Genomic DNA, 52,684 nt, shown 5'->3' with positions numbered 1-52,684 from the left:
GAGCAGGCTTTAAAAAAATCAGGTTGGCGCGGCCCGAGAGAAACTGGGGCGCAACGCCTGCAGCGCATTCTTGATCATCGACGCGCAGAGCGTGAAGAACACGGACCCGGCGGCCTTGAAGGGCTATGACGCGGGCAAGAAGGTCTCGGGCATCAAGCGCCACATTGCGGTGGACACCCAGGGGCTGCCGCATCCGATGGCGGTGACGACGGCAGAGGTGACCGATCGCAAGGGCGCGCTGCAGGCACTGGAGCGTTGCAAGTCCAGGCTGGCCCGGGTGCAAAGCCTGTTGGCCGACAGTGGCTACGTGGGCCAGCCCTTTGCGCAGGGGGCGCAAGACCTCCTTGGTGGGCATGTGACGGTACAAGTCGCCAAGCGCAGCGAACTGCACACCTTCAGGGTCATACCCAAGCGCTGGATCGTCGAGCGCAGCTTTGCTTGGCTGGACAAGAACAGGCGGCTATGGAAGAACTGCGAGCGGCTGCTCAACACCAGTCTGCAGTTCATTCATCTGGCCTTCTTGGGGCTCTTGCTCAGAAGACTACAGGGACTTCCCACGTAGTCAAGTGCGGTAGGTAGGCGTGGTTTTCTTTGAAGACGGTTTCCCAGCGATCGACGCGACCGAACTGCTTGAAACTAGGAACAGACTGCATCTCTACAGCCGGGCTTGTTGCACTTGGTGCGGCCCCAGATACGAACCGCTCAGCGGGGCTCCATTCATTGAGCGTGGCATCAATGGATCCACAGACTTCTGTTCGAGCTGACCCGCTGCCGGTCTGACCAGTTCAATGCATCTTCGATTTCACGTCTGGCAAGGAAAGAGATTTCGTGACGGATATTGTCGTCCTGGCCGGTTACGCTGTCGCCGGCATCGATCCAGTTGGGGGAACGCTGACATGGCGGGCGTCATAGCGCTTGCTGCCAGTCATGACGGCCCAGAGAATCCGAGCGTTCTTGTTGGCGAGTGCCACAGCGGCCTTCTGCCAGCCGCAGCGCTCGCGCAATCGCTGCGCCCACTGCGAGATGGGGTCGTCGTTGTACTTGCCGACCAACACAACCGACTTGGCACCCTGTATCAGCAGGTTTCGCAAGTAGTTGCTGCCGCGCTTGGTGATGCTGCCCAGGCTGGTCTTGCCGCCGCTGGAATTCTGCTTCGGCGTCAGTCCCAGCCAGGCGCCGAACTGGGCGCCATTCTTGAACTGCTTGAAGTCGCCGACCGTGGCCACTACCGCCGATGCGGTGATGATTCCGACCCCCTTGAGCTCGGCAGCCCGCTGGACCTGCTCGTCGTCCTTCTGGTGGGCAGCGATGCGCTCGTCGCACCACTGGATATGTATCTCGAGCTCTCGCCAATGTTCCTGAGCCCTTTGCAGCACCAGGCGGGCCATGCCGGCGATGTCGTTGCTGGCGTCTTCCAGTACTTCGTTGAGGTGCTGCCGCAGGATGGCGGGTTTCTGTGGCAGCACGACGCCGAATTCGGCCAGCAGACCTCGGATACGGTTGATGCAGGCGGTTCGCTCTTCCTTGAGGGCCTCTCGCAGGCGATGTACGCACAGCATGCCCTGCTGAGGCAGTGTCTTGGGCGGTACGAAGTTCATGTGCGGTCGCGAGGCCGCCTCGCAGACGGCTGCGGCATCGTTTGCGTCGTTCTTGCCGCTCTTGCCCTGGATCCGGTATGGCGCGACAAACTGCGCTGGAATCATGCGGGCATCGAAACCGCGTTCGCGCAATTGACGGCACCAGTGGTGGGCGCCGCTGCAAGCCTCCATAGCTACCAGGCAGCCTGCGGGCAGATCGGCACACCAGGCCAGGAACTTCTCGCGCTTGAGCGCCCGGTTTGTCACCACCTTGCCCGCGGCGTCGACCGCATGAACCTGGATGACGTTCTTGGCCAGATCGACGCCGACTCGTGTAATGTTGCGCATGGGACTTCCCCTTCCATAGTGGTTGAGATTGACTTCCAACACGCCAATCTTGGCACTCGATGCCGTAGCCCGGAAGTGGGAAGTCCCTTCGTATTCTTTGAACACGCTCTAAGAAGACTAAAGCAAGAAAAGACCCGCACTTGGCGGGTTCCTTTTGGCTCAATTGTCTTGAGCTGCCAGGGTCACGTTCTCTGCCCCACGGTTCGTCCAACCACGGCCAAGCTCAGTGAACTTTGTCAAGGAAGCCCAGAACTTCAGTTGGTATCCTGTGTCATCGTCGCAACCGACGCTGCTCACCATCTACAGTGACGCCCACAGAACAAGGCCGGCAGCCACGACTGCCATGCCAGCCGCGACCATGTTCATCATGGCGACACGCCGCGCCTCGCGGATCGGCGCGACGAGCTGCGCCGTCACTCCTTCTACCTCGTTCCGCACGGCCTCGGCGGCCGCCTTCGCTCCGTCCTGCATTCCCTGAGTCATGGCATCCTTGCTGGCCGCCAACGTCGCGTTGAGCGTCCTTTCCGCCTTCACCTTGGCGTCATCACCCCATCGGTGGGCGATGGTCTCCAACTCCGACTTGAAGGCGTCCAGCATTTCCTGCTGGGCCGATGCGCTGTCCTGCATCAACTTCATGTTGATGGTCTGGAGGATCAAGATCGGATCGTCCCGACCCACGGCGATGCCGTGTTTGGCCGCGATCTCCCGTATCAGCTCCTCGATCTTGTCGTCGGTCGCCATCAGAGCACCGCTGCGTTTTCGAGCTGGGCGAAGAGCTGGGTTTTCACGATCTTGAGCCGCTGACGCGTCATGATCGTGAGCGCCGAATTGGCCAGGGCCTCATCGAAGGTGCGCCGATCTTGGAGCATTTCGGCGAAGTCGCGGCCGTAGGTCTCCTCTTTCAGCGCCGGAATCTGGATGATGGCTGACACGCGTCCCTTGTTTGCCGTGTATGCCTTCAACTGCTCGAACCCCTTGCCCTCATGCTCGATTGGCCCCCAATACGGGTTCAGCCAGACCACGAACAGGCATCCAGCCGGAAACTGGCTGGCGAGTTGAGCGAAGCCGCTCACCGTGTCCACCAGGGCCTGCCCGCCGGTGACGACTGTATGCACCACGAGTTCGTGGCCCATCTCCTGGAGCAGCGCCGGCACCTGGTTGCTGATGAGGTAGTGAGACAGCGGCACGAACGAGCTGGCCCCGTTGTCGATGATGACGTCGCTATCGGCCGAAGCGATCATCTCGACCAAGGCGTCGAAATTCCGGGTGTTGATCTCGTCGCCGTCCATGATTTTGAGCCGGCGCACGTTCAGGGCTTTGTAGCCCTCGAACGTCGCGTTGACCGGATCGGTGTCTATGCAAAGCGGCTTCTGTCCCCTGCTGGCTTTGTACTGAGCGATGGTCGCCGCGATCATCGACTTGCCGACGCCGCCTTTGCCTTGCAAAACCATGTGAATCTTTGCCATTACAGTAAGTCCTCTTTCTTTGGAGTCGCGTCAAACGTGAAGCCACCGATCTTGGGCGGTTCACTCTTGGGGGTTTCCGAGGTTGGTGGCGCGGCCTTCGGGTCGGGCTTTGCGCCCTTGGCCTGGCTGTTCGGGGGAGTGGTGGGAGCCGGTGCAGCAGCGACCGGCACGGCCTTGATGTACCGCTTCACGTGCTGGGTGAAGGTTTCGTACCGACAGCGCAGCCGGTCGGTCTCCTTCATGTGCTCCCAGACCGTCTTCATCGCATAGCCCGCATCGAGCGCCGCTTGCACGTCACTCTTGACGGCCAGAAAAGCGACTACGTGCTTGTCCTGGCGCGGCTTCTTGGCTTCCCGTCCCTTCACCCATTCAGCCAGCTCGTCGGGGTAGGTCTTTGGCATCGTGTTCGTCCATCCCTCTCGTTGCAAATCCAACGCTACTGAGCAGCGCTGCAAAACCGCAAAAAGTCCGCTGTCAGAGTGCATTGGCACGCTTCGACAACGGGATTATGGGTCGTCGTCGAATATTTCGCTATATCCGTTACAAATTTTGCGCGCTGATGGCGTGATACTTGTGGATAAATCGAAATTGCAGGTATAGACTTTCCTTGGAGTAATTGACGCCGTAAGGCGGGCAGGATGTGCGAAGTTAGCTAACCGGACAAGCCGGTTATCTATCTTCGCTGTCCCTTATTCGTGCCTGCGGCACTCAACGGTCATCCTGCTCTGCGAGGCACCCGGCTACCGCCGGGAGGAAGTGAGGCAAACGACATGAGTTCCATTTTTCCGCTTCTGGACTTGCCCGAAGATGACGTGGCGCAATCAAGGCCCGCCGAAAAGCGGCGGCAGCACTTGCGGGTGCCGGTGTTCCCCGGTGAAAAAGAACTGATCGAGGCGAACGCCAGAAGGGCGGGGGTCAGCGTGGCGCGCTACCTGCGCGATGTGGGTCAGGGCTACCAGATCAAGGGCGTCATGGATTACGAGTACGTGCGCGAGCTGGTGCGCGTCAATGGCGACCTTGGTCGGCTGGGAGGCTTGCTCAAGCTATGGCTTACCGACGATGCTCGTACGGCGCGCTTCGGAGACGCCACGATCCTTGCACTGTTGGGCCGGATCGAAGCCACCCAGGACGAAATGAGCCGGCTCATGAAGTCCGTGGTGCAGCCGAGGGCCGAGCCTTGAGTGTTTTAGCAGCTAAAAAGCTGGAGACCGGCCGATGATCGCCAAGCACGTGACCATGCGCTCGCTGGGCAAGTCAGATTTCGCCGCCCTGGTGAACTATGTCACCGACGCGCAGAGCAAGGAACACCGGCTGGGCCAGGTGCACATCACGAACTGCGAGGCCGGTTCCGTGCGTGACGCCATCACGGAGGTGCTGGCGACACAGCACACAAACACCCGCGCGAAGAGTGACAAGACCTATCACCTGATAGTCAGCTTCCGGCCCGGCGAGCAGCCCAGCGCCGACACCTTGCGCGCGATCGAGGAACGCATCTGCGCGGGATTGGGCTACGGCGAGCATCAGCGCGTCAGTGCCGTTCACCACGACACCGAAAATCTGCACATCCACATCGCCGTCAACAAGATTCACCCGACGCGGCTCACGATGCACGAGCCGTACTACTCGCATCGGGCGCTGGCCGAGCTTTGCACGGCCTTGGAGCACGACTACGGACTGGAGCCAGACAACCACGAATCGCGCAGACGCGGTGCCGAGAGTAGGGCGGCAGACATGGAGCGGCATGCTGGCGTGGAAAGCCTGGTCGGGTGGATCAAGCGCGAGTGCCTGGACGAGATCAAGGGCGCGCAGTCCTGGCAGGAATTGCACCAGGTCATGCACGAAAACGGTCTGGAGCTGCGCGTCCGTGCCAATGGCCTCGTGTTCGAGGCTGGCGACGGAACGATGGTCAAGGCGAGCACAGTAGCCCGCGACCTTTCCAAGCCGAGCCTGGAGGCTCGGCTTGGCCCGTTCGAGGCTTCGCCCGAGCGGCAGGCGCAATCCAACGCGAAGCGGCAGTACCGAAAAGACCCTATCCGGCTCCGCGTCAATACCGTGGAGCTGTACGCCAAGTACAAGGCTGAGCAACAGAGCTTGACGACGGCGCGCGGTCAGGCCCTGGAGCGTGCTCGTCATCACAAGGATCGGCTGATCGAGGCGGCCAAGCGGTCGAACCGCCTGCGCCGCGCAACGATCAAGGTGGTCGGCGAGGGCCGAACGAACAAGAAGCTGCTGTACGCCCAGGCCAGCAAGGCGCTGCGGAGCGAAATCCAGGCAATCAACAAGCAGTTCCAGCAGGAGCGCACCCTGCTCTATGCCGAGCACAGCCGGCGCACGTGGGCTGACTGGCTCAAGAAGGAGGCGCAGCACGGCAGCGCCGATGCCTTGGCCGCCCTGCGTGCCCGCGAGGCGGCCCAGGGCCTCAAGGGCAACACCATCCGGGGCGAGGGCCAGGCGAAGCCCGGCCAGGCGCCGGCGGTGGACAACATCACGAAGAAGGGGACGATCATCTTCCGCGCTGGCATGAGCGCCGTGCGAGATGACGGCGACCGCCTGCAAGTCTCCCGCGAGGCCACGCGCGAAGGGCTGCAAGAAGCCCTGCGCCTGGCGATGCAACGCTATGGCAACCGCATTTCCGTCAACGGCACGGTGGAGTTCAAGGCAAAGATCATCCGCGCCGCCGTCGATTCCCAGCTACCCATCACCTTCGCTGATCCGGCGCTTGAGAGCCGGCGGCATGCGCTTTTGAACCAGGAGAACACCCATGAGCGAACCGAAAGACCCGAGCATCGAGGACGAACTGGACGCGGCGCTGGCGGCCCTGGACAGCGGACCGCTGCCGACCAACACGCTACCGAAGTCGCAGCCGTCGCCCGAACAGGCGACGGCCGGCCAGCAGCCGGCCGAGGCGACCGCGCCGACGCCGGCCATCATGCCGCCAACATCCACTGGAAGCCCGACCTTGGACGCATTGGAAAAAAACCGCCGCCCCAAAGCCAGCACCGTTTGCGAACATTGTCCGAACTCGGTGTGGTTCGCATCGCCGGCGGAAGTGAAGTGCTATTGCCGCGTGATGTTCCTCGTCACGTGGAGCAGCAAGGAACCCAACCAGATCACGCACTGCGACGGGGCATTTCTCGGCCAGGAACAGGAGTAGGAGCTACTTCTCCAAGCGTTACAGCCGCCGACAAATACATCATAGAACGTGAGTCGAAGCGTCTAAAAGGTTTCGATATACCGAAGCATATTCGATATACTGCCGGCGATGGTCCTCTCAAGTTTCAGGGCATCAGGAACGTCGATAACCAGGCGCTGGCTCTCTTGAAGCGAGGTGATGTGGTCATGGTGATGCCCATTGACCAGGCCACAGCCCGGCGCTTGACACGCATCGCTGTTGGCGATGCAGTCTCGATCAACACGAAGGGCTCCATAAAAACGTCGCAAGGGAGGAGTAGATGAAGTTCAAGATGAACAATGCTGTTGGGCCGCAAGTCAGAGCTGCGAAACCAAAGCAGAGCAAGCTGCTGCCGGTGCTAGGAGCCATCTCCCTGGTCGGCGGCCTCCAGGCCGCGACACAGTTCTTCGCCCATACGTTCGCCTATCACGCCACCCTTGGCCCGAACGTGGAGCACGTGTACGCCCCCTGGTCTATCCTGCACTGGACATACAAGTGGTACAGCCAGTACACGGACGAGATCATGAAGGCCGGCAGCATGGGCATCCTGGTTTCGACCGTGGGTCTGCTGGGTGTGGCCGTGGCGAAAGTCGTCACGGCCAACACCTCGAAGGCGAACGAGTACCTGCACGGCTCGGCTCGCTGGGCCGAGAAGAAGGACATTCAGGCGGCCGGCCTGCTTCCGCGCGAGCGCAGCGCCTTGGAGAGAGTCACCGGCAAGGCAGCGCCCACGGCCACCGGCGTGTACGTGGGCGGCTGGCAGGACAAGGACGGCAATTTCTTCTATCTGCGGCACAGCGGCCCTGAGCACGTGCTTACCTTCGCTCCCACGCGCTCGGGTAAGGGCGTCGGCTTGGTGGTGCCCACGCTGCTGTCGTGGGGCGCGAGCAGTGTCATCACCGACTTGAAGGGCGAGTTGTGGGCGCTGACCGCCGGTTGGCGGCAGAAGCACGCCAAGAACAAGGTGCTGCGCTTCGAGCCGGCCAGTACCTCGGGCGGCGTCTGTTGGAATCCGCTGGACGAAATCCGCCACGGCACCCAATACGAGGTGGGGGACGTGCAGAACCTCACCACGCTGATCGTCGATCCAGAGGGCAAGGGCCTTGACTCGCACTGGCAGAAAACCGCCTTCGCGCTCCTGGTCGGCGTGATCCTACATGCACTCTACAAGGCGAGAGCCGAGGGTAGAACGGCCACGCTGCCGTCCGTCGATGCGATGCTGGCCGATCCGAACCGGGACATTGGCGAGCTTTGGATGGAAATGGCAACCTACGAGCACGTAGACGGCCAGAACCATCACGCCATCGGTTCGGCGGCCCGCGACATGATGGATCGTCCCGAAGAAGAAGCCGGCTCGGTCTTGTCCACGGCTAAGTCCTACCTGGCCCTGTATCGCGACCCGGTAGTGGCGCACAACGTCAGCAGGTCGGACTTCCGCATCAAGCAGTTGATGCACGAGGACGACCCGGTAAGCCTCTACATCGTCACCCAGCCCAACGACAAGGCTCGCTTGCGGCCTCTGGTGCGCGTCATGGTGAACATGATCGTGCGACTGCTAGCTGACAAGTTGGACTTCGAGGGCGGTCGTCCGGTGGCGAACTACAAACACCGGCTCTTGATGATGCTGGACGAGTTTCCGAGCCTTGGGAAGCTGGAGATCATGCAAGAGTCGCTGGCGTTCGTGGCCGGCTACGGCATCAAGTGCTACCTCATCTGCCAGGACATTAACCAGCTCAAGAGCCGAGAGACAGGCTACGGCCACGACGAAAGCATCACATCGAACTGTCACGTGCAGAACGCCTATCCGCCCAACCGCGTCGAGACGGCCGAACATCTGTCCCGCCTCACCGGGCAGACCACCGTAGTGAAGGAACAGATCACGACCAGCGGCCGCCGTACGGCGGCGATGCTGGGTCAGGTGTCGCGCACCTATCAGGAGGTGCAGCGGCCCTTGCTGACGCCCGATGAATGCCTGCGCATGCCGGGGCCGAAGAAGAACGCTCAGGGCGAGATCGAAGAGGCCGGCGACATGGTCATCTACGTCGCCGGCTACCCGGCGATCTACGGCAAGCAACCCTTGTACTTCAAAGACCCGGTGTTCTCGGCACGCGCTGCAATCCCCGCGCCCAATGCAAGCGACCGCTTACGCGCCGTCGCACAGGCCGAGACGGAAGGGGAGGGCGTCACGATATGAGCCGCATCCTGAAACGCATCGCGGCAGGCTTCGCCATCGCTGGAGTGGCCACCCTGCTGCTTGCCGCCGGCGGCTATGCCGCCGGTGCCCGCGTGAATACCACCAAGAGCATTCCGGTCGGCCTGTACTGGAAAAGTAGCGCGCCGGTGGAGAAAGGGGCTTACGTCCTCTTCTGCCCGCCCCAGCTCGGCGTGTTCGATGATGCCAAGGAGAGGAGCTACATCGGGGCCGGCTTCTGCCTGGGCGGCTACGGTTACATGATGAAGCGCGTTTTAGCCGCTAAAGACGATGCCGTGGCTGTCGACGATGACGGCGTGCGCGTGAACGGTGAACTGCTGCCCCTCAGCGCACCGATCAAGGCCGACAAGGCCGGCCGGCCGCTGCCGCGCTATCAGTCCAACAGCTACACGCTCGGCAATGCCGAGGTTCTGCTCATGTCGAACGTGAGTGCCACGTCCTTCGATGGCCGTTACTTCGGCCCGATCAATCGTTCGCAAATCAAGAGCGTGATCCGCCCCGTCATCACCTGGTAGGGAGACACCATCATGCGCCTTTTCATCGCAGAAAAGCCGTCCGTCGCCAAGGCCATTGCCGGCGAGCTGGGCGCGACCGGCAGGGGCGAAGGCTTTATCGAGTGCGGCACCGACAAAGTGACTTGGTGCTTCGGCCACATGCTCGAACAGGCCGACCCCGACGAGTACACGCCCGATGACGTGCCACGCGGTCAGTCGGGCAAGAAGGTCTGGCGCGTCGATGAGCTGCCCATCATCCCCGAGAGCTGGATTCTCAAGCCCAAGGACGACGCGAAGAAGCAGCTCGCCGTGATCGGCAAGCTGCTCAAGGAGGCCAAGGAAATCGTCAACGCCGGCGATCCCGACCGCGAAGGCCAGTTGCTGGTTGACGAAGTGTTGGAGCACTTTCGCAACAGCAAGCCGGTGCGCCGCTTTTGGGTGAGCGCGCAGGACTCTGTTTCCGTCAAGCGCGGCCTGGCCGCGTTGAAGGAGAACACCACCTATGCCGGCTGGGCAGACGCCGCTCGCGGGCGGCAGCGCGCCGACTGGCTGATCGGCATGAACCTCAGCCGCGCGTACACGCTGCGCGCGCAGCGCGGCGGCTCCCGTGCCCTGCTGACCGTGGGCCGCGTTCAGACGCCGACGCTGGCCCTCGTGGTCGCCCGCGACCGCGAGATCGAGGCGTTCAAGGCCGTGCCATACCACACCATCCGGGCCCTGGTGGAGCACGCCGGCGGCAGCTTTACCGTCGCATGGATGGCCAGGGAGGATCAAGCCGGCCTGGACAGCGAGGGCCGGCTTGTCGATACCGCCGTCGCCGACGCCCTGGTGGCCGCCGTCAAGGGCAAGCCGGGCATCATCGACGCGTACAAGCAGGAAGCCAAGAGGCAGAACCAGCCGCTGGCCTTCGCGCTGTCCGACATTACGGCCGTGGCCTCGGCCAAGTTCGGCTACAGCGCCGAGGACGTGCTGAACGCCTGCCAGGCGCTCTACGAGACGCACAAGCTGACCTCGTACCCGCGCACCGACTGCGCCTACCTGCCGGAGTCGCAGCACGCCGACGCGCCGCGCGTGCTGGAGGCGATCAAGCACGTCAACCCCGAGTTGGTCGGCCTGATCGATGGTGCCGATTCGCGCATCAAGTCCAAGACCTGGGACGACTCGAAGATCACCGCGCACCACGGCATCGTGCCAACCATGCAGAAGGGCAGCAAGGCCGCCCTCAGCGAGCGCGAGCGCAACATCTACGACCTGATCGTGCGCGCCTACCTGGCGCAGTTTTACCCCTTGCACGAGTACATGCAGACCACCGTGGGTGTCGAGATCGCTGGCGAGAACTTCGCCGCCAGCGGCAAGGTGGTCACGCGCAACGGCTGGCGTGACGTGTACAGCCAGGCCGATGAGGAAGCCGAGAAGGATGAGGACGACGACAGCGGCACTCTGCTCCTGCCATCGATGACCCAGGGCGACGCCGTGAGCTGCACGGACGCCACCCGCAAGGACGCCAAGACGAAGCCGCCGGCGCGTTTTACCGAAGGCACGCTGATCCGCGCGATGGAGAACATCCACAAGTTCGTCAGTGACGCCGAGCACAAGAAGATGCTGCGGGAGGGCGACGGCATCGGCACGTCCGCCACCCGCGCGTCGATCATTTCCGAGTTGAAGCGGCGCGAGTTCCTGGCCGTCCAGGGCAAGCAGATCATCAGCACGACCCTCGGTCGCAGCGTCATCGACGCGCTGCCCGAGGTTGTGAAAAGCCCGGTGCTGACCGCGCTCTACGAGCGGATGTTGAAAGGCGTCGAACAGGGCTCGGCCGCTCTGGACGCCTTCATCGCGAGGCAAGAGACGTTTATCCGCGACCAGGTGGCGAAGGCCAACAGCGGAGCCGTGACCATCGCCGGCGGCAAGGACGCCGCTCCGGTGTCGTCCCTTCACAAGTGCATGGCCTGCGGCAGCGGCTTGTCGCGCCGGGCCAGCAAGAAGAAGGGGCAGTTCTGGTGGGGATGCAGCAACTTTCCCACGTGCAAGCAGACCTACCCCGACCTCAAGGGCCGGCCCGACTACAGCAAGGGCCGCAACGGCCCGGCATCCGAATGACCACAGCGAAGGAGACCAACCATGAACGAGCAAACCACCAATACCACCGCCCAGGACGAGCCGCTGGCCGTCCTGCCCCCGGTTGACGACGACGCCGCCGGCCGCGAGGCCGTGCGCGAGAAGATGGCCGACGCGCTGACGCCCGGCTTCCAGGTCGAGTTCGATCCCGATGAAGCCGAGCGCGTCGGCGCGTTCGTGGAGGACGCGTTGTCCGAGCAGGACGCTGCCGAGAGCGGCGACGACCTGGTGGAGGTTGATGGCGCGCTAGAGCCGGCATTCCTGGATGACGAAGGCCCAAGCGCCGACATCCCGCCGTTCATCACCACCACGAACGCCCGCGAGCTGTACGACCTGCGGCCTGGCGAGACGGTGGCCCAGGCCGCCGCGCGCAAGGCGTCTGAGGGCTGACCGAGGGCGTCGAGAGTTCAACGAGCTATTCCGAAGGGAGGACAACATGGAGCCGAAGAAGCCGTTTCACGAAGTCGTGGCCGAAAAGCTGATCGAACAGCTCAAGGCCGGCACCGCACCGTGGCAAAAGCCGTGGGAACCGGGCCAGCCCAACGCGTACCTGCCGTTCAACCCGACGACCGGCAAGCGGTACAAGGGCATCAACGCGATCCACCTGATGGCCCAGGGCCGCAGGGATGGCCGCTGGATGACCTACAAACAGGCTGACGCCGTGGGCGCGCAGGTGCGCAAGGGCGAGAAAGGCACGCCGGTGCAGTATTGGAAATTCAGCGAAGAGCAAGACAAGCTGGACGAGAACGGCCGGCCTGTCCTTGATGAGAAGGGCAAGCCGGTCAAGGAAACCGTCATGCTCGAACGGCCGCGCGTGTTCTTTGCGACCGTGTTCAATGCCGAGCAGATCGACGGCTTGCCGCTACTCCAGCCACTGAAGGAACAGACCTGGAATGCCGTCGAGCGCGCCGAGCACATCCTGAAAGCCTCGGGCGCGAAGATCACGCACGCGCCTGGTGATCGGGCGTTCTACCGCCCTTCGACCGACAGCATCACCCTACCGGAGCGCGGCCAGTTTCCCAGCTCCGACCGCTACTACGCGACCGCGCTGCACGAGCTGGGCCACTGGACAGGCCATGAGTCGCGTTTAGGCCGCGACCTGGCGCATCCATTCGGCAGCGAAGGCTACGCCAAGGAAGAGCTGCGCGCCGAAATCGCTTCCATGATCGTCGGCGACGAGCTGGGAATCGGCCATGATCCGGGCCAGCACGCCGCCTATGTGGGTTCCTGGATCAAGGTGCTGCAAGACGAGCCGCTGGAGGTGTTCCGAGCTGCCGCCGACGCCGAGAAGATTCACGACTATGTGATGGCCTTCGAGCAGAAGCAGGTACAGGAGCAAGACCAGCAGCAGGCAGAAGACCAGCGGCCGCCGCATGAAATGACGCTGGCCGAGTTCATCACCCAGGCCAAGACCGAGGAGCTGACCAACCACGGTCGCAAGTGGAATGTCACTCTTGGCGACCGCTACGCCGCCTTTTCCGACGCCGACAGCCCGCAAGCCGCGCTGGCCGATGTTCATTGGGCGGCCGTTAATAATGCCCTTTTCCTCAACACACCCGAGGCTGCCGGGATCAGCAGAAAACCAACCTTGCCGCCCCCTGCTGTGTTGGCAGAGTACCCCGACCTCGTTGCGCAGTATCCCCAGGCGACAGAACAGGAGAACAAGATGCAAGCGCTGGACGCTAAGGCCGACCAAGCTAGCGGTCGCACTTACATCAACGTGCCCTTCAAAGAGAAGAATGAAGCCAAGCAGCTCGGTGCGCGCTGGGATCGGCAACAACAGTCCTGGTACGTACCGCAGGGCGTCGATGCCGCACCCTTCGCCAAATGGGCGCAGGTAGATGCTATGGCAGCCGGAGAGCCGCGTTCGGTCCAACAAGCCCAGGGCGAAACGCAGAAGCTCGAGCAGCAAACCCAGCAGGCCCGCCAGTACCTGGCGGTGCCCTACGAGCAGCGCAATGCCGCCAAGGCCGCCGGCGCGCTTTGGGACAAGGCCGCGAAGTCCTGGTATGTCGGCCCGCGTGCCGACGCGGCGAAGCTCGAACGCTGGAAGCCCGAGAACGTGCAGGCCCAGCAAGGGCCAGCGATGACGCCAAGGGAAGAGTTCGCCGAGGCCATGCGCAGCGCCGGCCTGTTCACCGGCAGCAACGCCCAGGGCGATCACCCAATCATGGACGGCATGCGGCACCGCGTGCCGGTCGAGGGCGGCAAGAAGGGCGCGCTCGATGGCTTCTACGTGGGCCACCTGGACGGGCACCCGGCCGGGCGCATCATCAACAACAAGACCGGCGTGGACATTACCTGGAAGAGCAAGGGCTACGCCCTGAGCGACCAGGAGAAGGCCAAGCTCCAGGCCGAGGCAGCCGAGAAGCTGGCCCAGCGTGCCGTCGAGCAAGAGCGCGCCCAGGAGGCCACCGCGCAGCGTGTCGGCCAGCAGATGGCCAACCTGGTGCCCATCGAGCAGCCGACCCCCTACCTGAAAGCCAAGGGCATCCAGGCGCACGCCGGCGTGATGACCGACCGCGAAGGCCAGAAAACCTACGTTCCAGCCTTCGACGTTGAGGGCAAGCAATGGACGATGCAGTACATCCAGGAGGACGGCACCAAGCGGTTCGCCAAGGACTCGAAGAAGGAAGCGTGCTTCCATCCGGTCGGTGGCATGGACGCCCTGGTGGCTGCGCCTGCGCTGGTGATCTCCGAGGGATACGCAACAGCGGCCCAGGTGGCCGAGGCCGTGGGCCACGCCACGGTCGCCGCATTCGACAGCGGCAACCTTGAAGCCGTGGCGAAGGCGTTACACGCCAAGTTCCCGGATAAGCCAATCATTATTGCTGGCGACGACGACCGCCACCTGGTTATGACCCACGGCAACAACCCCGGCCGGGAGAAAGCCGATGCGGCCGCTCTGGCCGTAGGCGGCAAGGCGATCTTCCCGATCTTCTCGCCGGCCGAGAACAACTACCCGCGCGACTTGCCCGCCATCACTCCCGACAGCTTCAAGGCCCATTTGCGCGCCGAGCAGCGCCTTGCCGACGCCGCCGCCGGCAAGGTCGAGCTGGCTGGCGACGAGGCGGCCAAGCTCAAGGCTTCGATCTTGAGCGGCGCGCAGATCGCGGCGCTGTCCACGATGAAGCAGCACACCGACTTCAACGACCTAGCGCACAAGAGCGAGCTGGGCATCGAGGGCGTGAAGCGGCAGATCGGCGCGGCCCTCAGCCAGGTGCAGCGCGAAGAGCAGCAGCACCAGGAACAGAAGCACATCGAGAAAAAGCAACAGCAGCTTGAACAGCGCCCGAGACGTGTCGCACGCATCGGATAAAGGCAGCTTCGCTGCACACCAGGCCGCGCGGTTTGCTGTAGGCAGAAACCCAGCTTCAACCAGATACTGCGCGAAAATGGTCAGGTGCTGCTTGACTTGTGGGGAGGCCCTTGTAGTACTGTGCGATCCGAATTCTGAGACGATCCCTCCTTGCTTCAGGGATATAAAGCCTGATGAAGCGTTTTGGCGTATATTTGATTGATGAAAAATACTCTTAAACGTATCAAGCATCCTGTCGCCCTGGTTCGTCTGGGCCAAGCCCTACGTCTTCGCCGCGAGCAGCTTGACATGCCACAGAGCAAGGTGGATGGCATGCGGCAGGCTACCGTCTCCAAGATCGAGAACGGCGGTGATGTCACCCTGGATACGCTGATCAGCTACGCCTCGGCGCTGGGCCTTGAAGTGACGCTGGCGCCCATCGGACAAAGCCAATACCTGAAACCAGGCCCAGTACCGGCGCCTGATGAGCATGCAGGGAGCGTGCCGCTCGACCTGCTCGACGAATTCGATGACTTAAAGGACGATGCATGAACGCGGTCAGTACCCTGGCGGTGTACCTGAACGGCCTGTTGGTCGGCCACCTGACCCATTACCCCGACGAAAAGACCCACTTCGTGATCGACGAGGGTTATCTGGACCTGGGCCCCAAGCGTCCGATCCTCTCGCTGTCGCTGGCCCGCCCGGGTGACGAAGCAAGCACCCGTGCGCTGCTGCTCGACAGTCGGCACAAGTCGGCTTCGGTCAAGGGGCCTCCTTTTTTCTCGAACCTGCTACCCGAAGGTGGTCTACGGCGCACCATTGCCCAGCGCCTCAAGATCCACGAGGACAGAGAATTTCTGCTGCTGCGGGCGCTTGGCCGCGATCTGCCCGGAGCCGTGATCACCACTCCTGCTGAAGCTCAGGCTTATAGCCGAGCGGGTCGAGGTAGCACTGCGGCCCATCCGGCACATGGCCCTGACGAGACCGATTTTCTGCACGAACTCAAGTTCTCTCTGGCGGGCATGCAGATGAAGTTTTCCATGCTGCGCCAGGGCGAACGCCTGACACTGGCGGGGGAAGACGCGCTGGGCAACTACCTGGTCAAGCCGCCGTCGCGTGACTTCGAGGCCTTACCCATAGTGGAGGCTGCCACCATGCAAGTCGCACAGGCTGCGGGCATCGAGGTACCCGAAATCCGCCTGGTGCCGGTCAGCCAGATCGACGGCTTGCCCGACATTGAAGTCTTCAATACTGGTGAGCCGTTCTACGCCATCAGCCGCTTTGATCGGTCACCGTCGAACACTGGAGGAGAACGTATCCATATCGAGGACTTTGCCCAGGTCTTCAACCTGAGGGCACAGCAGAAATATGGCCAGGTCAACCACGAGATGATCGGTCGGACCCTGCTGCGCTATGCCGGCGGATTGCCCGATCTGCAGGAGATGGCCCGGCGCATGGTGTTCAACGTGCTGATGGGAAACGGTGATGCCCACATCAAGAACTGGTCGCTGATCTACCGCGACCCATCGCGTCCCCGACTGGCACCGGCCTACGATCTGGTGCCCACCGTGGCCTACATGAGCCGGGATACCTCGCTGGCCCTGAACATGGCCGGGGTCAAGCGCTTTGCCGACATCACGCTTGACACCTTTGCCGCCTTTCTGTCCCGGGTTGGCATTGCCGATCAGGTGCTGGATGCTGTGATGGCTGAGGTGAAGCTTGTCGGCCATCGGGTGCTGCATGGCTGGGGAAACCAGTTTCATGCAGCCGGCGTTCCGGAACGACTGATTCGGCGCATCGCGGCGCACCAGGCAGGGCTGCCTCTTGCGGCAGCGTTCGGCGCAAAGCAAGGCGCGTGAGAACCGCCATCAACGTGGAACGGTGTCCGCGATGGCGGTGGAATGCTGTCCGGCATCGCGTGGAATACGCACAAGCTCAAAACATGCACGTCAAACCGTGTCGGATTACCTCGACAGACGGAAATTCAGCGCTGGACGTTTTCCGACAGCAAGATGGCGGCTGGTGACACGACTGAATACGAAGGCAATGTGTGCGGGTGTGATCGCGGTGCGGTAGCGGGTGAGGATGCGGCCGCGAGCGCGGACCGACCCACCGGTCGCCGGGGAAAGGGGTTCCATGTTTCTGCTCCAGAAGAATGCACACGGGCTGAGCACGCGCAGGAACGCGCGGCAGCCGCTGCTGACCACCGACCCAGCTTCAGAGGCCGAGTGGTGTCAGGGTGGACACGTCAGAGCAGGGAGGGCGGACGCCAGATGCTGGCGGGCTTGCCACGCAGTGGCTCGGGGGGCGCGGGTGCGTGCAAATCGCTCACAGGGAGCGCCTGCGCCACGGCCATGACCGGCGGCGCCACAAAGCCCGTGGGGGCCTGGCACTCCTGCCCGGTCTTGCACATCTTGCCGGTGAGCTGAAAGGTCTCTGCGTCGTTGCAGCAATCGTCAATCGCCATGTCCTGGCCGGTGTGGACCGAGTCGCCTTGCATGGCCATGGCCGCTTCCATCGGGCATGGCGGCTGCAGGCGCACGCCACCACCCCAACCCTGCAAAGGCAGGGCCAGGCACAACAGGAGAGCCAGGAACAGGCGCATGGGCGGATTCTAGGACGATGCGTTCTGCGTGGGAAAGCTCAGGCAGAAGGTGGTCGTCTGATCGGTGGACGCCACCGATGCCGATCCGCCGTGGGCTTGCATGATGGCTCTGGTGATGGACAGGCCCAGACCCGTGCCTTCTGAGTCGGGGTTGCTGCGCGACTTCTCGGCCCGGTAGAAGCGGTCGAACAGTCGCGGCAGGTCGGCTGCGGGGATTGCGGGACCGGCGTTGTGCACGCAAAGCTGGATCTGACCGTCGCCAGGAGTCACCGACACCCGTACGGGTGCGTTCGGCGGCGAGTACCGTATCGCATTGGACAGCAGGTTGCTGATCGCGCGGCGGATCATCAGCCGGTCGCACACGATGTGCGCATTGCCATTCGCTTCGAGGGCAATGTGCTTTTCTTCTGCCAGCGCTTCGTAGAAGTCGAACAGGTCCAGCACTTCATCGAGCAGCGACACGGTCTCGCGGTGCGGCAGTTCGATCCCGTGTTCGGTCTTGGCGAGGAACAGCATGTCGGAGACCATGCGGGCCAGCTGCTGCAACTCCTCGGCGTTGGACGCCAGGATGTCCTGGTACACGCCCACCTCCCGCTTCTGCGTCAGCGACACCTGTGTCTGGGTCAGCAGGTTGTTGATGGGGGTACGAAGTTCGTGTGCCAGGTCGCTGGAAAATTCCTGCAGGCGCGCAAAGTCCGATTGCAGGCGTTCGAGCATGGTGTTCAGGCTTTGCGCCAGGTCAGCGAACTCCGCAGGTACTGCGTCCACGGGCATGCGCTGGTCCAGCTTGTGGGCCGTGACCGTCATGGCGCGCGCTCTCATGACACGCAAGGGCTCCAGGCCACGGCGGGCGGCCCACCAGCCCAGCAGACCGCTGATCAGGATCGCGCCTACCAGGTAGAGCGCCAGGATCTGCCTGAGCGACTGCATGAAATGGGTGTGGTGCGCTGTGTCCAGCGCGATCAAAAGTTCAAGTGATGCGCCGTCACTGGCCTGGCCCGTCCATGTGGAGGGAGGCCGAATGGCCGCCCTCAGACCTCGCAGCGTTTGGTCACCGGCCATCCAGTCGAAGGCGTGCCCATCTGTGCCGATGGATGACGGCAGACGGGAGAACACCGAGCTCGCTTCTCCATAGACCAGGCCGGTGCTGTTGCGCAGCTCGATGAACAAGCCGTGGTGACTGGTCAAAAGCTCATCCAGTCGAGGGACCAGCATCTCCGATGACGATGCCTCACCGACGATGGTTTGCACCAGGTCGATCTTGTCCTTCAGGAAATCCCTATCGAGTTCGACAAAGTGCCGACCTACGGCTATCGAGACCAGAAGACCCAGCCCGACCAGAACGCAGGCCGATACCAGGGTATACAGCGCGGTCAAGCGCGCCGTCAGCGACAGCCGGCCGAGCATCAGTGGGCGTCCTCGGGTGCTTCGAGAACGTAGCCCATGCCGCGCACGGTCTGGATCAGGCGCGGTTCAAATGCATCGTCCACCTTGGCCCGCAAGCGCCGCATGGCCACTTCGATCACATTGGTGTCGCTGTCGAAGTTCACGTCCCACACCTGCGAGGCGATCAGGGAGCGCGGGAGCACCTCGCCATGGCGGCGCATCAGCAGCTCCAGCAGGCCGAATTCCTTGGCCGTCAGATCGATGCGTTTTCCGGACCGGGTCACCCGCCGGCGCAGCAGGTCGAGCTCCAGATCGGCTACTTTCATCGAAGTGGGTTCCATACCCGTGCGGCCACGCCGAAGGATCGTCCGGACCCTGGCCAGCAGCTCGGCGAACGAAAACGGCTTGACCAGGTAATCGTCGGCCCCCAGTTCCAGGCCCTTGACGCGGTCTTCAACCTGATCGCGTGCCGTAAGGAACAGCACCGGCATCTGGCGCCCCTGACTGCGCAGGTTCTTGAGCACCTGCCATCCGTCCATGCCTGGCAGCATGATATCCAGGATCACCAGATCGTGGTCCCCCTCCAGGCCATGGTGCAGACCGTCCACACCGTTGGTCACGAGGTCCACGGCAAAGCTGGCCTCGCGCAGGCCTTGTCTGAGGTAGTCACCCGCTTTGGGCTCATCTTCAACGATCAGAATTTTCACGTTCACATTCTCCTGACCGCAAGTTTGCCTGTACCGAAGCGGGCGTGACGAAAGCTGACATTTTTGTAATCCGGCCGACAGGGAAGTGACGAACTCGCCTCGCCAGAATCCGCACCACTTGATCCACATCAAAAGGAGCGATTGCAGTGAAACCTTTGTTTAGTCATCGAGCCACGAGCCAGCTGCTGGTGGCGGGCCTGTTGGCCCTGCCATTCGCGCTGGCTGCGCAGACGGCCAGCCCGACGCAGGAGGCCGACTGGCGCCGGGCCAACGACGCGGTGGGAGCGCTCAAGCGCGGCCATGCCGACGTGCTCAAGTGGGAGCAGGCCAATACCAGTGCAGCCACCGCGACGCCAGCCAGCACCCTGGGTGTTGCCATGCCCACTACGGAGGTGGCTGTTCGCATGGCCTGGACGGTGCACCGCGATCTGGCCCGTGCTTTGGCTCGGCTGGGTCCGAAGAACGAACAGCTGATCGCAGAAGGCCGCTGGACAGAACTCGACCCCAGCCTGCAACGCCGCGTCGAGGATGCCAGTGAGGTGCTGGAGGTGGCTGCGGCCGGCCGCAAAGCCTGGATCGAAGCTGTAGCCGCTCAACAGGTGCTGAAGCACCAGCGTGACATGCTGGAGGCTGCCCAGGCCGCCTATGAGCTGGGGCAACGCATGGTGACAGTGGGCAACTGGAGCAAGCTGCAGCTGTCTCCCGTACAACTGGCTGCCTCCAACGCACGCATGAATCTGCGGCGAGCGCAGCAAGCCGCCGCCCAGGCGCAGGCCAATCTGGTCAAGACGATGGGGCAAACAGGCCTTCAGGATGGCTTTGAGCTGCCGGACCAGCTGCCTGCCATCCCGGTGCAGCCCATGACAGCGGCCGAACTGCAGAAGCGCGCTGAAGCGGTTCGCAGCCATTTGCCAGATGCAGAAAGCCTGCGCAACCGTGCTCTGTCGAAGTCGGCCATGAACGTTTACTGGGCCGCCCATGCGTTGGCGCAGGACAGCCAGGGAGACATTCTGAAAACCCGTGAGTTCATCACCGAAGAGACGGTGCTGCACTACAACGGCATGCTCAAGAGCGTATGGGACCTGCTGGACGAGGTGCGCAACCAGTCCCAGGCCACCGTGGACGCCATCGGCGCTCAGCGCGACTTCTGGATCGCTGAAGCCGATCTGCAGTGGGTATTGCAAGGCGGAGAGCCCGACAGTTTTGTGAGCCTGGGGGGCGCCGGTGGCGATGCCCCGGCTGCAGCAGCGCATTGAAAGGACACAACACATGACCAACACCAATTCCAGACGCCAGTTTTTCGCAGGCGCAGCCGCTTCCGTGGCAGGCCTGGCCGTTGCCCGCTCCGCCCTGGCAGGTTTGCCGGAGCCCGTCATCCAGACGTCGGTAGAAACCGCGCCGCCCTTGATTCCGACCACCGGTCGGCCCTACAACCCAGTGGTGACCCTCAACGGCTGGACGCTGCCCTGGCGCATGAACAACGGTGTCAAGGAATTCCACCTGGTGGCCGAGCCCGTGGTGCGCGAGGTCTCGCCGGGCTTCAAGGTCAACATGTGGGGCTACAACGGTCAGAGCCCAGGCCCGACCATCGAGGTGGTGGAGGGCGACCGCGTGCGCATCTTCGTGACCAACAAGCTGCCCGAGCACACCACCATCCACTGGCATGGTCAGCGTCTGCCCAGCGGCATGGACGGCGTCGGGGGCCTGAACCAGCGGGCGATTCCCGTGGGCAAGACCTATGTGTACGAGTTCGAGGCACGGCGCCCCGGCACCTTCATGTACCACCCACACGCCGATGAAATGGTGCAGATGGCCATGGGCATGATGGGCATGTGGGTGACCCACCCCAAGGCCAAACACCCGCACATCAGCGAGGTGGACCGCGACTTCTGCTTCCTGCTCAACGCGTTTGACGTCGAGCCCGGCAGCAAGACGCCCAAGGTCAACACCATGACGGACTTCAACATCTGGTGCTGGAACAGCCGGGTGTTCCCGGCCATCGACACGCTGAACGTGCGTTTGAACGACCGCGTGCGCATCCGGGTAGGCAACCTCACCATGACCAACCACCCGATCCACCTGCACGGCCACGAATTCCTGGTCACCGGCACCGATGGTGGCCCGACGCCACCCAGCACCCGCTGGTACGAGGTCACCACCGATGTGGCCGTGGGCCAGATGCGCCAGATCGAGCTGATCGCCGACGAAGAAGGCGACTGGGCCATGCACTGCCACAAGAGCCACCACACCATGAACGCCATGGGGCACGACGTGCCCACCCTGATTGGCGTGGACCACCGGGGCCTGGTCAAGAAGATCCAGAAGGTCGCGCCCGACTACATGCTGATGGGCGAGCGCGGCATGGCCGACATGGGCGAGATGCAGATGCCCATTCCCGACAACACGGCGCCCATGATGACCGGCACCGGCCAGTTCGGCCCGCTGGAAATGGGCGGCATGTTCACGGTCTTCAAGGTGCGCAAGGATCAGAAACCAGGCGACTACAAGGACCCGGGTCCGTACAAGTTCCCTGAAGGCACCGTGGCCTACGAATGGAACGGCACGCTCCCGCCAACGCCGCGCCCAGCGGCCAGCAGCGACACGACCCCGGCTGCCGCCACGGCGATCAAACCCAGCGCCAAAGGCATGTCCCACTGAAATGGGCCATTGCACGCCTCACCACCGCTTTTCCTCAACCGTTTCCCCAACCAAAACCCCAAGGACAACCATGAAATCCGTCAAGTTCAACTTCGCTTCCCGCGCTGGCTTTGTTTTCGCTGCTGCAGCATTGGCCGCATCGGCTGCTTTCGCTGGTGGCACCCATGGCGGTGGGCACGATGAATCGCCCATCGGCGAACCGGGTGTCGCAGCCAACGTCACGCGCACGATCGAGGTGGACGCGGCCGACAGCATGCGGTTCACGCCGTCGAACGTGTCGGTGAAGAAGGGCGAGACCATCCGTTTTGTCATCAAGAATTCCGGCAAGGTGCCGCACGAGTTCAGCCTCGGCACGGAAAAGGAGCTCAAGGAGCACTACGAGGTCATGAAGAAGTTCCCGACCATGGAGCACGAAGAAGCCAACAAGATCTCGCTCAAGCCTGGCAAACAGGGTGAAGTGATCTGGCGCTTCACCAAGCCCGGTGTGGTGAACTTCGCCTGCTTGCATGTGGGCCACTACGAGGCCGGCATGAAGGGCCAGGTCAAGGTGGCAGCCAAGTAAGCGGCTATCCGATCATCACAACCTCCACCCAACGACACAAGGATTCACGATGAAACTGCGACTGGTTCTGAGCGCAACCGCACTGGCCTTCACGGCCATTGCAGCCAACCCCGTGTTCGCTCAAATGAACATGGACCACAGCAAAATGGGCATGGCGGGCATGCCCAGCATGACCGATGGTGAAGTCCGCAAGATCGACAAGGACGCCGGCAAGATCACCATCAAGCACGGTGAAATCAAGCACATGGAAATGCCTGGCATGACCATGGTCTTCGTGGCCAAGGACAAGGCCTTGCTGGACAAGACCAGCGTCGGTGCCAAGATCCAGTTCATGGTCACGAACGAGAACGGGCAGATGACGGTGACGGACATCCAGCCAGTGAAGTGATCCTGCGTTTTCGGCGTGTCCCTATGGCAGCGGCTGTCCTTGCTCTGGCGGGGGGCGCCGCAGCCTTTTTTGGGTGGCGGTCTGCTGGCCTCCACCAGGTAGTGCCTGCCGGGCTGCTTCGCCCAGATGACGCCGCGATGCTCAAGCAGGGTGCGCTGATCTACCAGGCACGGTGCGCCAGTTGCCATGGCGTGAAGCTGGAAGGGCAGGCCAACTGGCGGGAACGGGGTGCCGATGGGCGATTGCCTGCGCCTCCCCACGACGGGAGCGGCCACACCTGGCACCACCCGGACGATATGTTGATTCGCATCACCAAGGAAGGGGTAGCGAAGGCGGTGGGCCTGCCGGACTACGCCACCAATATGCCCGCCTTTGGCGATTCGCTCAGCGATGCCGACATCGTGGCGGTTCTGTCCTGGATCAAGTCGCAGTGGTCACCAGAGACCCGGCGCCACCACGACGACATCAACCGCCAGGCCCAGCAACAGTCGCCACGCTGAACCTGACTTTTTTGTCATCTCCGGGTCATCTTGGCGACCTGGGTCGATCCCTACAGTGACCCCATGGCATTTCGCCATGCGTTCTGTCACGAAAGGAAATCGACATGTCCGCCTTGATCCGAACCCTTCTGTCCGTGGCTGTCGCCGCTGCGGCGTTCTCGGCCGCAGCGCAGCAACCAGCCGACCACGCCCAGCACCACCCTTCCACCCCGGCGGCCAGCACCGCAACCCAGCCGGCCACACCCCAGGCAAGCATGCCCATGGGCATGTCGTCGATGCCGCAGATGCAGGAGCACATGCAGCAGCACATGGCCACGATGCAGACGCTGCGCACCAGGATGGCGGCCGCCAAGACGCCGGCCGAACGCGAGGCTCTGATGGTCGAGCACATGAAAGCCATGCAAGAGGGCATGGACATGATGAAAGCCATGAAGCCCATGGGCGGTATGGCCGGCACGTCGGGGATGCAGGGGATGGGTGCCCCGGGCGCGGCCACGCCGGATCTGACGCAGCGGCATCAAATGATGGAGATGCGCATGGACATGATGCAAAACATGATGGAAATGATGATGCAGCGCATGCCGCCATCGCCCGCCAAACCCGGCGCCCAGTGATCGCGCCGACGTTCTGACGCTGTTCCTGTTTTCGTATTCAGTTCAGGAGATTGTGTGATGTCGATTTCTTCACGGCGGCAGTTTCTGGGCGGCATGGGCGCGCTGGGGGCAGCAGCCGCCTACCCGGGCGCCTGGGCCGCCTCAGCCACGCCGTCAGGCCTTTCTACCGACGAGGTCCTGCGCCTTGAAGCGCAGGCGACGGGCTTCTCCAACCCCTTGCGCCTGCCGGGCACCAGTGGCCTCTTCGGGGTGCTGCCCGTGACGGACTTCAAGGAGGTCCATGTGGTCCGCAGCGAGATCGAGGTGCTGCCGGGGCAGCGCACCCCCGTCCTGGCCTATGCCGTGGAGTCGGGCGGCAAGAAATTCCTCAACCCGGCGCTGCTGGCCCGCCGTGGCGACGAGATGCGGGTGAAGCTGATCAATCACATTGATCAACCGACGGTCATTCACTGGCATGGCCTGAGTGTCGATTCTCGCAACGACGGCAATGGCCTCAACGTCGTGGCGCCGGGTCAGAGCATGGACTACGCGTTCGCCTTGCAGGACCGGTCGTCGATGTACTGGTACCACCCCCACGCCCACGGATACATCCCTCAGCAGGCCTATCACGGCCTGGCCAGCCTGCTGTTCGTCGAGGACGACGACGAAGCCGCCCTGCGCAAGGAGCTGGCGCTGGCGTTGGGTGAATCCGAAATCCCGCTGGTGCTGCAGGACAAGGAGTTCGACGCACAAGGGCGCCTCCAGTACGCGCCCAGCGCCGCCCAGTCCTTCGGTGGCTGGGTGGGCAGCCGGCTGATGGTCAACCTGACCGAGCGTCCGGTGCTCAAGGCGGGGCGCCGCATCGTGCGCTTTCGCATCCTTAACGGCAGCAACGCGCGCAGCTACCGGCTGGCGTTCCTGCAACAAGGCCGAGCCCTGGGCTTTTACTTGGCGGGCACGGACGGTGGATTGCTGGCCCAGCCCGTGCGCATCGAACAGACCTTCCTTTCGCCCGGTCAGCGGCTGGATGTGCTGGTGGACTTCCGGGAAGCCGAAGGCGGTCGGCCGGTGACCCTGGCCTCGCTGCCTTTCGACCCGATGCACCAGGAGGGCGGACACGATATGGCGGCGATGGACCACAGCCAGCACGGCGCGGCCCTCGGTGCCGCCGCGCCCGCCGCCATGGCGATGGAAGGCGATGCGAGGGCACTGATGCGTATTGACCTGGCGGCAGCCGGAGTGCCCTATGACCGGCGCATGCCCTCCCGGCTGTCCAGCCTCGCCACACCGGTCGAACCGGCGGGCACGCCGCGCCGCATGCGGCTGGGTCACGACGGCCAGGGCCACTGGACCATCAATGGCGGGGTGTTCGACCACGCGACCGTGGCGTTGACCGTGCAGCGGGGCGCGCGCGAGACCTGGTTGATCGAGAACGCCGAACGCAGCATGCCGCACCCCATGCACCTGCACGGCTTTTCGTTCCGGGTGCTTGAACGCCGGGGCAGCCCGGCACAGATCCGCCCCCTGGCCGGCGCTCGCGGCCTTCTGCCGCAAGACCTGGGGGTGGTGGACACCCTGCAGGTCTGGCCGGGCGAGTCGGTGAAGGTCGCCATCGACTTCTCGCACCCCCACGCCGGCGATCAGGACTATGTCTTTCACTGCCACACGCTGGAACACGCCGAAGCGGGAATGATGCTTCGCTACCAGGTCAAGGCTTGAGGAACCCACATGAACATCCGAAACTATCCCATGCGATTCACCCTGTTGTCCGCCTGCCTCGCCCTGGGCGGGATCTCCGCCGCCCTGGCCGCGCCCAAGGTGTACGTCGCAAATGAAACCGACGGCACGGTCAGCGTGATCGCGACCGACACCCGCCAGACCGTGCGCACCGTCACCGTCGGCGCAGGCGCGCACAACGTCCAGGCCACCGCCGACGGGCAGCGGGTCTGGGTGACCAACAACGGAACGCCACCGGCCGACGCCGGCCACGCGGGCCACCAGGGGATGTCGGGCGCCGCACACGCCGCCATGACCACTCCTGGGGAGGTCTGGGCCATCGACACCGCCACCGACACGGTGGTTGGCAAGGTGCCGGTCGGCAAGCATCCCGCGCACGTGGTGGTGTCCCCGGACGGCCGCTGGGTCTACGTGGCCAACGGTAGTGACAACACCGTCAGCGTGGTGGACGCCGCGGCGATGAAGGAGGTGGCCACCATCGCCACCGGGGCGTTCCCGCATGGCATCCGGCTGAGCCCGGACGGGCGGCAGGCCTATGTGGCCAACCTCAAGGGCGGCACCGTGTCCGTCATCGACACGGCCAGTCGCCAGCAGGTCGCGAGCATTCCCGTGGGCCGGGGGCCGGCCCAGGTGGGGTTCACCGGCGACGGGCGCCTGGCGTTCGTGTCGCTGTCGCAGGAGGACCGGGTGGCCGTCATCGACCCGAAGACCCACGAAGTGGTGCGCAAGGTCCCCGTCGGAGACGGTCCCATCCAGCTGTTTGCGACCCCGGACAGCCAGCGCCTGTTGGTGGCGAACCAGGGCAGCCGCAAGAACCCCGGGCGGACGGTGAGCGTGATCGACTTGACCTCCTTCAAGGTCACCGCCAGCATCCGCACTGGACGGGGTGCGCACGGGGTCGTGGTCGATGCGGACGGTCGGCAGGCCTATGTGAGCAACCTGTACGACAACACGGTCACCGTGATCGACCTGGTCGCGCACAAGCCGGTCGCCACCGTGCCGGTGGGTGCCGGCCCCAACGGCATCAGCGTGACCCCATAGGAGCAGGCCCATGCATGCGCCGCACCACCACCACCCGGTCGCCGATTCGCACGCAGCGGCGCCTGCGGTGCCCCTGCCAGCGGGCACGGTCTACACCTGCCCCATGCATCCCGAGATCCGCCAGCCGCACCCGGGCAACTGCCCCAAGTGCGGCATGACGCTGGAACCGGTGATGCCGGAGGCCGAGGAACAGGACAACCCGGAACTCGCGGATTTCCAGCGCCGGTTCTGGGCCACCCTGCCGCTCACGGTGGTGGTCACGGTGCTGGCGATGGCCGGGCACCGGCTGGGCTGGTTCGACATGGCGGTGCAGAGCTGGGTCGAGCTGGTGCTGAGCGCGCCGATCGTCCTGTGGGCGGGCTGGCCCTTCTTCGTGCGGGGGTGGCAGTCGGTGGTGCACCGCAGCCCCAACATGTGGACCCTGATCGGCCTGGGCACGGGGGCCGCGTTCGTCTACAGCGTCGCGGCCACGGTCGCACCGCAGGCCTTCCCTGCCTCGTTCCAGTCCATGGGGCGGGTGGCGGTGTACTTCGAGGCCGCGGCGGTGATCATCTCGCTCACGCTGCTGGGTCAGGTGCTGGAGCTCAAGGCTCGCTCCCAGACCTCGGCCGCCATCCGTTCCCTGCTGGGGCTGGCGCCCAAGACGGCGCGGCGGATCGGCTCCGACGCGAAGGAAGAGGACGTGCCGCTGGCGCATGTGCACGTCGGCGACCTGTTGCGGGTGCGCCCGGGCGAGAAAGTGCCGGTGGATGGCGTGGTGGTGGAAGGCCGCAGCGCCCTCGACGAATCCATGCTCACCGGCGAGCCGCTGCCGGTCAGCAAGCAGGTGGGGGACAAGCTGATCGGTGCCACGCTCAACACCAGCGGGGCCCTTGTCATGCGCTCGGAGCGCGTGGGATCGGCCACCGTGCTGTCCCAGATCGTGCAGATGGTGGCCATGGCCCAACGTTCGCGCGCGCCGATGCAGCGCATGGCCGACCAGGTGGCGGGCACCTTCGTGCTGGCCGTGGTGGGCATCGCGGCGCTCACCTTCCTGGGCTGGGGCTGGCTGGGACCGGAGCCCAGCTGGGTCTATGCGTTGATCAATGCGGTGGCGGTGCTCATCATCGCCTGTCCCTGTGCGCTGGGCCTGGCCACGCCCATGTCGATCATGGTGGCCACCGGCCGCGGCGCCGGCCACGGCGTGCTGTTCCGCGACGCGGCGGCCATCGAGAACATGCGCAAGATCGACACCCTGATCATCGACAAGACAGGTACATTGACCGAAGGTCGCCCGACGTTCGATCGCGCCATTCCCGCGACCGGTTTTGACGCCGACGAGGTGCTGCGCCTGGCCGCCAGCCTGGACCAGGGCAGCGAGCACCCGCTGGCCGACACCATCGTGCGTGCCGCCCGCGAACGCGGCATGGTGCTGGACAAACCCGAGAACTTCGAGTCTGGCACGGGCATCGGCGTGCGTGGCCAGGTGGCTGGGCGCCAGTTGGCGCTGGGCAACACCGCGCTGATGGAGCAGATGGGCGTCTCGGTCGCGGCGCTGGTGCCGCAGGCCGAGGCTTTGCGTGCAGAAGGTGCCAGCGTGATGCACCTGGCGATGGATGGCCAGTTGATGGGCCTGCTGGCGGTGTCCGATCCGGTCAAGGCCAGCACGCCGGAGGCCTTGGCGACCCTCAAGGCATCGGGACTGCGCATTGTGATGGCCACCGGTGACGGCCTGACGACGGCCCAGGCTGTGGCCACCCGCCTGGGCATCGACGAGGTGCATGGCGAGGTCAAGCCTGCCGACAAGCTGCTGCTGGTTGAGCGCTTGCAGAAGGAAGGTCGGGTGGTGGCGATGGCCGGTGACGGCATCAACGATGCGCCGGCACTGGCCAAGGCCGATGTGGGCGTGGCCATGGGCACCGGGACCGACGTGGCGATGAACAGCGCGCAGGTGACGCTGGTCAAGGGCGATCTGCGCGGGATCGCGATCGCGCGGGCGCTGTCCGAAGCGACCGTGGGCAACATGAAGCAGAACCTGGTGTTTGCCTTTTTGTACAACGCACTGGGCATCCCGATTGCTGCCGGCGTGTTGTACCCGTTGACGGGTTGGCTGCTGTCACCCTTGATTGCTGCGCTGGCCATGAGCCTGAGCTCGGTGTCGGTGATCGGCAATGCGCTGCGGTTGCGTCGTCGAGGGAGTCAGTGGGAATCACGATAAACAGCCGTTGGCTGCATGACATGGGCGACAACTACCTTGACGCGCGCCGGATGGCAAGTGCAGGCAACAGCGTCGCCGCTCAAACCAAGGGGTGACGGTCTAAACCGTAGGCTGATAATGGATGCTCCACATAAATCAGACAGGCACCACGAGGGAGTGAGATGGTTCAGAAATTGCACAGCCACGACGCACGACTGCGTCAGTTCCTTCGAGAGACCTTTTACCCAAACCGCCGAGTTAACGAAAGGTTGGGGCCGCTCAAGCAGATGCTGGAGACACGTCCTGCAAGTGAGTTTCACCGCATCATTGCGGCTTTCAAGACAGCGGCTCCGATTACTCACCGCAACCTAACTGCGCTCGGAGCGAAGCACGCTTGGGACCTCGTTTGGCTACGCGAGCCCTTCCCGGTGCTCGACCTTAAGGATGCGTTGAAATGGGCCGGCCTATGGCTTCGTGGCCACAGCGTAAAGGTCAACGAGTTCCGGGTTTTCTCAACGCAGCTAGAGGCCTTAATCACTTCCGGCAACGAGCTTGAGGCACTCAGCCAGCTAGATGTATTCGTTAAAGTAAAGGGATGGAGCCTTTGGGCAGTGGAGGTTCGAGCAGCGCTGCTGCAGGCAACGGGAGGTACGTCCTCGCTGCGGACGTGGCTTACCGAGCTCCAAGAGAAAGCCACGAACAGCATACCGGGGTTGCTCTTCCAAGTCTTCGGTGACCGAAACGACGACACGTTCTCCTATGAGGCCGTCTACGGAAAGTGCCAGACTTCGTTCCCGCGGTTCGGTGGACTGGCGCCATGGCTGGTGGATTACTTGTACTTCCGTGCGCTGGGGCACGTAGAGGTGCCGCGCAAAGCATTCGCCGGCGTTCTCGCGCGGGAAATCTCGTCCAGCCTTTTGGACTACTACGAGAGCATCGTCGAGTGTCTGACGCACTTGGAGATCGATGAATCCTTGGCGGATCTGAGGCCTGCTGGTCGCGAACTCATCCGAGAACTCCTAGAAGATGGCTACGTAGACACGCGCCTGAGCAAGATGCTCTTCATCCTGTCGGATGGCAGCGTTGAACCAGTCCTCGTCGAAACTCCCTCGTCACCGGCTTGGCTCGGCTACATGTCTGGAGATCGAGTGTGTGAGAAGAATCAAGGGAGATTTGGCGAGATGTGCGCGGGTCTCGCAGAGGTGCGTGACCAAGGGGCGGCGGCTCACGAACTAGTCGGGAAGCTGCTTAAGTGGGGCTTAAATCACAAGACTCTTGATATCGGAGCGGCTATAGCGGTTTCTGGTCTGTACGCCAGCACAAGGATTCCAGACCGGCCTCTGCCGTTGTCCATCTCAGTTTCGCACGCCAGCGTCAGTCTTGAAGATGTGGCGACGTGCGGACCAGCGACCGCCATGAGTATCCTTCGTTCGGCCTTTCCCGACCGGTGGCCGCGCGAGCTAGATAGTGTGGCCGACGCCCTTGTCGCAGTGGGCACGCAGGAACTGCTGTCGCGGTATCCGACTGTAAGCATGGCGCACCTATGGTGGGCTATCACCCTGAAGAACGCTGGGCGCTACGATGAACTTAGGCCGCTGCTTGCCTGGCTGAAGCAGCGCGGTGGGTTATGGGCCCGCAAGGCAACGGTTATCGAGGTTGAGCTCCTAGGTGCCAACGGGGACCTCGAGGGAGTTCTAACGATGGTTGAGGCTTGGGTTCGCGCGGACTCCAGGCACGCATACGAGTTCAACTGCGAGGCCATTTTCAAGGGGCGAGGTTGGCGAGTCTGGAAGACCTTGGACCCGGTCAAAGTGAGTATTGTTGCCCACCATGCGTTCGCGGCGACCGGCGCCACCTCCATCGCATACCTCTGCAAGATGGCTTGTCGAGCGTACTTGGAGTCCGGCCAGCGAGATTCCGTGGTCGAGGAGTACGTAGCTGCAGCGGACGAGCGCAAAGCACTGCTGGTGGCCTTTCTGAGAGACGTCTGGATAGAAGAAAACCTCTCGATGTGCCACCGTTTCCAATCAACCGCTGAGGTGCGTGTTGAGCGAATGGCCGTCCTCCAACTCCTCATTAACTGGGAGAGTTCCCGTGAGTCTGAGTACGCAGAAGCCATCAAGATGCTGACGTTCGACCAGACGATGCAGCGCGGACTTGAGCAAATTGACCGTACGCGCGTTTTTGTCAACGAGTCAGCTATCACCCGATGGGCGGAAAAGGAGGTCGCGCAGGACTACGAACGTTGGCGCCGCATTGCCGAGACCAGTGCCGGAAGCCGCGAAGTGGACGATCTCCTACGGCAATATGCGTTGGCCCCGTCGAACGATCAAACACTCGCAGCGCTCGCGAAAGGTAAGCCAACAGCTGCGGACGCGATGCTGATGGACATGGTGGATCGGCTGTATCAACGCTTTTTGTTCGACCCAACGGACGGGCTCGACACGTTTCTCAGTCTACGCATCAGACACGGAAGCTTCAAGGGAACCTTGTTGGGGCCCTTTGAAGAGCAGGGATTGCTTTTCGGCACCGGGAGCAGCTACTCCGACGAAGCATTTACCGAGCGTTGGGGGGATGCCCTGAAGCTGCCGCCTCTCGACATGGAAACGTTGACATCAGAGTTCCAACAGTTCTCGAAGGACGTTCGCGGATACATCGACGACTTCGTTAACGAGCGCATCCAGATTGGGCTTCCTGATAAGCCTCGTGGTGCGTTCCAAGCCCAGGTGCTACCGTTGTCTGCAAGACTCTTGGCCGTGGGCTTGGCCGAACGCCCTCCTACATTTTCGGCATTCCTAGGAACGGCCTATTTCGTATTCTGGAAGCTGGTTGAGCTGTCCTTGAACGAGCTCAGAACGGAAATTTTGGAAACGCTGTCAACACAGATTCGCACCCGGATAGAGCAGCTGATTCAGGCTGTCCGCGGCAGAGGACCCAGATGTCTGTCGCTGGTGACGACGCTGACGACCGTGTCCACCACGACCATCTCGCAGTGTGAATCGGTAGCGGAGTGGTTTCGCCTTCCAAAGACCGTTGAGGGAGAGAAGGTCGAGTTGAAAGATGCCATCGACATCGCTACCGCTTCCACACGCAACGTGTATCGCGCGTTCGGGGCAGAAGTCAGAGTCGAATCTCTGCCCTCCGTCCGCTTGCCGCTGACCACAAACGCGCTTGCCACGATTACAGACTGTCTATTCGTTGCCTTTGAGAATTCTTGGAAGCATTCCGGGCTAGGCAGCGCGCTCGACCTAGTCTCTGTTGAAGCATCTTTCGACGATGCATCGAAGGTCCTCACGCTTTGTGTGAGGAGCAAAATCTCTGAGGAGCGGCGCAGGGAGCTTGTTGACGGAAAACTCAATCTACTGCGCCATAAGTACTTAGGAGAGTTGCCGTTAGACCTAATCAGAATTGAAGGTGGGTCAGGTTTCCCGAAGCTGTCTCGGCTAGCTCGAGCAGTTCCCAAAGATGTCAATGAAATGCCATTCAACTTTGGTGTCGATGAGGATGTTTGGTGGACTACCGTCTCCTTCCCACTTTACGAACGCGAGGGCGTCTATGAAGCCTATGAGTAAGTCCGTGATTCTTGTTGTGGAGGACGACGAGCCGAAGCAACGCTCCATCGTCGGGATGCTAATGGAGCATTTCCAGAACCACTTCGAAATTAAAGTGACGGAATCCCTGTCGGGCGCCATTGAGGTACTCACGGGAAACGAGGTGGTCTTCGCAATCGTTGACATGTCCTTGCCGACTTATGATTTTGTCAAGGATAAACGCGGTGGCGGCACTCCTCAAGGCTACGGTGGTGCAGACATTCTCAGGTTCATTGATTCCGAGACTGAAGAAACCCGAACGCTAGTACTTACACAGTACGAGGAGTTTGTGCTGAGCAAGGACGGGCAACTGCGTGACACAAGGAGCTTGGAGGCCATGCTCCGAGAGGAACTTGATGATCGGTTTCTCGGTGTTGTTCACTATGACGGTCAGCATGGCGCTTGGCGAAAGACGCTGCTGCAGGTGCTGATAGACTTAGGCATTGAGAGGGATGGATGATGAGATTTCTTCTGGTCGATGATGACCAATATAAGCGTAAAGCCATCGTGGATTTTCTCGCTTCCAAAGGCGTGGAGCGGGAGAGTATCTCTGTCGCAGAGCATGCCGCAGCGGCGCGCGTGAAGCTTAGCGAAAGCGCGTTTGACGTATTGTTGCTGGACGTGCTTCTTCCCGTTAGAGCCGGTGCTCGGCCCGCCGGAGAGCATTCGGTTGAACTTCTTCGTCAAATCGTCGAGGATGGCACTAGTACAGCGCCTCAGTTCATCATCGGCATCACCGCAGATGCTAAAGGAACCCTTGGCTACGCGGCAGAATTCAAGTCACTTGTCACCCAGGTTGTTGACTTCAATACAGGCGATGGCGTATGGCAAGAGATGCTCACTGTCTTGCTGCAACTGCTAAGGAGGCAGGAACAGGCGAAGCAGACAAACGACTATGACGTCGTTGTCCTGGATGCGTTGCGCTCTCCCGAGCTCGAATGCTTGCTCAAGGTGTGGCCGGTCAAGCTTGGAGCCGAGAAACTGCTCTGTCAAAACATCCTGCACAGCACCGGGACTCTTGAACTGGACGGAACTACTAGGCGTGTGGCTTGTGCGCACCTTTCGCAGATGGGTCCCATCGCCTCGGCCCATGCTGCGGCGACTCTTCTCACCGAATACAGACCGCGCTTGCTGGTGATGACAGGAATCTGCGGCGGATTCTCGAAAGAGGTCTCCATCGGCGATCTGGTCATCGCCGACAAGAGTTGGGACTGGCAGGCGGGTAAATGGACGGAGGAGGGGATGCTCGCGCCGTCAGTTGACCCACGAGACGGGGCGGCCGACCTGGTTGCCTACGCTCGGACCATTGGAGATGTCGTTAAGCTTGCACATGACAGCTTCGCTGGCCACGAAAAACCTGTGAACACCCCAAAGCTAGTGGTAGGCCCCATGGTCACTGGCAGCGCGGTGGTGGCGTCCAAAGATGTTCAAGAAGTGTTCAAGGGCCAGCACCGCAAGATGGCAGGCATCGACATGGAGTGCTACGGCATGTATTACGCTGCCTCCAACCACGCGGGAGCCTCCGTCCGGACGCTCTGCATCAAGGCTGTTTCCGACTTGGCTGACCGTGCGAAAGCAGACGACCATCAGCAGTACTGCAGCTACATCAGCGCCGCGGCGATGCTTGAGGTCGTTCGCCTCCACTTTAGAAACCCAAGAGCCTGAAGGTGGGGAAAATTCACGATCCCAAGTAGTCACCTCGAATCTCCGCCTGCTCCGCCGTTGGCGTCCCGCTCAGCCCGAAGGTTGAGCGACCGCTATCGAGCGTCGAATTCGCAGCGTGAAGGACCGCAGCCGCTGCGGACCGGTCATTCACCCGTAAGGGCTGAAGGACATCAACTGGCCGGTACCGGCCCGGCCCGAAGGATGACGCCCGGAGAAATCCAACGGTCGAGACTTGGCACGCCGACGCCTCTCCAGCCCTGCGATCAGCCGAGCTGGCTACCGCCAACCGGGCAGCGACTGCCCTGTCCGGCTCCACCAGGGGGGCGCCAAGCGCAGCGCGGCGGGGGATGGCGTCAGCCGTCCCCCAGGAGGCAAGCGAAGCGCGCAGCGCCGGCCACGGCGCGAAGGCGTCAGGGATTGAAGCCCGTCAGGGGCGAGACGCCAGGCGGCTCGATGCGCAGCATCGAAGGCCCGGCCCGCAAGGGCGACGCCCAGAGAAATTCAACGCCTGCAATGCACCAGGTCGTCAATCACCCACGCGCTTTCGACCAGGCCGGTTTCGCTCAGCTCGGCGCATGCTTCGCCTACCTGCTCACGCCACTTCTTTGGCCGCTTGGAATCCGAGCCGCACATCAACCGGAATGTTTCCAACTTGAGAGGGTACGGTTGTTTGTGCGTTGCGAAGTAGTCGAACATTCGTCGCGCCGTGGGTGTCAGCTTACGGTACTTCTCCCATACAAATTTCGTGTAGTGGTCGCCGGCGAACAGCACCACGATCTCGGCATCGATCTCAACCTGGCAGCGCGATGTGCGCTTGCCCCGATCTAGGACACGGAAGCGTTGGATCATGGACACGGATTCCAGGCGGCCAATCCGTTTGGAAGAGAACTGCATGGCCGATGCCTGAAGTCGTGTCAAGCATTCTTCGGCCTTGGCGTAATAGCGGCCGTTGATCGACCAATCCAAGTCCCGGCAAAGCTCATAGAACGTGAAGGAAACCGGCTCTCCGAGCGCGGTGCGCTTCGCGTACTCCAGCACCTGGGCAAACACCAGCTCGTCGTCGTCGGCACGCAACTCGATTCCGGTATAAGTGATTTCAACGTCTTTGTTGACGTGGTAGATAGGGTGGCCTTGCAATGCGGCACGCGGAACCTTCTTGTTGCGGACAGTGAAAATCGCCGATCTGCCAATGTCGTTGGGTAGCGCCCGCATATGATCAGGCCACGGTGCCAGATCGAAAAGAGAAAGCTCCAAGTCCCTGATCTGCTGCTTTGAGTGCTGGAGCAAGGCCGTTTGCATGGCCTCGTCTACCTTCTCGGCCAGGTCATTGCCCGCCGTTCGCCTCTTGATGGTCGCCATCGAACTGCTCCGTTTATCCTGGGCCAGCTCGTCAATCTGCTCGACCATCTTGTTCACGGCGGTGCGTCGTTCGGGTGGTGGCCCCATCGTGCGCGCCAGTTCAGTCGATTTCTGCGTCGTGCGCTTAGGTCGCTGGACAGCGGCACGTGCTGGCTTCGGCGGCAAGACCGCCTGGTCATCGCCAGTGGCAGTCAGCAGGTCGAGGGGGGGAAAGACTCTGCCGGCGCTGCCCGAGTCCTTGCGCGCGGCGGCGGTGCGGGCAGCAAGAGTCGTGGCGTCGGCTTCACTAAGCCCGCGCTCGATGAGCTTGCGCCGGTATTCCTGTTCGTTGAACTCGTTTGGCATGAACCCTCCCTTTTAGCACACTCCAAGCCCGTGAATGGGCGCTGGACTTACTGACTTCCTGGTGGTTTGGTGTCCAGGTATTCGATTACCTCGGCAATGAAGTCGAACCCGAATTCCATCTTGCCGTTCTTCTCGTACTTTGTCGGCTCGATGCGGCCCTGAACAAACACCTTGGAGCCTTTGCCCAGGTACTTGCCCGCGTTCTCCGCCAAGCCGCCGAACGACTTGATGCGGAAGAAGTCCGTCTGCTCCTGCTTCGCTCCGGCTGCGTTGCGCCACACGCGATTGACAGCCAGGTCAAAAACGGCGCGGACACTGCTTTCGCTCTGGCGAACGTCAGTGTCGCGGGTAAGATTGCCGATAAATTGGAACTGGTTGTGGCTCATTTGTCATGCTCTTTTTGCTGCTGGAGTAGCAAGTTTAGCTAAACCTTTTTCTATGGTCAAGAACTTTAGCGGCTAAATTTCTGCCGCCCGCACTGAGAAGCATACGGGCCTTGTACAACTACATCTTCTTTACTAACGTGCTCCGGCTGCTCGATGAGCATCAGATGACAAAAAAAGAGCTGTCGGAACGGTCGGGGGTTTCGATCTCCTTCCTGTCCGATCTCACTACTGGCAAAGCCAACCCCTCCCTCAAAGTGATGGAGGACATCGCGCAGGCCCTTGAGGCGTCCTTGCCTTTACTGCTTGAATCCACCGATCTGAGCAATGACGATCTTGAGCAGCTTGCAGCCGGTAAAGTACCAAGAAGTCTCCCAGTTGGTTTCGAGCGGGTGACGGCGGTGCTGCCCGAGCATCAAGCGTTCATCGTCAAGAAGTGGGGCGAAGTAACACGCCAAAAACTTCGAGAAATTTGACGCCAGGATGAACGCTGCTGGGCAACTAGCAAGAACTGACTTTTAGCCGCTAAAGCTCATGGGGGTTTCACTCCCTGAAGAGCTGCCACTCCACGCTACTTTTGTCTTAAGAGCGCACCTAAAGCGTGTGCTGCTTTGTCACGTCATCTGAACGCAGAAAAAAGTTTTTGCGTGAGTGGCTGTTGCAGTATAACAAATTTCGGTATATCGTACTTCTATCCAAGAGTGCAAAAACTGCATCTCAGAACAGGACATACGTCGTGACAGACCATAGTCAAGAGTACAACACTGTTAGAGATAGGGCAAAGAAGAAGCTCGAACGCGACATGGGGCCAGAACTGCTTGCAGCTCTGAATGACCCCAAGACCGTCGAGATCATGCTCAACGCAGACGGCAAGCTCTGGCATGAACGCCTGGGCGAACCGATGACTTGCATCGGCACACTGCGCGTCGCGCAGGCGCAAGCCATCATCGAAACCATCGCGGGATACCACGGCAAGGAAGTCACGCGCTCCAAGCCGATCCTCGAAGGCGAGTTGCCGCTTGATGGCAGCCGCTTCGCCGGCCAGCTACCGCCGGTTGTGCCAGCACCCACCTTCGCCATTCGCAAGAAGGCCGTCGCCATCTTCACGCTCGATCAGTACGTCGAGCGAGGAATCATGACCGTGCAGCAGCGCGAGGCCTTGATTGCAGCGGTGCGCGCGCACCGAAACATCCTCGTCATTGGTGGCACCGGCTCGGGAAAGACGACTTTGGTCAACGCCATCATCCACGAGATGGTCCAGCTGAACCCGGGTGAACGGGTCTTCATCATCGAGGACACCGGCGAAATCCAGTGCACCGCCGAGAACTACGTCCAGTACCACACCAGCCTCGACGTGAACATGACGGCGCTGCTGAAAACCACCCTGCGCATGCGCCCCGACCGAATCCTGGTCGGTGAGGTTCGCGGTCCCGAAGCCCTTGATCTGTTGATGGCCTGGAACACCGGGCATGAAGGAGGTGCTGCAACCTTGCACGCCAACAACGCCAGAGCTGGATTGGATCGGCTCGCCATGCTCATCAGCATGCACCCCGATTACCCGAAACCCATTGAACCGCTTATCGGCGAGGCGGTTCACGTGGTTGTTCATATCGCCCGCGTCGAAGGGTCGCGACGCATCCAGGAAATCTTGGAGGTTTCCGGTTACGCCAACGGCCAGTACATCACCAAAACCCTCTGACTAGGAGTCAAGAATCATGAAAGCAACCCTGCCGGCGTTCAGCCTCAACCGCAAAGCCCTGGTCTACACGGGCTTCTTCGTCCTCTTGGTGCTCTTCCTGCTGGCCCCCCAGCACGCATTCGCCTCCGAGGGCACCGGCGGTTCTCTGCCGTATGAGAGCTGGCTGACCAACCTCCGCAACTCTGTCACCGGCCCGGTGGCCTTCGCGCTGTCGATCATCGGCATCGTGGTCGCTGGCGGCATCCTGATCTTCGGCGGCGAACTCAACGGCTTCTTCCGCACGTTGATCTTCATCGTGCTGGTCATGGCCCTGCTGGTCGGTGCGCAGAACATGATGGGCACGTTCTTCGGCCGTGGCGCGGAAATCGCTGACCTGACCGATGGTGTGTTGCACCAGACCAAGGTCGCCGCGCTGGACATGGCCGGCTTCCCCGGCGAAGCCGTCATGCGCTGGGCCGAGGGCGGCCACATCGCGGGGTAAGTCATGGCTCTGCGCGCGATCCCCATCCGTAGGGCCGGCAACCGAGCAAACCTGTTCATGGGCGGCGATCGTGAGCTGGTGATGTTCTCGGGCCTGCTGGCCGGCGCGCTGATTTTCAGCGCCCAAGAAGTCAGGGCAACGGTGTTCGGCATCGCCTTGTGGTTCGGCGCTCTCTTCGCGCTGCGCCTCATGGCAAAGGCCGACCCGAAGCTGCGCCACGTGTACCTGCGGCACCGCCGGTACAAGCCGTACTACCCGGCTCGCAGCACGCCCTTCCGTGACAACACGCCGAGTCAAGGGAGGCAATACCAATGATTGAAGCAATCGCCATCGCCATTGCTGTGCTCGGTGCGGTCCTGTTGTTCATGCTCTATGCACGCATTCGTTCCGTCGATGCCGAGCTGAAGCTCAAGAGGCATCGCGCCAAGGATGCCGGCTTGGCCGATCTGCTCAATTACGCCGCTGTGGTCGATGACGGCGTGATCGTGGGCAAGAACGGCTCATTCATGGCGGCCTGGCTATACAAGGGGGATGACAACGCCAGCAGCACCGAGGAACAAAGGGAAATGGTGTCGTTCCGCATCAACCAGGCCCTAGCGGGCCTGGGGAACGGTTGGATGGTGCACGTCGATGCTGTGCGTAGGCCTGCGCCCAACTACTCGGAGCGGGGCGCGTCGTCGTTCACCGATTCCGTGTCACTTGCCATTGACGAGGAACGCCGGCGCTTGTTCGAGGGCCTGGGCACGATGTTCGAGGGCTACTTTGTCCTGACCGTCACGTGGTTTCCGCCGATGCTGGCCCAGCGCAAGTTTGTCGAACTGATGTTCGATGACGATGCAGTCGCCCCTGACCATACGTCCCGGACGATGGGACTCATCCAGCAATTCAAGCGCGAGATCACCAGCTTGGAATCGCGCCTGTCCTCGGCGGTCAAGACGATGCGCCTGCTCGGCCAAAAGGTGATGTCGGAAGAGGGCAGGGAAGTCACGCACGATGACTTCCTGAGCTGGTTGCAGTTCTGCGTGACAGGCCTCCATCACCCGGTCATGCTGCCCAGCAATCCGATGTACCTCGATGCGGTCATCGGCGGGCAGGAGCTGTGGGGCGGTGTCGTGCCCAAGATCGGGCGCAAGTTCATTCAAGTGGTTGCCATCGAAGGTTTCCCCTTGGAGTCCACTCCTGGGATTCTCTCGGCCCTGGCAGAGTTGCCCTGCGAATACCGCTGGTCAAGCCGCTTCATCTTCATGGACCAGCACGAGTCCTTGAGGCACCTGGACAAGTTCCGCAAGAAGTGGAAACAGAAGATTCGCGGCTTCTTCGACCAGGTGTTCAACACGAATACCGGCTCCATCAACCAGGACGCGGCGGTAATGGTCGGCGATGCCGAGGCGGCCATTGCCGAGGTCAACAGCGGTTTGGTGGCGGCCGGCTACTACACCAGCGTGGTCGTGCTGATGGGCGAGGATCGGGAGCGCCTCGCAGCCGCCGCGCTCCAAGTCGAGAAGGCAATCAACCGCTTGGCTTTCGCGGCACGCATCGAAACGATCAACACGCTCGATGCGTACCTGGGCAGCCTGCCGGGCCACGGCGTCGAGAACGTGCGCCGGCCGCTCATCAACACGATGAACCTGGCGGACCTGCTGCCGACAAGCTCCATCTGGACGGGTAGTGCCACGGCTCCGTGCCCGATGTACCCGCCCCTGTCGCCAGCACTCATGCACTGCGTGACGGTCGGCGCCACTCCGTTCCGTCTGAACCTGCACGTGCGCGACCTGGGGCACACCTTCATGTTTGGCCCAACCGGCGCGGGCAAATCGACACACCTGGGCATCATCGCGGCGCAACTCCGTCGCTACAGCGGCATGTCGATCTACGCCTTCGACAAGGGCATGTCGATGTACCCGCTCGCGGCCGGCATTCGTGCGACCACGAAGGGCAAGAGCGGCTTGCACTTCACGGTGGCCGCAGACGATGACCGCCTGGCCTTCTGCCCGCTCCAGTTCCTGGAAACGAAGGGGGATCGGGCCTGGGCGATGGAGTGGATCGACACCATCCTGGCGTTGAACGGCCTGAACACCACGCCAGCCCAGCGCAACGACATTGGAACCGCAATCGTGAGCATGAAGGAGAGCGGCGCACGCACGCTGTCCGAGTTCTCGGTAACGGTTCAGGACGAGTCGATCCGGGAGGCGATCAAGCAGTACACGGTGGACGGCTCGATGGGCCATCTGCTTGATGCCGAAGAGGACGGTTTGTTGCTGTCCGACTTCACCATATTCGAGATCGAAGAGCTGATGAACCTGGGCGAGAAATTTGCGCTCCCGGTCCTGCTCTACCTGTTCCGCCGCATCGAGCGCGCGCTGCAAGGCCAGCCCGCCGTCATCATCCTGGACGAGGCCTGGTTGATGCTCGGCCATCCTGCGTTCCGGGCCAAGATCAGGGAATGGCTCAAGGTGCTGCGCAAGGCCAACTGCCTGGTGCTGATGGCAACGCAAAGCCTTTCCGACGCAGCCAACTCGGGCATCTTGGACGTGATCATGGAATCGACCGCGACCAAGATTTTCCTGCCGAACATCTACGCCCGCGACGACGATACAGCGGCGCTCTATCGCCGCATGGGGCTCAACGCCCGCCAGATCGAAATCCTGGCGACCGCCCTTCCGAAGCGTCAGTACTACTACGTCTCGGAGAGTGGGCGCCGTCTCTATGACCTTGCCCTGGGGCCTCTGGCCCTGGCCTTCGTCGGCGCGGCCGACAAGGAATCGGTCGCCAACATCAAGAGCCTCGAAGCCAAGTTCGGCCATGAATGGGTGCATGAGTGGCTGGCCGGCCGTGGGCTGAATCTCAACGACTACCTGGAGGCAGCATGAGCATCGGTGACACCTTCAAGGGCTGGATCTTCAAGAAGCCAGCCACCTGTGAGCCAAGCGATCCGCGCCGCTCGAATGACTCAATCGCCGGTGGCCGCCGCGCGGGTGAGGCCGAGAACCCCTACCTGGCCGCGCGCCGCACGTGGAATGAGCACCTGGGCGCGGTCGTGTCGCAGCGGCAGAACTGGCAGGTGATTGGCATCCTGTCGCTGTTGATCGCGCTGGCCAGCGTCGGCGGCGTGATCCACATCGGCAGCCAGTCGAAGTACATCCCATACGTGGTTCAGGTCGACAAGCTGGGCCAGACCGTGGCCGCCGGTCCGGTGCAGGCGACAGGGAAAACCGATCCGCGCGTCATCCATGCTGCCATTGCGGACTGGATAGGCTGCGCGCGCATGGTGTCGCCTGACGTGGCCATGCAGCGCAAGTGCGTGTTCAAGGCGTACTCGATGCTCGCCCCCAACGATCCGGCAACGCCAAAGATGAATGAGTGGCTGAACGGCACGCCTGACTCCAGCCCGTTCAAGCGCGCCGAGAAGGAAATGGTCAGCGTCGAGATCAAGACCGTCATCCCGCAGACGCCCGACACCTGGCAAGTCGAGTGGGTGGAAACCACCCGCGACCGGCAAGGCTCGCCGAAAAGCCAACCCGTCACGTGGCGCGCGCTAGTGACGACCTATATCGCCGAGGTCACGCCCAGCACCACCGATGAGCAACTGCGAAACAACCCGTTGAGCATCTTCGTGCGTGATTACTCCTGGTCCCGCGTTCAATGATTTCGAGGTCATCCACCATGACAAAAACACTCTTCGCTGTGATCCTGGGCGCTGCTGTGGCGGTGCCCTCCTTGGCACTGGCCGCCCCTGGCGACGACATTGCCGACAAGTATTTCAACAAGACCAACCCTAAGCTGACCGCTCAAGAGCGTGCGGCGCTCGCCATCGCCAAGAGGTGGGAAGCAGGGTCGGCGACCGGCATCCAGCCGGTGGCTGGCTCGGGCGGTGCCATCAAGTTCGTGTATGGCGTGCAGCAGCCCAGCATCGTGTGCGCTGTGCTCCAGGTGTGCGACGTGGCCTTGCAGGCCGGCGAACAGGTGAACTCGATCAACCTGGGCGACACGGCTAGGTGGACGGTGGAGCCGGCCATCACTGGCAGCGGCGCGACCGAGATCCAGCACCTCATCATCAAGCCGATGGACGTGGGCCTCGAAACCAGTCTGGTCGTGACTACGAACCGGCGCAGCTACCACTTTCGCCTGCGCTCGCATCGCACCGAGTACATGCCGCAAGTCTCTTTCACCTACCCGGAGGATGCCCAAGTCAAATGGGATGCGATCCAGCGCCGCGAAAAGCAGGAGCGCACCGACAACACATTGCCGGCGACCGGCGAGTACCTGGGCGATCTGACGTTCGACTATGACCTGTCCGGCTCGGCGAGCTGGAAGCCGGTGCGTGTCTACAACGATGGGCGCAAGACCATCATCGAAATGCCCGGCGCCATGCAGCAGACCGAAGCGCCGACGCTGCTGGTCGTGCGCAAAGAAGGCGGAATGTTTACAGACGACGAAACCGTGCTGGTCAATTACCGTGTGCATGGCAATCGCTACATCGTGGACACGGTGTTTGACCGCGCAATCCTGATTTCCGGTGTCGGCAGCAGCCAAGACCGCGTGACCATCGTTCGGAGGAAGTGATCATGCGCAAGATGGCTTCCCTCGCGTTGCTCGCGCTGGCATTGGGCGGTTGCGCCACCACCAGCCAGTCCCCGTACGGCAATTTCGTCCAGTCGGCCGCGCTCGATCAGCAGAAGCTCGCCGCCGACGCCGTGCAGCAGCTCGCCACGCTCTACGTGCCGGCACGCACGCGCTTGGAGCTGCAACAGCCGACGCCCGATCCGTTCGGCCAGGCCCTGGTCAAGACGCTGCGGGACAAGGGCTATGCCCTCCTGGAGTTCACCCCGGCCGGCGCTCCAGCGCAGGCCTCGGCTTCGGCCACGAGCCAGCCAAGCCCAGCAGCAACTCCGGCCGTGCCGGGGGGGCTGTCGCTGCGCTACGTGCTCGATCAGGCCGGCGACTCTAACCTGTACCGACTGACGATCATGGTCGGCAGCCAATCCATCACCCGCGCGTACCTGGCGCAAAACGGCGTGTTCGCGCCGGCCGGGTCTTGGGTTCGCAAGGAGTAACGCCATGACAGAGACAGCCGATCCGATGGCTCCCGACGCTTCCCCCGGCGCGGTGAAGTCGGGCGTTCGCCGCGTGAACAACATGCCGATGTACATCCTCGGCGGCGTCATGCTCGCGTTCCTGCTGGTGATGGCCTTGGTTGCGGCAGACCGCTCCGCGAAGCAGAACGCGCCGGCCGAAGGGCAGAAAGAGAATGCCGGCAACACGTCGATGTTCGCCAAGGAGATCGCTGGCGACAAGACCAGCGGCTTGATCGAGCCGGCCCGTCCGCCAGTCGTGCCCGACATGCCGACCGGCCCCGGCTCTGGCCCGTTGCAGGTCGCTCGGCCTGAGAACCCGGACCTACCGCCATCACCTCCAATGCGCCCCGGCAATCCGGGCCAGCCAGGAAACGACGATGAAGGCCAGCGCATCCGCATGGCGAAGATGCAGATGTTCGATGAGGCGGTGAAAGCCAAGACCACCGTCCGCGTGGACGCGGCCCGCAGCAGGGGATCAGCGCCGGGCGGCCCGACCGGCGACGCCGGCACTCCGCAGACGCGCGAGGAAATGTTGAACCGCATTGCCGCCGTGCAGCAGCAGATCAACGCGCAGCGAAGCACCGACCCGACTGCCGCCTATCAAGAGCGCCTGGCGCAGATTCGCGGGCAAGTCGGCGCCGCGCCGACTGGCGGCGTGGGTGGCGGCAGTGGTGCGCAGCAGCTCATGGCAACGGCGTCGGCGGGAGGTCGCAACAGCTACTCGCAGTTCGGCGCGAATGGTCAAACTGACCGATGGAAGCTCGATTCGCAGCCGCAGGCTCCACGCTCGCCGTATGAGCTTCGCGCTGGCTTCGTGGTCCCCGCCACGCTGATTTCCGGCATCAACTCGGAGCTGCCGGGCCAAATCATGGCCCAGGTGTCGCAGGACGTGTTTGATACGCCGACCGGAAAATGGAAGCTGATTCCACAAGGCTCTCGCCTGGTGGGTCAGTATTCGAGCGAGGTGGCATACGGTCAGTCGCGCGTGCTGGTCGCATGGCAGCGCATCGTGTTCCCGGACGGCAAGGCAATGGACATCGGGTCCATGCCTGGCGCGGACAGCGCCGGGTACTCGGGCTTCAACGACAAGGTGGACAACCACTACTTCCGCATCTTCGGATCGGCCCTGCTCATGTCCGCCATCACGGCTGGCGTGACCATCAGCCAGAACTGCGACGACACCAGCTCGGGCACTGGCACATCGGGCAAGTGTGCGATGACGGAAGCCCTGGGGCAGCAGCTCGGCATGGCTACTGCCGCACTTATCGCAAAGAACCTGAACATTGCGCCGACCCTGGAAATCAGACCGGGTTATCGCTTCAACGTCATCGCCACCAAAGATCTGACGTTTTCCAAGCCGTACCGTTCGTTTGACTACTAACGCCAAAGGGGGAGGCCATCATGAAGCAGAAATTTTTAGCTGCTAAATTAGTCCTCGTCGTTGCTCTTTCGAGCGCGCTGTCGGTCACGCACGCGCAGGCTGGTATTCCCGTCATCGACGGCACCAACCTGGCGCAAAACGTCATGACCGCCGTTGAGTCGGTGGCCCAGACCCTCAAGCAGATCGAGCAATACCGGACCCAGTTGCAGCAGTACGAAAACATGCTGCAAAACACCGCTGCACCAACGGCCTATATCTGGGATCAGGCGCAATCGACCATCAACGGGTTGATGAACGCGACCAACACGCTGAACTACTACAAGAATCAGCTCGGTGGCATTGACAACTACCTCGGCAAGTTCCAGGACGTTGCCTACTACCGTGGCTCGCCGTGCTTCTCGAACACGGGGTGCAGCCCTGCGATGCGCGCCGCCATGTTACAAAACCGGACGCTGGCGGCCGAGTCGCAGAAGAAGGCCAACGATGCCTTGTTCCGTGGCCTCGATCAGCAGCAAAACAACCTGACCGCCGACGCGGCCACGTTGCAGCGGCTCCAGTCGGGCGCGCAAGGCGCGACCGGGCAGATGCAGGCCATCGGCTACGCCAACCAGCTCGCCAGCCAGCAGGCCAATCAGCTCTTGCAGATTCGCGGCCTGTTGATCGCGCAGCAGAACGCGGTGGCGACCAAGATGCAGGCCGATGCCGACAAGGAAGCCCAGCAGGCGGCAGCGGCCGCACAACTGCGCCAGGGCAGCTACCGGACCAGCCCGGAACGCACCTGGTAAGGAGAATTCATGAAAACAATCAAAGCTCTGTCCTTGGCCTCGGCCGCCCTCGTGGTGGCCTTGGTCGCCGGCTGCGACAACAAGCCGGCCACGGCCCCCATGCCGGAAGTGAACGACGAGAACTGCAAGCACGAGAACATCGCCAAGATCGAGGACAAGGGCGTCCAACAGGCTTTCTCGTCGCGGTGCTTGCGTCGCGGTGGTGAGTTCAAGCCCAGCCCGAAGCGCGAATGGTGAGGTGCTGACGATGAGAACGCCAGCCAATCTAAAGACCCTCGCCCTGCCACTGTTCGTCTGGCTGGCGTTCTTTGCGGTCGATGCCCACGCGGCCATCGACAACGCCGGCGTGTTCGATAGCGTGCTGGATCGCTACCAGGCCGCCGCAAGCGGCTGGGCAGGTGTCATCACCATGGCCGCATCCAGACTCTTCTGGACGCTGGTTGTGATCTCGATGGTATGGACGTTCGGCATGATGGCCTTGCGCAAGGCCGACATTGGCGAGTTCTTCGCGGAGTTCGTCCGCTTCACGATCTTTACCGGCTTCTTCTGGTGGGCGCTGACCAACGGGCCTAACTTCGCCTCGTCCATCTATGCATCGCTGCGGCAGCTCGCCGGCAACGCGACGGGCCTGGGCAATGCGCTGTCGCCCTCGGGCATCGTAGACATTGGCTTTGCACTTTTCGACAAGGTGATGGATGAGTCCTCGTTGTGGTCGCCGGTAGATAGCATGACCGGCATCCTCATGGCCGTGGCGATCCTGGTCATCCTGGCACTGGTCGGCGTGAACATGCTTCTACTGCTCACGTCGGGCTGGGTGCTCGCCTACGGCGGCGTGTTCTTCCTCGGCTTCGGTGGTTCGCGTTGGACTTCCGACATGGCGATCAACTACTACAAGGTCGTCCTGGGCGTCGCCGCGCAGCTCTTCGCAATGATGCTCCTGGTGGGCATCGGCAAGACCTTCCTTGATGACTACTACGCGCGCATGAACGCTGGCATCAGCCTCAAGGAAATGGGCGTGATGCTGATCGTCGTCATCATCCTCCTGGCGTTGACCAACAAGATTCCGTCGCTCATCGCCGGGATCATCACCGGCGCGAGCGTGGGCGGTGCCGGCATCGGTCAGTTCGGTGCAGGCGCTGCGCTGGGTGCCGCAGGCATGGCGGCAGCAGCGGCCGCCACCGGCGGCGCAGCTCTGGCCGCCGGCGCGGCCTCGGCCGCCGGCGGTGCCTCTGCTGTCATGGCCGCCTTCTCGAAGGCCAATGAAAACGTGTCGGTAGGCACGGACGTTATGTCAGCCTTCTCAGGCGGCGGCCGCTCGGTCGGTGGTTTGGGTGGTGGGGGCAGCCATGCTTGCACCGGCGGTACGCCCTTCGCACAGGCTGCGGGCTTTAGCGGCAGCTCCGGCGGCGGCTCGTCGTTGGGTGGCAGCAGCACCTCGGCCGGCAACAGCTCGGGCAGCTCGAAGGGTGGCGACAAGGCCGGCGCCGGTGGCCAGGGTAGCAGCTCGACGGCAAGTACCGGTAACGGTGCCGACAAGGCAGCCAAGAACGAACCCAAGCCCGCTGACGGGGCAGGGAAGGAGCAGCAGGGCGGCCAGCAGGACGCGCCGGGCAGCACCGGCCCCGGCCTGCTGGCATCGGCCGCGTCGGCCCTCGGCACGGCCGGCCGCATCGCGGCCGACGCCGGCGCGAACTTGGCAAAGGGCACCGCCGAGGTTGCCAAGGGCAAGGCGGTGAGCCTGCGCGAAGCGGCTGCCGAGCGTATCGCCGACACCGTTGGCGGAAAGATCGCCGCTGCGATCAGGGAGCAAGGCAACAGCTCGGCCGACACGGTCGCAGATGCGCCGACGCAGCCCGCTCCGACCTTCAGCAACAACAGCCTGGCAGCAGATTCATCTGATGCCGATCTCAAGTCTGAAGTGGCCGCGTTCGCTAACCGAAATCAAGGCCGCAACGGCACAACCGCGTAATCATGAGAGTCAAAGATGAAGAAGAAATTCTTTGCCCTGACCGCCCTGTTGGCGGTCCTCGGATCGACCACTACGCCGGCCAGCGCGCAAGACGTGCTGACTGGCGACACGCGGCTGGCCTGCGAGGCGATCCTGTGCCTGTCAACGGGCACCCAGCCCAGCGAATGCGCGCCCTCGCTGCGGCGCTATTTCAGCATTTCACACCGCCGGTTTTCGGACACGATCAGGGGCCGCGTTAACTTCCTCAAGCTGTGCCCGGTGGCAAACCAGACGCCGCAGATGCAGGCGCTGGTCAATGCGCAAGCCAACGGTGCCGGCCGGTGCGATGCGCAGTCACTCAACGCCACGATGACGATGTGGCGCGGCTATGACGATGGGGCCACCTACATCAGCAACCAGATGCCCGACTACTGCGCGGCCTACATGGGCCACGCCTACGTTGACTTCAACGGTACGGTTCCCCGCTATATCGGGACGCCAGAGCGGGGCGGGTATTGGGCCGAAGGGCGCGACTATGACCGCGCCTTGGCCGAGTACAACGAACGCATCCGGCGCGAGGACGAGGAACGCCGTCGCCAGTCCTGGATGAATTGAGGGAGCGGCGGGCATGTCTTTCTTCGCCGATCTACCTCCGCAACTCCAGGAGCGCGTCGTCTGCTCGATCTCAGCCGCTGTCAAGTACGAGGTGCCGGTCAACATCGTGTTGGCCATCGCCGAGAAAGAGGGCGGCAAGCCGGGCCAGTGGGTGCGCAACTCAAATGGCACGCATGACGTTGGCCCGATGCAGTTCAACACCGCGTACCTGGGCGACCTGACCCGCTACGGCATCACTGCGAACGATGTGGCGGCTGCCGGCTGCTACTCGTTCGACCTGGCCGCCTGGCGGCTGCGGATGCACATCCGCAACGACAAGGGTGACCTCTGGACGAAGGCGGCGAATTACCACTCGCGCACGAAGCAGTACAACGCGGTGTACCGGGCCGACTTGATGCGCAAGGCGTCGAAGTGGGCCGATTGGCTCGAAGCCCGGTTCGTCACACTCGACGTGATGAAGGCCGGGGCCACGCCCTCGATACCCAGCCAGCCCACGCCTGCAGCCAAGACGGCCCAGCAGGTCAGGCCGGAACCGGCACCCCAGCAGCAAGCCACCCCGGCGGCGGCTGCTGCTCGCAGCGTAACGATGGCGAGCTACATACCCCGCACGGTGTCTTTCAGGATGAACACTCAAGAGGAAACGAAATAAGCAACAAAAGCCTGAATTTCGAACGTGACACTGAACAGCGCGATCCTTGCGGCGCTTGCCAAACTCTGAACTCCGGTAGTGGGGGGTGTCACCACCACCTTCAAGGCCCTCGTGAGGGCCTTTTTCACGTCTACTTGCGATCGAAGCAGGTGCTGCTGTCATCGGAACTTCTACAGACAATAGGTATCGTATAAGATACCTCGATGGAGCTGCGAATCTACACTGAGGCCACCGGCAAGATGCCGTTCAACGAGTGGCTGGCCGACCTGAAGGACGCGAAGGCGAGAGCCATCATCCGGGCGCGGCTGCTCAAGGTGCAGATGGGCAACTTTGGCGACTGCAAGCCGCTGCGCGATGGAGTGCAGGAGCTGCGAATCGACTACGGGCCAGGCTACCGGGCCTACCTGAGCCGGCAAGGCCCTGTCCTGGTGCTGCTGCTGGCCGGCAGCGACAAGGGCGGGCAGGACCGCACCATCAAGCAGGCCATCGACTACCTGAACGACTGGAAGCAAAGGGGAAGACCATGAACGCACCGCGAGACACCAGCTACGACGACAGCCTGCTGCAAGCCCTGGCCGATCCGAAGGAGGCCGCTGCCTACCTCGACGCCGTGATGGAGCTGGAAGACCAAGAGGCTCTGATGCTCGCGCTGCGCCAGGTCGCCAAGGCTCACGGCATGGCCGAGGTGACGCGCCGGGCCGAGGTGGGCGACAAGACTCTGTTCCGCGTCCTCAGCGACAAGGGCAACCCGACCATCGGTACGCTGAACAAGGTGCTTCACGCGCTGGGCCTGCGCCTGAGCGTTGAGCCGCTGCCAGCCTGATCGATCACCCCAGACTCAGACCCGAACTGTGTGCTTACTGGGCGGCATCAGGGATGATTGAGAGTCTGAGCCCATCGCTGAACTGTTGAGTACGGCTTTGTTGCATATCTCAAAATGCCAAACGAAGTTGTCAGCGTGCTGCGGTAAGCTTCTGCGATGAGTGACCGTGTCAGGCCAGAGCCCGCCAAGTACAAGACGACCAACTGGAGGCGCTACAACCAGGCCTTGAAGGCGCGCGGCGCCCTCATGATCTGGCTGGATCGCGACCTGCAGTGGTCAGGGCTGGCCAGTGGCAAGCGTGGTCGCCCGTCGTTGTTCTCGGACGCCGCGATCCAGTTCTGCCTGACCATCAAGGCCTTGTTCGGTCTGGCACTGCGCCAAGCCATGGGCATGGTCGAAAGCCTGCTCAAGCTCGCCGGCCTGTCATGGCCGGTGCCCGACTACAGCACGGTCTGCCGGCGCCAGAAGACGCTCAAGGTTCGGATCCCGTATCGGCCAGCCGCACAGGGGCTGCACCTGCTGGTCGATAGCACCGGCCTGAAGATGATGGGCGAAGGCGAATGGAAGAGAAAGAAGCACGGCGCAGAGTACCGGCGCCAGTGGCGCAAGCTGCACATCGGTATCGACGCGCAGATGCTGGAGATCCGGGCGATCGAGGTCACGCCCAACTCGGTAGGCGACGCACCGGTGCTGCCCAGTCTGCTCGGGCAGATCGACCCGCACGAAGCGCTGCTGTCGGTCAGCGGCGACGGCGCCTACGACACCAAGGCGTGTCACGAGGCGATTGCACTGCGTGCGGCTCAGGCGATCATTCCGGTACGAAAGAACGCCAGGAGAACCTGGAAGGAAAACCGCCCTGGAGCCCGCGCCCGCAACGAGATCTTGCGCGCGACGCAGCGACTGGGGCGAGATATCTGGAAGCGCTGGAGCGGGTACCACCGGCGTAGCTTGGTCGAGACCAAGATGCGGTGCGTCAAGCTGATGGGCGAGCGGGTTAACGCGCGGGACTTCGATCGTCAGGTTGCGGAGTTGCAGGTGCGTGCCGCCATCCTGAATCGCTTCACGCAACTGGGCACGCCCGTGACGGTGCGCGTGGGGTAAGTCCGCCTGGGGTCAGGGGAAGATCGTCCTTCGCTTGAATTACGCAACAAAGCCGACTCGACCTTGGCCTTGTCCTGCGGATGGCGGGGGCGCGCCGGCAGCACCGAGGTGCCGTAGTGGCTGGCAAAGTCCTGCACCGTGTCGTTGGGCTGTGGCTCGTAGCGGTCAGGGCGCGCGATCATGGCCTTGGGGTTGTCGGGCACGATGAGCTGGGCCACTGCCGACGCTGATCGTGATGCTGCCCGCATGGATGCCGCCCATGCACGCGAGGAAGCAGCCAAGCTGCGCGGCCAGCTCGAAGCCACTCAAGTGCAAGCCACCGAACTGCTGCGCGTTATCGGACAGAAAGAAGCCAGTGCGAGGCCGACACCGGCCAAGAGGGCACCGTCGCAGAAAACGGAAAATAAAGCTAGTGTCGTCTTCTAAACAAGCCGTGTCAGCAGTCCTATGCACGAGCCGCCCCAAGTCACCTGCCCGATGCCGCCTTGTCCGGAAAACGATCCTTAGCCGGCCAACCCGGACAGTATCGTTTTCAGAAGACGACTGCACCGATTGCCTGGGCGTAACGGCTGTTGTGCAGACGGCTTCTGACGGCCCAATATCAGTAGTCGCCTGCACCAATATCGCCTATGCTCAGTACTTGTGTGCACCATAGCGAGTTTGGTCATGGCGTCAGATTCACCACCGGTCGCCGAACAAGGTGTAGCAACGCTGCCCGATGCGGCATGGGAATAAGCCCGGCGCAGGGCCGAAGTCATTGGCACGCTGGCGGCCCACGAAACGGTCAGACAAGGCGCTCAACGAAGCCGTCGCCGAGGCGCGACACAACCCCGAGACGGCCCGCTCGCTGTTCGCGGTGGCTTCATATGGGCGGCGTGACCCCGCCTCCTTGGAGGAGTTGCGTGTCATGTTCGCCAAGGAAGGCATCCCCATGGAATTTTTGTCACTTTATGTTCCTAGCGGACCCTTTGCGTTCCTTAGTCTGAATGACGGGTTAAGTGACAAATTTTGACGCCCGGAGCTTTTCGGTTCACACTGTCACTTAATCGAACGTATATGTGACAGGAAAAGTATGCAAATTGGCTACATGCGGGTATCGAAGGCGGACGGATCACAGTCCACCCATCTGCAGCGCGATACGCTCATCGCCGCCGGCGTGAATCCTGCTCATCTGTACGAGGATCTGGCTTCGGGCCGACGTGATGATCGCCCTGGCTTGGCGGCCTGCCTGAAGGCGCTGCGTGAAGGCGACACGCTGGTCGTATGGAAGCTGGATCGGCTCGGCCGTGACTTGCGCCACCTGGTCAACACGGTGCACGACCTGACTGCGCGTAGCGTGGGATTGAAAGTGCTGACGGGTCACGGTGCGGCAGTTGACACCACGACCGCCGCTGGCAAACTGGTCTTTGGCATCTTTGCTGCACTGGCCGAGTTCGAGCGCGAGTTGATTTCCGAGCGAACGGTCGCCGGACTTGTTTCGGCGCGCGCTCGTGGCAGAAAAGGGGGGCGCCCGTTCAAGATGACAGCAGCCAAGCTGCGCCTGGCGAAGGCCAGCATGGGGCAACCGGAAACCAAGGTCGGCGCTCTCTGCGAAGAACTGGGGATTACCCGGCAGACGCTCTACCGACATGTGTCGCCCCAGGGCGAGCTTCGACCGGACGGCGTCAAGTTGCTCTCCCGTGGTTCAACCACCTAGGTGGCAATGGTATGACTGAGCTACGTGCTAACTCTAAGAACGTGTTCAAAGTCT

General features: G+C 62.4%; 50 protein-coding genes and 3 pseudogenes. 43 read left to right on the top strand and 10 right to left on the bottom strand.

The window, feature by feature from the left end; genetic code table 11:
- Positions 1-562, top strand: a pseudogene (locus C6P61_RS15445) (IS5 family transposase); the annotation flags it as partial.
- A gap of 19 nt (positions 563-581) precedes the next feature.
- A complete protein-coding gene (locus tag C6P61_RS18400; RefSeq protein WP_146115069.1) occupies positions 582-764 on the top strand; it encodes a hypothetical protein in 183 nt (60 codons plus the stop codon).
- 90 nt (positions 765-854) lie between these two features.
- On the opposite strand, the gene C6P61_RS15440 is transcribed toward C6P61_RS18400, so the two are convergent.
- From C6P61_RS15440 to C6P61_RS15420, 4 genes are all read right to left on the bottom strand, one after another.
- Positions 855-1,925 carry an IS110 family RNA-guided transposase gene (locus tag C6P61_RS15440; RefSeq protein ID WP_105730821.1) on the bottom strand — a complete coding sequence of 357 codons (1,071 nt, stop codon included), beginning with the start codon at positions 1,923-1,925 and terminating at the stop codon, positions 855-857.
- A 300-nt stretch (positions 1,926-2,225) separates the two neighbouring features.
- Entirely contained in the window at positions 2,226-2,666 is a 441-nt protein-coding gene (locus C6P61_RS15430) for a conjugal transfer protein TraM (RefSeq protein WP_105730820.1), read from the bottom strand.
- Positions 2,666-3,391, bottom strand: a complete 726-nt coding sequence (locus C6P61_RS15425) for a nucleotide-binding protein (RefSeq protein WP_105730819.1) — start codon at positions 3,389-3,391, stop codon at positions 2,666-2,668. Before C6P61_RS15425 ends, C6P61_RS15430 begins: the two co-directional genes overlap by 1 nt.
- Positions 3,391-3,792 (bottom strand): TraK family protein, encoded by a 402-nt coding sequence (locus C6P61_RS15420; protein WP_105730818.1) that lies wholly within the window; start codon positions 3,790-3,792, stop codon positions 3,391-3,393. Before C6P61_RS15420 ends, C6P61_RS15425 begins: the two co-directional genes overlap by 1 nt.
- A 369-nt stretch (positions 3,793-4,161) precedes the next feature.
- Here C6P61_RS15420 and traJ point away from each other — a divergent pair, with 369 nt between their 5' ends.
- From traJ to C6P61_RS15375, 9 genes are all read left to right on the top strand, one after another.
- Entirely contained in the window at positions 4,162-4,572 is a 411-nt protein-coding gene (gene traJ, locus C6P61_RS15415) for a conjugal transfer transcriptional regulator TraJ (protein ID WP_244908974.1), read from the top strand.
- 34 nt (positions 4,573-4,606) lie between these two features.
- Entirely contained in the window at positions 4,607-6,847 is a 2,241-nt protein-coding gene (gene traI, locus C6P61_RS15410; protein WP_105730817.1) for a TraI/MobA(P) family conjugative relaxase, read from the top strand.
- Complete coding sequence (locus C6P61_RS15405) at positions 6,844-8,757, top strand: type IV secretory system conjugative DNA transfer family protein (RefSeq protein WP_105730816.1); 1,914 nt, start codon at positions 6,844-6,846, stop codon at positions 8,755-8,757. The genes traI and C6P61_RS15405 overlap by 4 nt, the downstream gene beginning before the upstream one ends.
- A complete protein-coding gene (gene traF / locus C6P61_RS15400) occupies positions 8,754-9,290 on the top strand; it encodes a conjugative transfer signal peptidase TraF (protein WP_105730815.1) in 537 nt (178 codons plus the stop codon). Before C6P61_RS15405 ends, traF begins: the two co-directional genes overlap by 4 nt.
- A gap of 12 nt (positions 9,291-9,302) precedes the next feature.
- Positions 9,303-11,366: a DNA topoisomerase III gene (locus tag C6P61_RS15395; protein ID WP_105730814.1), complete on the top strand. Its 2,064-nt coding sequence runs from the start codon at positions 9,303-9,305 to the stop codon at positions 11,364-11,366.
- 21 nt (positions 11,367-11,387) lie between these two features.
- On the top strand, positions 11,388-11,774 hold the full coding sequence (locus tag C6P61_RS15390; RefSeq protein WP_105730813.1) for a conjugal transfer protein TraD: 387 nt from the start codon (positions 11,388-11,390) through the stop codon (positions 11,772-11,774).
- A gap of 46 nt (positions 11,775-11,820) precedes the next feature.
- Positions 11,821-14,703 (top strand): zincin-like metallopeptidase domain-containing protein, encoded by a 2,883-nt coding sequence (locus C6P61_RS15385; RefSeq protein WP_105730812.1) that lies wholly within the window; start codon positions 11,821-11,823, stop codon positions 14,701-14,703.
- 201 nt (positions 14,704-14,904) lie between these two features.
- Positions 14,905-15,234 (top strand): helix-turn-helix domain-containing protein, encoded by a 330-nt coding sequence (locus C6P61_RS15380; protein WP_105730811.1) that lies wholly within the window; start codon positions 14,905-14,907, stop codon positions 15,232-15,234.
- On the top strand, positions 15,231-16,541 hold the full coding sequence (locus C6P61_RS15375) for a type II toxin-antitoxin system HipA family toxin (protein ID WP_105730810.1): 1,311 nt from the start codon (positions 15,231-15,233) through the stop codon (positions 16,539-16,541). Before C6P61_RS15380 ends, C6P61_RS15375 begins: the two co-directional genes overlap by 4 nt.
- A 389-nt stretch (positions 16,542-16,930) precedes the next feature.
- On the opposite strand, the gene C6P61_RS15370 is transcribed toward C6P61_RS15375, so the two are convergent.
- The 3 genes from C6P61_RS15370 to C6P61_RS15360 are packed head-to-tail and all read right to left on the bottom strand — an operon-like array spanning position 16,931 to position 19,380.
- Complete coding sequence (locus tag C6P61_RS15370) at positions 16,931-17,287, bottom strand: hypothetical protein (RefSeq protein WP_105730809.1); 357 nt, start codon at positions 17,285-17,287, stop codon at positions 16,931-16,933.
- Between the two features lie 9 nt (positions 17,288-17,296).
- Positions 17,297-18,694 (bottom strand): heavy metal sensor histidine kinase, encoded by a 1,398-nt coding sequence (locus tag C6P61_RS15365; RefSeq protein WP_105730808.1) that lies wholly within the window; start codon positions 18,692-18,694, stop codon positions 17,297-17,299.
- On the bottom strand, positions 18,694-19,380 hold the full coding sequence (locus C6P61_RS15360; RefSeq protein ID WP_105730823.1) for a heavy metal response regulator transcription factor: 687 nt from the start codon (positions 19,378-19,380) through the stop codon (positions 18,694-18,696). Before C6P61_RS15360 ends, C6P61_RS15365 begins: the two co-directional genes overlap by 1 nt.
- A 146-nt stretch (positions 19,381-19,526) precedes the next feature.
- Here C6P61_RS15360 and C6P61_RS15355 point away from each other — a divergent pair, with 146 nt between their 5' ends.
- The 12 genes from C6P61_RS15355 (at position 19,527) to C6P61_RS15300 (ending at position 34,290) form a co-directional block, all read left to right on the top strand.
- On the top strand, positions 19,527-20,636 hold the full coding sequence (locus C6P61_RS15355) for a TolC family protein (RefSeq protein ID WP_146115068.1): 1,110 nt from the start codon (positions 19,527-19,529) through the stop codon (positions 20,634-20,636).
- A 13-nt stretch (positions 20,637-20,649) separates the two neighbouring features.
- Positions 20,650-22,038: a multicopper oxidase family protein gene (locus C6P61_RS15350; protein ID WP_105730806.1), complete on the top strand. Its 1,389-nt coding sequence runs from the start codon at positions 20,650-20,652 to the stop codon at positions 22,036-22,038.
- A 70-nt stretch (positions 22,039-22,108) separates the two neighbouring features.
- Positions 22,109-22,600 carry a cupredoxin domain-containing protein gene (locus tag C6P61_RS15345; protein ID WP_105730805.1) on the top strand — a complete coding sequence of 164 codons (492 nt, stop codon included), beginning with the start codon at positions 22,109-22,111 and terminating at the stop codon, positions 22,598-22,600.
- A 49-nt stretch (positions 22,601-22,649) separates the two neighbouring features.
- Positions 22,650-22,988, top strand: a complete 339-nt coding sequence (locus tag C6P61_RS15340) for a copper-binding protein (protein ID WP_105730804.1) — start codon at positions 22,650-22,652, stop codon at positions 22,986-22,988.
- A 137-nt stretch (positions 22,989-23,125) separates the two neighbouring features.
- Complete coding sequence (locus C6P61_RS15335; RefSeq protein WP_237491356.1) at positions 23,126-23,488, top strand: c-type cytochrome; 363 nt, start codon at positions 23,126-23,128, stop codon at positions 23,486-23,488.
- Between the two features lie 104 nt (positions 23,489-23,592).
- Positions 23,593-24,102, top strand: coding sequence for a hypothetical protein (locus C6P61_RS15330; protein WP_105730802.1), 510 nt, complete (start codon positions 23,593-23,595; stop codon positions 24,100-24,102).
- Positions 24,103-24,159: 57 nt separating this feature from the next.
- Complete coding sequence (locus C6P61_RS15325; RefSeq protein ID WP_105730801.1) at positions 24,160-25,800, top strand: multicopper oxidase family protein; 1,641 nt, start codon at positions 24,160-24,162, stop codon at positions 25,798-25,800.
- A gap of 9 nt (positions 25,801-25,809) precedes the next feature.
- Complete coding sequence (locus C6P61_RS15320; RefSeq protein ID WP_244908973.1) at positions 25,810-26,859, top strand: YVTN family beta-propeller repeat protein; 1,050 nt, start codon at positions 25,810-25,812, stop codon at positions 26,857-26,859.
- A 10-nt stretch (positions 26,860-26,869) separates the two neighbouring features.
- Positions 26,870-29,056, top strand: coding sequence for a copper-transporting P-type ATPase (locus tag C6P61_RS15315; protein WP_105730799.1), 2,187 nt, complete (start codon positions 26,870-26,872; stop codon positions 29,054-29,056).
- A 161-nt stretch (positions 29,057-29,217) separates the two neighbouring features.
- Positions 29,218-32,607 (top strand): hypothetical protein, encoded by a 3,390-nt coding sequence (locus C6P61_RS15310; RefSeq protein WP_105730798.1) that lies wholly within the window; start codon positions 29,218-29,220, stop codon positions 32,605-32,607.
- A gap of 4 nt (positions 32,608-32,611) precedes the next feature.
- Positions 32,612-33,085: a hypothetical protein gene (locus C6P61_RS15305; RefSeq protein WP_211296994.1), complete on the top strand. Its 474-nt coding sequence runs from the start codon at positions 32,612-32,614 to the stop codon at positions 33,083-33,085.
- A complete protein-coding gene (locus C6P61_RS15300) occupies positions 33,085-34,290 on the top strand; it encodes a 5'-methylthioadenosine/S-adenosylhomocysteine nucleosidase family protein (protein WP_170067404.1) in 1,206 nt (401 codons plus the stop codon). The genes C6P61_RS15305 and C6P61_RS15300 overlap by 1 nt, the downstream gene beginning before the upstream one ends.
- A 501-nt stretch (positions 34,291-34,791) precedes the next feature.
- Here the strand turns inward: C6P61_RS15300 and trfA are convergent.
- The gene (trfA, locus tag C6P61_RS15295) at positions 34,792-35,994 is read right to left on the bottom strand and encodes a plasmid replication initiator TrfA (RefSeq protein ID WP_105730795.1); all 1,203 of its coding nucleotides are present in this window, start codon (positions 35,992-35,994) and stop codon (positions 34,792-34,794) included.
- A 47-nt stretch (positions 35,995-36,041) separates the two neighbouring features.
- The gene (locus C6P61_RS15290) at positions 36,042-36,380 is read right to left on the bottom strand and encodes a single-stranded DNA-binding protein (protein ID WP_105730794.1); all 339 of its coding nucleotides are present in this window, start codon (positions 36,378-36,380) and stop codon (positions 36,042-36,044) included.
- Positions 36,381-36,490: 110 nt separating this feature from the next.
- Between C6P61_RS15290 and C6P61_RS15285 the strand changes: the two genes are divergently transcribed.
- The 17 genes from C6P61_RS15285 to C6P61_RS15205 all read left to right on the top strand — a co-directional run bounded on the left by C6P61_RS15285 (position 36,491) and on the right by C6P61_RS15205 (position 50,934).
- On the top strand, positions 36,491-36,853 hold the full coding sequence (locus tag C6P61_RS15285) for a transcriptional regulator (RefSeq protein ID WP_105730793.1): 363 nt from the start codon (positions 36,491-36,493) through the stop codon (positions 36,851-36,853).
- 260 nt (positions 36,854-37,113) lie between these two features.
- Positions 37,114-38,076 (top strand): P-type conjugative transfer ATPase TrbB, encoded by a 963-nt coding sequence (trbB, locus tag C6P61_RS15280; protein WP_105730792.1) that lies wholly within the window; start codon positions 37,114-37,116, stop codon positions 38,074-38,076.
- 16 nt (positions 38,077-38,092) lie between these two features.
- Positions 38,093-38,557, top strand: coding sequence for a conjugal transfer system pilin TrbC (gene trbC / locus C6P61_RS15275; RefSeq protein WP_105730791.1), 465 nt, complete (start codon positions 38,093-38,095; stop codon positions 38,555-38,557).
- A 3-nt stretch (positions 38,558-38,560) separates the two neighbouring features.
- Entirely contained in the window at positions 38,561-38,872 is a 312-nt protein-coding gene (locus C6P61_RS15270) for a conjugal transfer protein TrbD (RefSeq protein ID WP_105730790.1), read from the top strand.
- The gene (locus tag C6P61_RS15265; RefSeq protein ID WP_105730789.1) at positions 38,869-41,427 is read left to right on the top strand and encodes a VirB4 family type IV secretion/conjugal transfer ATPase; all 2,559 of its coding nucleotides are present in this window, start codon (positions 38,869-38,871) and stop codon (positions 41,425-41,427) included. The genes C6P61_RS15270 and C6P61_RS15265 overlap by 4 nt, the downstream gene beginning before the upstream one ends.
- A complete protein-coding gene (locus C6P61_RS15260; RefSeq protein WP_105730788.1) occupies positions 41,424-42,203 on the top strand; it encodes a conjugal transfer protein TrbF in 780 nt (259 codons plus the stop codon). The genes C6P61_RS15265 and C6P61_RS15260 overlap by 4 nt, the downstream gene beginning before the upstream one ends.
- Before the next feature lie 17 nt (positions 42,204-42,220).
- The gene (gene trbG, locus C6P61_RS15255; RefSeq protein WP_105730787.1) at positions 42,221-43,120 is read left to right on the top strand and encodes a P-type conjugative transfer protein TrbG; all 900 of its coding nucleotides are present in this window, start codon (positions 42,221-42,223) and stop codon (positions 43,118-43,120) included.
- A gap of 2 nt (positions 43,121-43,122) precedes the next feature.
- Positions 43,123-43,611 (top strand): conjugal transfer protein TrbH, encoded by a 489-nt coding sequence (locus C6P61_RS15250; protein ID WP_105730786.1) that lies wholly within the window; start codon positions 43,123-43,125, stop codon positions 43,609-43,611.
- A 4-nt stretch (positions 43,612-43,615) separates the two neighbouring features.
- A complete protein-coding gene (locus C6P61_RS15245; RefSeq protein WP_105730785.1) occupies positions 43,616-45,013 on the top strand; it encodes a TrbI/VirB10 family protein in 1,398 nt (465 codons plus the stop codon).
- 20 nt (positions 45,014-45,033) lie between these two features.
- Positions 45,034-45,798 (top strand): P-type conjugative transfer protein TrbJ, encoded by a 765-nt coding sequence (gene trbJ, locus C6P61_RS15240; RefSeq protein ID WP_105730784.1) that lies wholly within the window; start codon positions 45,034-45,036, stop codon positions 45,796-45,798.
- A gap of 9 nt (positions 45,799-45,807) precedes the next feature.
- A complete protein-coding gene (gene trbK / locus C6P61_RS15235; protein ID WP_105730783.1) occupies positions 45,808-46,035 on the top strand; it encodes an entry exclusion lipoprotein TrbK in 228 nt (75 codons plus the stop codon).
- Between the two features lie 10 nt (positions 46,036-46,045).
- A complete protein-coding gene (gene trbL, locus C6P61_RS15230; protein WP_105730822.1) occupies positions 46,046-47,767 on the top strand; it encodes a P-type conjugative transfer protein TrbL in 1,722 nt (573 codons plus the stop codon).
- 15 nt (positions 47,768-47,782) lie between these two features.
- Positions 47,783-48,361 (top strand): TrbM/KikA/MpfK family conjugal transfer protein, encoded by a 579-nt coding sequence (locus tag C6P61_RS15225; RefSeq protein WP_105730782.1) that lies wholly within the window; start codon positions 47,783-47,785, stop codon positions 48,359-48,361.
- Positions 48,362-48,374: 13 nt separating this feature from the next.
- Positions 48,375-49,010 carry a transglycosylase SLT domain-containing protein gene (locus C6P61_RS15220; RefSeq protein ID WP_105730781.1) on the top strand — a complete coding sequence of 212 codons (636 nt, stop codon included), beginning with the start codon at positions 48,375-48,377 and terminating at the stop codon, positions 49,008-49,010.
- A 203-nt stretch (positions 49,011-49,213) separates the two neighbouring features.
- The gene (locus C6P61_RS15215; protein ID WP_105730780.1) at positions 49,214-49,537 is read left to right on the top strand and encodes a type II toxin-antitoxin system RelE/ParE family toxin; all 324 of its coding nucleotides are present in this window, start codon (positions 49,214-49,216) and stop codon (positions 49,535-49,537) included.
- Positions 49,534-49,833 (top strand): addiction module antidote protein, encoded by a 300-nt coding sequence (locus C6P61_RS15210; protein ID WP_105730779.1) that lies wholly within the window; start codon positions 49,534-49,536, stop codon positions 49,831-49,833. The genes C6P61_RS15215 and C6P61_RS15210 overlap by 4 nt, the downstream gene beginning before the upstream one ends.
- Positions 49,834-49,989: 156 nt before the next feature.
- Complete coding sequence (locus C6P61_RS15205) at positions 49,990-50,934, top strand: IS5 family transposase (protein WP_105730778.1); 945 nt, start codon at positions 49,990-49,992, stop codon at positions 50,932-50,934.
- 44 nt (positions 50,935-50,978) lie between these two features.
- Here C6P61_RS15205 and C6P61_RS15200 read toward each other — a convergent pair.
- Positions 50,979-51,146, bottom strand: a pseudogene (locus C6P61_RS15200) (IS21 family transposase); the annotation flags it as partial.
- Between C6P61_RS15200 and C6P61_RS17770 the strand changes: the two are divergent.
- From C6P61_RS17770 to C6P61_RS15185, 3 genes and pseudogenes are all read left to right on the top strand, one after another.
- Positions 51,115-51,360: a hypothetical protein gene (locus tag C6P61_RS17770; RefSeq protein WP_170067403.1), complete on the top strand. Its 246-nt coding sequence runs from the start codon at positions 51,115-51,117 to the stop codon at positions 51,358-51,360. The pseudogene C6P61_RS15200 and the gene C6P61_RS17770 sit on opposite strands and share 32 nt — an antisense overlap.
- A gap of 367 nt (positions 51,361-51,727) precedes the next feature.
- Positions 51,728-51,946, top strand: a pseudogene (locus tag C6P61_RS18220) (TniQ family protein); the annotation flags it as partial.
- A gap of 60 nt (positions 51,947-52,006) precedes the next feature.
- Positions 52,007-52,630, top strand: a complete 624-nt coding sequence (locus tag C6P61_RS15185; protein WP_105730777.1) for a recombinase family protein — start codon at positions 52,007-52,009, stop codon at positions 52,628-52,630.
- Positions 52,631-52,684 lie beyond the last annotated feature (54 nt).

It is taken from the genome of Malikia spinosa (assembly GCF_002980625.1).
Classification (GTDB): domain Bacteria; phylum Pseudomonadota; class Gammaproteobacteria; order Burkholderiales; family Burkholderiaceae_C; genus Malikia; species Malikia spinosa.
The sequence above is the reverse complement of the archived record's forward strand: the minus strand, read 5'-3'. Positions and strand labels throughout refer to the sequence as shown.

Excerpts from the sequence above, each read along its gene's own strand:
- C6P61_RS15440 (WP_105730821.1), bottom strand. The coding sequence starts at position 1,925 with ATGCGCAACATTACACGAGTCGGCGTCGATCTGGCCAAGAACGTCATC.
- C6P61_RS15430 (WP_105730820.1), bottom strand. The coding sequence starts at position 2,666 with ATGGCGACCGACGACAAGATCGAGGAGCTGATACGGGAGATCGCGGCC.
- C6P61_RS15425 (WP_105730819.1), bottom strand. The coding sequence starts at position 3,391 with ATGGCAAAGATTCACATGGTTTTGCAAGGCAAAGGCGGCGTCGGCAAG.
- C6P61_RS15420 (WP_105730818.1), bottom strand. The coding sequence starts at position 3,792 with ATGCCAAAGACCTACCCCGACGAGCTGGCTGAATGGGTGAAGGGACGG.
- traJ (WP_244908974.1), top strand. The coding sequence starts at position 4,162 with ATGAGTTCCATTTTTCCGCTTCTGGACTTGCCCGAAGATGACGTGGCG.
- traI (WP_105730817.1), top strand. The coding sequence starts at position 4,607 with ATGATCGCCAAGCACGTGACCATGCGCTCGCTGGGCAAGTCAGATTTC.
- C6P61_RS15405 (WP_105730816.1), top strand. The coding sequence starts at position 6,844 with ATGAAGTTCAAGATGAACAATGCTGTTGGGCCGCAAGTCAGAGCTGCG.
- traF (WP_105730815.1), top strand. The coding sequence starts at position 8,754 with ATGAGCCGCATCCTGAAACGCATCGCGGCAGGCTTCGCCATCGCTGGA.
- C6P61_RS15395 (WP_105730814.1), top strand. The coding sequence starts at position 9,303 with ATGCGCCTTTTCATCGCAGAAAAGCCGTCCGTCGCCAAGGCCATTGCC.
- C6P61_RS15390 (WP_105730813.1), top strand. The coding sequence starts at position 11,388 with ATGAACGAGCAAACCACCAATACCACCGCCCAGGACGAGCCGCTGGCC.
- C6P61_RS15385 (WP_105730812.1), top strand. The coding sequence starts at position 11,821 with ATGGAGCCGAAGAAGCCGTTTCACGAAGTCGTGGCCGAAAAGCTGATC.
- C6P61_RS15380 (WP_105730811.1), top strand. The coding sequence starts at position 14,905 with ATGAAAAATACTCTTAAACGTATCAAGCATCCTGTCGCCCTGGTTCGT.
- C6P61_RS15375 (WP_105730810.1), top strand. The coding sequence starts at position 15,231 with ATGAACGCGGTCAGTACCCTGGCGGTGTACCTGAACGGCCTGTTGGTC.
- C6P61_RS15370 (WP_105730809.1), bottom strand. The coding sequence starts at position 17,287 with ATGCGCCTGTTCCTGGCTCTCCTGTTGTGCCTGGCCCTGCCTTTGCAG.
- C6P61_RS15365 (WP_105730808.1), bottom strand. The coding sequence starts at position 18,694 with ATGCTCGGCCGGCTGTCGCTGACGGCGCGCTTGACCGCGCTGTATACC.
- C6P61_RS15350 (WP_105730806.1), top strand. The coding sequence starts at position 20,650 with ATGACCAACACCAATTCCAGACGCCAGTTTTTCGCAGGCGCAGCCGCT.
- C6P61_RS15345 (WP_105730805.1), top strand. The coding sequence starts at position 22,109 with ATGAAATCCGTCAAGTTCAACTTCGCTTCCCGCGCTGGCTTTGTTTTC.
- C6P61_RS15340 (WP_105730804.1), top strand. The coding sequence starts at position 22,650 with ATGAAACTGCGACTGGTTCTGAGCGCAACCGCACTGGCCTTCACGGCC.
- C6P61_RS15335 (WP_237491356.1), top strand. The coding sequence starts at position 23,126 with ATGCTCAAGCAGGGTGCGCTGATCTACCAGGCACGGTGCGCCAGTTGC.
- C6P61_RS15330 (WP_105730802.1), top strand. The coding sequence starts at position 23,593 with ATGTCCGCCTTGATCCGAACCCTTCTGTCCGTGGCTGTCGCCGCTGCG.
- C6P61_RS15325 (WP_105730801.1), top strand. The coding sequence starts at position 24,160 with ATGTCGATTTCTTCACGGCGGCAGTTTCTGGGCGGCATGGGCGCGCTG.
- C6P61_RS15320 (WP_244908973.1), top strand. The coding sequence starts at position 25,810 with ATGAACATCCGAAACTATCCCATGCGATTCACCCTGTTGTCCGCCTGC.
- C6P61_RS15315 (WP_105730799.1), top strand. The coding sequence starts at position 26,870 with ATGCATGCGCCGCACCACCACCACCCGGTCGCCGATTCGCACGCAGCG.
- C6P61_RS15310 (WP_105730798.1), top strand. The coding sequence starts at position 29,218 with ATGGTTCAGAAATTGCACAGCCACGACGCACGACTGCGTCAGTTCCTT.
- C6P61_RS15300 (WP_170067404.1), top strand. The coding sequence starts at position 33,085 with ATGAGATTTCTTCTGGTCGATGATGACCAATATAAGCGTAAAGCCATC.
- trfA (WP_105730795.1), bottom strand. The coding sequence starts at position 35,994 with ATGCCAAACGAGTTCAACGAACAGGAATACCGGCGCAAGCTCATCGAG.
- C6P61_RS15290 (WP_105730794.1), bottom strand. The coding sequence starts at position 36,380 with ATGAGCCACAACCAGTTCCAATTTATCGGCAATCTTACCCGCGACACT.
- trbC (WP_105730791.1), top strand. The coding sequence starts at position 38,093 with ATGAAAGCAACCCTGCCGGCGTTCAGCCTCAACCGCAAAGCCCTGGTC.
- C6P61_RS15270 (WP_105730790.1), top strand. The coding sequence starts at position 38,561 with ATGGCTCTGCGCGCGATCCCCATCCGTAGGGCCGGCAACCGAGCAAAC.
- C6P61_RS15265 (WP_105730789.1), top strand. The coding sequence starts at position 38,869 with ATGATTGAAGCAATCGCCATCGCCATTGCTGTGCTCGGTGCGGTCCTG.
- C6P61_RS15260 (WP_105730788.1), top strand. The coding sequence starts at position 41,424 with ATGAGCATCGGTGACACCTTCAAGGGCTGGATCTTCAAGAAGCCAGCC.
- trbG (WP_105730787.1), top strand. The coding sequence starts at position 42,221 with ATGACAAAAACACTCTTCGCTGTGATCCTGGGCGCTGCTGTGGCGGTG.
- C6P61_RS15250 (WP_105730786.1), top strand. The coding sequence starts at position 43,123 with ATGCGCAAGATGGCTTCCCTCGCGTTGCTCGCGCTGGCATTGGGCGGT.
- C6P61_RS15245 (WP_105730785.1), top strand. The coding sequence starts at position 43,616 with ATGACAGAGACAGCCGATCCGATGGCTCCCGACGCTTCCCCCGGCGCG.
- trbJ (WP_105730784.1), top strand. The coding sequence starts at position 45,034 with ATGAAGCAGAAATTTTTAGCTGCTAAATTAGTCCTCGTCGTTGCTCTT.
- trbK (WP_105730783.1), top strand. The coding sequence starts at position 45,808 with ATGAAAACAATCAAAGCTCTGTCCTTGGCCTCGGCCGCCCTCGTGGTG.
- trbL (WP_105730822.1), top strand. The coding sequence starts at position 46,046 with ATGAGAACGCCAGCCAATCTAAAGACCCTCGCCCTGCCACTGTTCGTC.
- C6P61_RS15225 (WP_105730782.1), top strand. The coding sequence starts at position 47,783 with ATGAAGAAGAAATTCTTTGCCCTGACCGCCCTGTTGGCGGTCCTCGGA.
- C6P61_RS15220 (WP_105730781.1), top strand. The coding sequence starts at position 48,375 with ATGTCTTTCTTCGCCGATCTACCTCCGCAACTCCAGGAGCGCGTCGTC.
- C6P61_RS15215 (WP_105730780.1), top strand. The coding sequence starts at position 49,214 with ATGGAGCTGCGAATCTACACTGAGGCCACCGGCAAGATGCCGTTCAAC.
- C6P61_RS15210 (WP_105730779.1), top strand. The coding sequence starts at position 49,534 with ATGAACGCACCGCGAGACACCAGCTACGACGACAGCCTGCTGCAAGCC.
- C6P61_RS15205 (WP_105730778.1), top strand. The coding sequence starts at position 49,990 with ATGAGTGACCGTGTCAGGCCAGAGCCCGCCAAGTACAAGACGACCAAC.
- C6P61_RS17770 (WP_170067403.1), top strand. The coding sequence starts at position 51,115 with ATGGCCTTGGGGTTGTCGGGCACGATGAGCTGGGCCACTGCCGACGCT.
- C6P61_RS15185 (WP_105730777.1), top strand. The coding sequence starts at position 52,007 with ATGCAAATTGGCTACATGCGGGTATCGAAGGCGGACGGATCACAGTCC.